The following is a 57,671-nucleotide window of genomic DNA, read 5'->3' as shown; positions in this document are numbered from 1 at the left end:
GAATCCTTCCAGAAATTCAGCGCGCGCGAAATCTCGGTGTAGGTTCCGCCCAGGGAAACATTGTCGCTGTTGGGGTCCATCTTGTCGTAGTTGAAGTCGTGGTCAACGAAGAAATACGTGCTTCCCCATTTGTCCTGCTTGAACATCTCCAATGTCAAAGTTACATACTTGCGGTCGGTGCCGAAATCATAGAGCACCTGAGCGTTGGTCTGGGCTAATGCCTTGCTTGCAGGAAGCAATGCCAATGCCATGAGAACCAGGCTTTTCAGCTTTTTCATAAATCTTTTTCTTTAAATATTAAAATGTTGTTTAAATGATATCTTGAAAATCAAAAAAGAGGCCACGGATATCACATCCACAGCCTCCTAAAAACTATTAAAACAAATGATCGCCTAATAGGCGAATAGCGGATAGTCCTTCATCGTCTCGTTCACCTTCTCGCGAACACGGGCAATCACCTTCTCGTCTTCAGGAGCATTGAGCACTTCCTCGATGAGTTCTGCGATGAGGTGCATCATGTCTTCCTTGGCGCCACGGGTTGTCATGGCCGCTGTTCCGAGACGGATTCCTGAGGTCTGGAAGGCTGAACGGGAATCGAAAGGAACCATATTCTTATTTACTGTGATATCGGCAGCAACGAGAGCATTCTCGGCTACCTTACCTGTAAGATCTGGATATTTTGAACGCAGGTCAACGAGCATGGAGTGGTTGTCGGTACCACCGCTCACGATGCCGAAACCGCGACCAATCAGGTCGTCAGCCAGCACGGCTGCGTTCTTCTTCACCTGAGCTGCATACTCCTTCCATGAAGGCTGCAGGTTCTCATTGAAGGCTACTGCCTTGGCAGCGATGACGTGCTCCAGCGGACCGCCCTGCTGGCCAGGGAATACGGCTGAATTGAGGAGCATGCTCATCTTCTTCACCTCGCCCTTCTTGGTAGTCAAGCCCCAAGGATTCTCGAAGTCCTTACCCATGAGGATGATACCGCCACGAGGACCACGCAGGGTCTTGTGGGTGGTAGAAGTAACGATGTGTGCATACTTCAATGGGTTGTCGAGCAGTCCGGCTGCAATGAGTCCGGCTGGGTGAGCCATATCAATCATCAGGAGGGCACCCACCTCGTCGGCAATCTTGCGCATGCGGGCGTAATCCCACTCACGGCTGTAGGCGCTACCGCCACCGATAATCAGCTTAGGCTTGTGCTCCAGCGCCAGCTTCTCCATCTCGTCGTAATCCACGCGGCCCGTCTCCTTGTTCAGGTTGTAGCCGATAGGGTTGTAGAGGATGCCCGAAGTGTTGACGTGGCTACCATGAGAGAGGTGGCCACCGTGGTCGAGGTTCAGTCCCATAAAAGTATCGCCCGGCTTCAAAACGGCGAGCAGAACGGCTGCGTTGGCCTGTGCACCTGAGTGAGGCTGCACGTTGGCATACTCAGCGCCGAAGAGTTTCTTGACGCGCTCGATGGCGAGGTTCTCCACGATATCCACCACCTGGCAGCCACCATAGTAGCGTTTGCCAGGCAGACCCTCGGCATACTTGTTGGTAAGGTAAGAACCCATAGCGTTCATCACCTCGTCACTTACGAAATTCTCAGAAGCAATCAGCTCCATACCCTTCAGCTGACGCTGATGTTCTCTTTCGATTAAGTCGAAAATCTCTTGATCTTTTACCATTCTTTATACTTTTTATGGTTGATATTAATGAATTCGGGTACAAAAATAAGCAATATCTCTCAAACTACCAAATAAATTGAAGTATTTTGAGTGATATTGCTTACTTTTTGTTATATTTCTATTGAAAAACTACTTGCAAAGCTCCACTTTGCCCAGTTTCTGCTCCTTGTCGCAGTAGTGGCAGCGCACGATGCCCTGCACCTTGTCTACGGTGTGGAAGAGGGTCTGCATAGGCTCGTTGTTGGTGATACACTTAGGGTTGTTGCACTTTACGATGCCCTTCAGTGTGTCTGGAGTCTTCACGGTCTTCTTCTCCACGATTTCGTAGTCCTTGATGATACTCAGTCCGATGTTAGGAGCCACCACAGAGAGGCGGTTGATTTCCTCGTCGGTGAAGTACTTGTTTGCCACCTTGATGATACCCTTCTTGCCAATCTTCTTGGAAGGCAGGTTGTAGCCGATGGTGACAGGAGTATCCATCTTCTCCAACTGGAGCAGATTCACTACCTGATAGGTCTTTTCGGCTGGTATATGGTCGATTACGGTACCGTTCTCGATAGCCGCAACCACTAATTGACTTTTATTGTTTCCCATCTGTCTATTAACTATAAACTATTAACTATAAACTACTCAATAATGGTCTTATCGTTCTTCACATCCTCCAGTGTGATGCCGAGGCAGTGGCAGAAGATAGCCTCACGGGCATAGAGACCGTTCTGTGCCTGCTGGATGTAGTATGCGTGTGGATCGTCATCCACATCGTATGCAATCTCGTTCACACGTGGCAGCGGATGCATGATCTTCATGTTCTCCTTCGCCTTGCAGAGCATGTCGCGCTTCAGGATATACACGTTCTTGACGCGCTCGTATTCCATCAGGTCGCTGAAACGCTCCTTCTGCACACGGGTCATGTAGAGAATGTCGGCGTCGGCAATCACGTCTTCGTTGAAATCCTCATGCTCCACGTACTTGATGTTATGCTCCTTGCAGTAGAGTTTATACTCCTCAGGCATGGCAAGTTCCTTAGGTGCGATGAAGTGGAAGGTAGGGTTGAAGTGGCGCATGGCGGTGATAAGTGAGTGAACGGTGCGGCCATACTTGAGGTCACCCACAAGATAGATGTTCAAGTTCTCCAGGGTACCCTGGGTCTTGAAGATAGAGTAGAGGTCGAGCAAGCACTGTGATGGATGCATGTGTGCACCGTCGCCTGCATTGACGATAGGCACTGGAGCCACCTCGCTGGCATACTGTGCTGCGCCTTCGATGAAGTGGCGCATGGCGATGACGTCAGCATAGTTGCTCACCATGAGGATGGTATCCTTGAGCGTTTCGCCCTTGGTGGTGCTGGAAGTCTTGGCATCAGAGAAGCCGATGACACGGGCACCGAGGCGGTTGGCTGCGGTTTGGAAACTGAGCTGTGTACGAGTAGAAGGCTCGAAGAAAAGGGTCGCAACGACCTTTCCCTTCAACAGCTCCCTGTTAGGATGCTTTTCAAACTCCTGCGCCATTTCGAGGAGGTACATGATTTTCTCCTTCGAGAGGTCTGCAATTGTCACAAAATTATGTTTTTCCATTTGAATTTTGATTGAATGTTCTAAAATCGCCCCCAAAGTTACATATAATTTCTGATTTATGTGCGATATTTCAAAAGTTTTATGTATTTTTGCACAAATATTAGAAGAAATAGACAATGTATTTGAAGAAATAGACAATGAGAAGACATTTTATCTATACGTTATGGGGCATTTTTGCCGCCGGAATCGTGAGTGTGGCACTTGCCTTCATGGCCATCTGGTTTGGCTGGATTGGCTACATGCCCGACATCGAGGATTTGCAGAATCCTATCAGCAGATTCGCCACGCAGGTGTACTCTGCCGACGGGAAGGTGCTTGGTACATGGAACCTGAACAAGGAAAACCGTATCGTGATTCCTTACAAGAAGATGTCACCTTATTTAATAAAGGCACTCGTTGCCACGGAGGATGAACGATTCTACGAGCATTCGGGCATCGACTTCCGTGCGCTGGGGCGTGCCATCGTGAAGCGCGGCATCCTGGGACAGACCAATGCCGGAGGTGGAAGTACCATCACGCAGCAGCTTGCCAAGCAGCTCTATTCCGAAAAGGCATCGAGCACGCTGGAGCGACTGCTGCAGAAACCGATAGAGTGGGTCATCGCCGTGAAATTGGAACGGTACTATACCAAGGAGGAAATCCTGGCTCTCTATCTCAACTACTTCGACTTCCTGCACAATGCCGTGGGCATCAAAACGGCGGCAAACACCTATTTTAATAAGGAGCCGAAAGACCTGACCCTCACCGAGGCAGCTACGCTCATCGGACTCTGCAAGAACCCGTCGCTCTTCAACCCAGTGCGCTATCCGGAGCGTGCCCGCGACAGAAGAAACGTGGTGCTCTCGCAGATGGAGAAGGCGGGCTATCTGAGCAGCAGCGAATACAGCCAGTATGCGGCTGAACCACTCACGCTCAACTTCCACCGCACCGACCACAAGGACGGTTCTGCCACTTATCTGCGTGAATATCTGCGCAAATATATGATGGCTACCCGCCCTGAGAGAAAGGATTATGCATCGTGGAACTATGCGCAGTTTGTAACCGATTCCATCCTTTGGAACACCGACCCATTGTTTGGCTGGTGCAACAAGAACTATAAGAAGGATGGTTCGCCATACAATATCTACAGCGACGGATTGAAGGTGTTTACCACCATCGACAGCCGCATGCAGCGATATGCCGAAGAGGCCGTGTATCAGCATGTGGCACGCTATCTGCAGCCAGCCTTCAGCAAGGAGGTGGCACGCAAGCCTAGTTCGCCATACAGCGACAAGCTGACGCCGCAGCAGATTAAGGTGATATTGAACCGCAGCGTGACCCAGAGCGAGCGCTATCGCCAGATGAAGGAGGATGGATTCTCGGCTGACGAAATCCACGCAGCCTTCAGGAAGAAGATTCCGATGACCGTGTTCACCTATCACGGAGATATCGATACGGTGATGAGTCCGCTGGATTCCATCCGTTATTACAAGACCTTCCTGCGCAGCGGTTTCATGAGTATGGACCCTAAGACGGGTGCCGTGAAGGCGTATGTGGGAGGATTGGACTATACTCACTTCATGTACGACATGGTGAGTCTGGGAAGAAGACAGGTGGGTTCTACCATCAAGCCATTCCTCTACAGTCTGGCGATGTCTAACGGCTTCTCGCCTTGCGACATGGCACCTAACCGCCAGCAGACTTACATGGTGGCTGGCAGACCATGGACGCCTAGAAATGCCAACCATTCGAGATACGGCCAGATGGTGCCGCTGAGCTGGGGATTGGCGCAGAGTAACAACTGGATAAGTGCTTATCTGATGAGCAAGCTGAACCCGTCGCAGTTTGTCCAGCTCTTGCACGACTACGGTATCAACAACCCTGATATTCATGCTTCTATGAGCTTGTGTCTGGGTCCGTGCGAGGTGAGCGTGAGCGAGATGGTGAGTGCCTATACCGCCTTTGCCAACCACGGCATCCGTACGGCTCCGATGTTCGTGAGCCGCATCGAGGACAACGAGGGTAACACCATCGCTACCTTCCAGCCGAGAATGAACGAGGTGATCAGTGCCGACAACGCCATGAAGATGCTCTACATGATGATGGGTGTGGTGGATAACGGTACTGCCGGCCGCCTGCGCTACAGATATAAACTGGAGGGACAGATTGGTGCCAAGACGGGTACCACCAACAACAACAGTGACGGTTGGTTCATCGCCTTTACGCCGCAGCTGGTGAGCGGTTGCTGGGTAGGTGGCGAGGAGCGTGATATCCACTTCGATTCGATGAGTATGGGTCAGGGTGCCACCATGGCATTGCCTATTTGGGCTATCTTCATGAAGAAGGTTTATGCCGACCCATCGCTGGGCTACAGTCCTACCGTGAAGTTCGATATGCCAGCCGATTACAACCCATGCTATCATGCGGGCAGCGGCGGCGAGCAGGACACCTTTGAGAAGGTGGATGCCATCGACGAAGTATTTGAATAAAAGGCTTGGGGGCGTATTCCCCAAGGCATCATAAAAAAGGCTATCCGCCATTTTTGCACCTATTTCTTTTAAATAGTGCAAAAATGGCGGATGTTTTTTGTTTATCTGCAATATTTTTTGTATTTTTGCAAAGTTTTAGGGCAATAGTGCGCTGCGGGCATGAATGCTGGCTGCAAGCCCTGGCATCTGACAATGAGAAAATAATAAAAAAACATTATAATGAACGTTTCATACAAATGGCTTAAAGAATACGTCGATTTCGACCTGACACCACAGGAGACTGCCGATGCGCTGACCTCTTGCGGACTCGAAGTGGACGCTTTGGAGGAAGTTCAGTCTATCAAGGGTGGACTGAAAGGTCTTTACGTAGGTAAAGTGTTGACATGCGAGGCGCATCCTAACAGCGACCACCTGCACGTTACAACCGTTGACCTGGGCAAGGGCGAGCCACAGCAGATTGTCTGCGGTGCGCCAAACGTAGCTGCCGGTCAGAAGGTAATCGTTGCCGACCTGGGCTGCGTGCTCTACGACGGCGACCAGAGTTTTACCATCAAGAAGAGCAAGCTGCGCGGTGTGGAGAGCTTGGGTATGATCTGCGCTGAGGATGAGATTGGCGTGGGTACTTCTCACGACGGTATCATCGTGCTCCCTGAGGATGCACCTGTAGGTCAGCCTGCTGCCGAGTACTATCACCTGGAGAGCGACTGGCTCATCGAGATTGATATCACTGCCAACCGTGCCGATGCACTCGGCCACTGGGGCGTGGCTCGTGACCTTTATGCCTGGTTGAAGCAGAACGGCTATGAAACCAGTCTGCATCGCCCATCTTGCGATGAATTCGTAGTAGACAACGAGGATCTTCCTATCGATGTAGAAATTGAGAACACCGAGGCTTGCAAGCGCTATGCCTGCGTAAGCATCACCGACTGCGAGGTGAAGGAAAGCCCTAAGTGGTTGCAGGATAAGCTGAACATTATCGGCTTGCGTCCAATCAACAATATCGTGGATATCACCAACTACATCATGATGGCATACGGCCAGCCATTGCACTGCTTCGATGCCGACATGGTTACCGGTCATAAGATTGTTGTCCGCACCCAGCCAGAGGGTACCAAGTTCGTGACCCTGGATGGCGAGGAGCACACCCTGGGTGAGCACGACCTGAGCATCTGCAATGCTGAGGAGCCAATGTGTATCGCAGGTATCTTCGGCGGTAAGGGTTCAGGTACTTACGAGACCACCAAGAGCGTGGTTCTGGAGAGTGCTTACTTCCACCCAACATGGATTCGCAAGAGCGCTCGCCGTCACGGCTTGAGCACAGATGCCAGCTATCGTTTTGAGCGTGGCGTAGATCCAAACGGACAGATTTATGCATTGAAGCAGGCTGCCATCCTCTGCAAGCAGTTGGCTGGCGGCAAGATTTCCATGCAGATCAAGGATGTATATCCAGAGCCAATGCAGGATTTCCCAGTTCGCCTGAACTATGAGTATGCGCATCGCCTCATCGGTAAGGAGATTGGTGCTGAGACCATCAAGAATATCGCCACATCTCTCGAGATGAAGATCGTGAAGGAAGATGCTGAGGGCATCGACCTTCTGGTTCCTGCCTATCGTGTAGACGTTCAGCGTCCTTGCGACGTGGTAGAGGATATCCTCCGTATCTACGGATATAATAATGTGGAGATTCCAACCCAGTTGAAGAGTTCCCTGACAGTTCAGGGCGATGAGGACAAGGCTTATCACAGCCAGAACCTCGTGGCAGAGCAGTTGGTAGGCGAGGGCTTCATGGAGATTCTCAACAACTCTCTGAGCAAGACCAGCTACTACACAGACCTGGAGCTGAACAAGTATCCTTTGGAGAATGTAGTGAAGGTGATGAACCCATTGAGTGCTGATCTCGGCGTGATGCGCCAGACCATGCTCTTCGGCGGTTTGGAGAGCATAGCCCGCAACATCAACCACAAGAGCCAGAACCTGAAGTTCTTCGAGGTGGGTAACACCTATTTATATAATAAGGAGAAGTGGAGCGAGGAGAGTCCTATCAAGGCTTACTCCCAGGAGGCTCACATGTCACTCTTCATCACCGGTAAGCGTGTAGAGGGCAGTTGGGCTCATGCAGATGAGCAGAGCAACATCTACGAGCTGAAGGCAGTGGTAGAGAATATCCTCCGCCGTGTGGGTATGCCACAGAACAACCTGGTTATCAAGCACAGCGACAACAACATCTTTGCCAAGGGCGTGAACTACGAGACCCGTGCCGGAAAGGTATTGGTAGAGATGGGTATCCTGAGCAACAAGCTGAAGAAGGCATTCGACATTGAGCAGGATGTATTCTATGCTGATGTTCACTGGGATAACGTGGTGAAGACCGTGAAGAAGGTGAACCTTACTTACACAGATATCAGCAAGTATCCATCTGTGAGCCGCGACCTTGCACTGCTCGTTGACAAGAACGTAGAGTTTGCACAGATTGAGCAGATTGCCCATCAGACCGAGAAGAAGCTCCTGAAGAGCGTGGTACTCTTCGACGTATATGAGGGTAAGAACCTGCCAGAGGGCAAGAAGAGCTATGCCGTGAACTTCATCCTGCAGGATGAGGAGAAGACATTGAACGACAAGCAGATTGATGCCATCATGAAGAAGCTCATTGCCAACCTCACAGGCAAGCTCAACGCAGAATTGAGATAATGCAGAAGGTGCTCAATGCAGAATTAAGATAATATTATATTTAAAAAACGATAAACATTTAAAATTTTATTCCAATGGGAAGAGCATTTGAATATCGTAAAGCTACAAAGCTGAAAAGATGGGGCCACATGGCCAAGACATTTACTAAGTTGGGTAAGCAGATTGCTATTGCAGTGAAGGCAGGCGGTCCAGAGCCAGAGAACAACCCAACATTGCGTGCTATCATCGCTAACTGTAAGCGTGAGAACATGCCTAAGGATAATATCGCTCGTGCCATCAAGAACGCTTGTGGCAAGGATACCAGCGATTACAAGGAGGTGACATACGAGGGATATGGCCCTCACGGAGTTGCTGTGTTCGTTGATACATTGACAGATAACACAACCCGTACAGTGGCTGACGTTCGTTCTATCTTCAACAAGTTCAGCGGTAACTTGGGTACAACAGGTTCTTTGTCTTTCCTCTTCGACCACAAGGCTGTGTTCACATTCAAGAAGAAGGATGGTCTGGATATGGACGAGATGATTCTCGACCTGATTGACTACGGCGTAGAGGACGAGTTCGATGAGGACGAGGAGACTGGCGAAATCACTATCTACGGTGCTCCTACAAGCTTCGGCGAGATTCAGAAGCACCTGGAGGCTGAGGGCTTCGAGGTAACGGGTGCTGAGTTCACCTACATTCCTAACGATTTGAAGGATGTTACTGCTGAGGAGCGCGAGACTATCGACAAGATGGTTGAGAAGTTGGAGGAGTTTGACGATGTTCAGACTGTTTACACCAACATGAAGCCAGAGATTCCTGCAGACGCAGAATAAGCCTTATGTTGCAGCAAGAAAAGAAAGATAAGTTGACAAAAGTAACTTATCAGACTCATGGCACCTGCTCAAAATACATCTGCATCAGTGTTGATGAAGATGGAACTGTGCAGGATGCCCAGTTCATCGGTGGCTGCGATGGCAACACCAAGGGCGTTTGTGCCTTGATTCAGGGCATGAAGGCCAAGGAAGTCATCGTCCGACTGAAGGGTATCACTTGTGGTAACAAGCCTACAAGCTGTCCAGACCAGCTGGCCACAGCCTTGCAGGAAATGGGATATTAAGAGTTTTTAGGCACGGATTACACTCGTAATCCGTGCCTTTTCTAATACTTGAAACTGTCATCCAGCAAAACCTGCTTCGGATCTTTCTCTGAATGATAGATGAAGCGGAAGGAGAAATGCGCCTCCTTGTATTTCTTCAAGCCCGGGTTGTTATCCAGCGCCTCCTTCTGCAATTTATGCAGCTTTTCCCTGTTGGCATCAATCGCCTGCTTGTTGTCAGCCTTGTTTCTCAGGGTTACATAATAGGTGTAAACCTTGGTGGTCTTATCGAAGGTGGCACTATCCGTACGGCTGTCGTTCACGTAGGGAGTAGGGCAGTACTTTTCCGTATATTCCTTCGCCTCTCTCGCCGCCTTATCTTCCAGACTTTCGGTGCAAGAAACCAGCAAAGAAGCGAAAATACCGATGTAAATCAACTTTTTCTTCATGATTTTTCCTTTTTTTATCTAAAAAACTCTATTATTTTCAATCTTTTGTGCAAAGATACAAAAAAAATAAGTATCTTTGCAGTCTAAAGAGAGAAAATTATATGGAGAATATAAATAAAATAAGAAATTTCTGCATTATTGCACATATCGACCATGGTAAAAGTACCCTGGCAGACCGTTTGTTGGAGAAGACTCAGACTATCAAGATTACTGAGGGACAGATGCTTGACGACATGGACCTGGAGAGGGAACGTGGTATCACCATCAAGAGCCACGCCATCCAGATGGAGTACAAGGCAAAGGATGGACAGACTTACATCCTCAACCTCATCGATACTCCGGGACACGTAGACTTCTCTTACGAGGTTTCCCGTTCCATCGCAGCCTGCGAGGGAGCGCTCTTGGTCGTGGATGCCACTCAGGGTGTCCAGGCGCAGACCATCTCTAACCTCTATATGGCTATTGAGCACGACCTGGAAATCATTCCAGTGATCAACAAGATAGATATGCCTTCGGCTATGCCGGAGGAAGTGGAAGACGAAATCGTTGACCTCATCGGATGCAAGCATGAGGATATCCTCCGCGCTTCCGGCAAGACCGGCGAGGGCGTTGAGGATGTTCTGGAGGCGGTGGTAAACCGTGTGCCAGCTCCTAAGGGCGACGACAAGGCGCCATTGCAGGCACTCATCTTCGACTCCGTGTTCAATTCCTTCCGTGGTATCATCGCTTATTTCAAGATAGAGAACGGTGTTATCCGCAAGGGCGACAAGGTGAAGTTCTTTAACACCGGCATGGAATATGATGCCGATGAAATCGGTGTGCTCAAGATGGATATGATTCCTCGCAAGGAACTGGGTGCCGGAGAGGTGGGCTACATCATCTCGGGTATCAAGAATGCCACCGAGGTAAAGGTGGGTGATACCATTACGCACATTGCCCGACCATGCGAGAAGGCGATTGCCGGTTTCCAGGAAGTGAAGCCGATGGTCTTTGCCGGCGTTTATCCTATCGATCCTAGCGATTACGAGAATCTGCGTGCCTCATTGGAGAAGCTGCAGCTCAACGATGCTTCGCTTACTTTCTCGCCAGAGAGTTCCGTGGCATTGGGCTTCGGTTTCCGCTGCGGATTCCTCGGTCTGCTCCACATGGAGATTGTGCAGGAGCGTCTGGACCGCGAGTTCAACATGGATGTTATCACCACCGTGCCTAACGTATCTTATATGGTATACGACAAGCAGGGCGGCGAGAAGGAGGTTCACAACCCTTCGGGATTGCCAGACCCAACGATGATTGACCATATCGAGGAGCCATATATCCGTGCCACCATCATCACCGCAGCCGATTACATCGGTCCGATTATGAAGCTTTGTCTGGATAAGCGTGGCGAATTGATTAATCAGGAATACGTGAGCGGTAACCGTGTGGAGTTGCACTTCATGCTGCCGCTGGGCGAGATTGTAATCGATTTCTACGATAAGCTGAAGAGTATTTCCAAGGGATATGCTTCCTTCGACTATCACATCGATTCGTTCCGCCATTCCGACCTGGTGAAACTGGATATTCTCCTGAATGGAGAACCTGTGGATGCGCTGAGTACCTTGACTCATCGCGACAATGCCGTGAGCTTCGGCCGCCGCATGTGCGAGAAGTTGAAGGACTTGATTCCTCGTCAGCAGTTTGACATTGCTATCCAGGCAGCCATCGGAGCCAAAATTGTGGCCCGTGAGACTGTGAAGCAGGTGCGCAAGGACGTGACCGCCAAGTGTTATGGTGGTGACGTGAGCCGTAAGCGCAAGTTGCTTGAGAAGCAGAAGAAGGGAAAGAAGCGTATGAAGCAGATTGGTAACGTAGAGGTGCCACAGAAGGCATTCCTCGCGGTATTGAAGTTAGACTAATATGAACTAAACCGAAATTTATAATGGGAGGAACATGAATATGAATGCATTTAAAGTAATCACCCCAACGCGCGACATAGCCCGAGAGCTTGCACGTAAGTACAGTACGATGACTCATAGCGAGTTGGACGTGCTGGAGTCAATTCTGGAACCGATCAAGTATGGAAAGGGAGAGAAAATCCTGGTTGAGGGCGAGGTGTGCAAGAACATCTCGTATATTGAGAAGGGATTGATCCGCCAGTATTACTTCAAGAACGACAAGGAAGTGACGGAACATTTGGGTGTGGATCATTCCATCTTCATGTGCATAGAAAGTCTCTTCAAGGAAGAGCCTACGAAATTGCAGGTGGAGGCGCTTGAGCCTACACTTGTATATGCCTTGCCGAAGGCGAAGCTGGAGGCTGCCGCCATGCGTAACGTGAATATCCAGATGCTCTATCGTAAGATATTGGAGGAGAGTCTGATTCAGTCGCAGGTGCATGCCGACCTGATGAGATTCGAGACGGCACCGAATAAGTACAAGCGTCTGTGCGACCTGAATCCGCAGGTGGTGCTCCGTGCGCCGCTTACGTATATCGCCAGTTATCTGCAGATGACGCCTGAAACGTTGTCGAGAATCAGATCGAATACATTATTATAATTTATAACAAATGAGGGTGTGTCATAAAACAATGACACACCCTCATTTGTTTATTGGATATTACTCCGCCGTATAGAGGTATCGCTTGATACTCTTCTTTGGCGTCTTTTCGAACTCTTCGTCGTGTATGCGGATTTCGCTCAGCTTGCTGTAGCCTGGAACCATCGTGTTGAGTTCCTGGCGGTTCTGTTCCATGATATCCTCCAGTTCCTTTCTGCCGAGGTTCAGCGACTGCGCCTCGTCGAAATCTGGATAAACCAAACCTACGAGCTTTTCGCCCTTCTGGACCACCACGCTCTCGGCAACGAGGGCTAGGGAGTTGAGCTTATCCTCTATTTCCTCAGGATAGATGTTCTGGCCCGATGCACCCAGGAGCATGTTCTTGCTGCGGCCCTTGATGAATACATTGCCGTCGCCATCCATGGTTCCGAGGTCGCCGGTGTGATACCAGCCCTTCTCATCGATGGTCTGCTTGGTAGCCTCCTCGTTCTTGTAGTAACCCAGCATCACGTTAGGACCCTTGGCTAGGATTTCGCCCGGTACATTCTCTGGGTCTGGACTGTCGATGCGAACCATCATGTGGAGCGCTGCCTTACCGCAAGAACCCGGCACGAAGTTCTTGTAATCCTCGTAGCAGATGATAGGTGCACACTCTGTAGCACCATAACCCACTGTATATCTGAATCCTACGCCATACAGGAAGTTCTCTACCTCTCGGTTGAACGCAGCACCGCCGATAATTACCTCGTAGAAGTTGCCACCGAAGGCGTTGCTCACCTGGTCGCATATCTTCTCCTTCACCTTCTTGCTGATCACTGGCATGTGGAGCAGCATGCGCATGCGGTTGTTCTGAATCTTAGGGAACACCTTCTTGCGGATAATCTTCTCGATGACCAGAGGCACAGCGATGATAACTGCTGGCTTGATGCGGCCGAATGCCTCAGCAATGATGGCCGGGCTAGGGATGCGGGTGAGATAGAAGACGTGGCAGCCCTTGAGGAATTCGAAGATAAACTCGAATGCCATGCCATACATGTGGGCCATCGGCAGGATGCTGATTATTGAATCACCTGCCTTGATCTTCTTGCCCAGTACATTCTCGGCAAAATCGGCATTGCTCCAGAGGGCACGGTAAGGAACCATCACACCCTTGGAGAAACCGGTGGTTCCACTGGTATAGTTGATCATCGCCAGTTCGTCTGGGTCCTGATCGATGTAGTAGCTTACATGGTTCTTGCGGAAGTACTTAGGATACTTGATGCCGAACATCTCGTTGAGGTGCTCGCGGGCGTATGTCAGCTTATCGGTGCGTGAAACCACGAGCGAGTAGTCTGGAATGTAGATGATTCCCTCCAGCCCTGGCATCTTGGTTGCGTCCACCTGAGTAGCCACCACATCACCCACGAAGAGTAACTTGGCGTCGCTGTGGTTCACGATATTGTGAATCTGTTCAGGCATGAACTCATGCAGGATAGGCACCGCGATGGCACCATAGGTCAAGGTAGCGAGGAATGCCACCGCCCAATTAGCACTGTTACGACCGCAGAGGGCAATCTTGTCGCCCTTCACTACGCCGGAGTTCTCAAACATGATGTGCAGCTTTTCAATCTTGCGTGCCACATCGTGATACTGCAAGGTGGCTCCCTTGTAGTCGGTCAGGGCATCCATATCCCAATGGTCTATGATGCTCTTCTGTATAAGTGCGTTAAAGCTAGGAATTTCCATATTCTTATTCATTTCTCGTTTTATTCTTTATATAGCGTCCTGATAGAGGTAGCGCTTAATCGACTTCTTTGCCGTCTTTTCAAATTCAGTGTCGTGCAACTGGATGCGCGAGATTTTTGCGAAGCTTGGCATCTGCAGGTTCAGGTCCTTTCGGTTCTGCTCCATGATGTTGACGAGGTCTTCCTGGCTGAATCCCATCTCCTGGCTTTCGTCCATTTCCGGATGCACCAGTGCCACGAGCTTGTCGTCCTTCTGGAGTACGATGCTCTCGTTCACCATCGGCATGGAGTTGAGCTTGTCTTCAATCTCCTCCGGATAGATGTTCTGTCCGTTAGGGCCCAGCAGCATGTTCTTGCTTCTTCCTCTTACGAAGAAGTGGCCTTCGGCGTCCATCGTAGCCAGGTCGCCCGTGTGGAACCATCCGTCTTCATCGATTACGGCATCCGTAGCCTCCTGGTTCTTGTAGTAGCCCTTCATCACGTTGATGCCACGGCAAACCAGTTCGCCGGCCACGTTTTCAGGGTCATCGCTCAGTACCTTCACCTCCATGTGCTTCACGGCAACGCCGCAGCTTCCTGCCACATAGTTGTCCTGATGGGCGAAGGTGATGAGTGGAGCGGTTTCGGTGGTTCCGTAGCCCATGGCGATAGGGAAGCCCACGCTGATGAAGAAGTTCTCAATCTCCTTGTTGAGTGGTGCGCCACCCACAACCACCTCGTAAGGGCGATTGCCAAACTTGCGGAGCACGAACTCGCGAACCTTCTCCTTGATGCGCTTGCTGATGACAGGCATGTTCATCAGGAGGCGGGCACGGTTGGTCTGGATATGTGGGAACACTTCCTTTCTTACAATCTTATCCACCACGAGCGGAACGGCGAAGAGGATGTCGGGCTGAATCTCAGCCAGTGCCTCAGAGATGAGCGTTGGGCTCGGCAGGCGGGTGAGGAAGAAGATGTGGTTTCCTTCAACGATGTTGTAGAGGAACTCTGTCATCAGTCCATACATGTGTGCCATCGGCAGGGTAGAGAGGACGTTGCAGTTCTTTCCTATCTTCGGTCTCACGGAGTCGATGAGATAGTCGAGATTGCCCCACAGTGCCCTGTAAGGCAGCATCACACCCTTCGAGAACCCTGTGGTTCCGCTGGTGTAGTTGATCATCGCCAGTTCTTCCGGATCATCCACGTGATACTTTACGTGCTCAGCTCGGAAATACTTTGGGTATTTGTGGCCGAACATGGCATTGAGGTTCTCACGCGCGTAGGTCAGTTTTTCTGAACGGGAGATGACGAGCGAATTGTCTGGCAGATAGATGATGCCTTCCAGTGTAGGCATTTCTTCCGGATTGATTTCCGTAGCCACCACATCGCCCACGAAGAGCAGTTTGCTCTCGCTGTGGTTCACGATGTTGTGAATCTGCTCAGGCTTAAATTCGTTCTGTATAGGTACGACGATGGCACCGTAAGTAATAATGGCCAGGAAGGCTACTGCCCACTGGCTACTATTTCTTCCGCAGACGGCAATCTTGTCGCCCTTCTTCACATCGCTGTTTTCAAACAGGATGTGCAGTTTCTCTATCTTTCTAGCAACATCGTGGTATTGCAGGGTGGCTCCCTTGTAATCGGTGAGCGCATCCAGGTTCCAGTTCTTGATGATGCTTCTCTCAATATACGAGTTAAAACTTGGTATTGAATTCATTGCACAATTTACAAAATTTTGTGCAAAGATACGGAAAATACTGCACACTACAAAAAAATATGTGCACTATTTTTGATAAAGGGGCAAATTAATTGTAAAACCGGAAAAATTGATTGTAAAACCGGAAAAAAAAGGTATAAGTTTCATCCCATTATTACCATATTTAGAGGTGGCAATAATGGGATGGAAGCTTTTATTCATATCTCATCGATTTGGCTGGATGGATATGCGAGATGAGGTAGCTTGGGGCTACGAGCATGAACACGCTGATGAGCAGGGTGGCTACATTCAGCGCCACGATGAAGAGCCAGTTGAACTCTACGGGCACCGTACTTACGTAGTAAGTCTGCGCATCGAGTTTTAGCACCCCTGTGAAATACTGCACTGCTAGAATTGCCAGGGCTATGATGTTGCCCAGCAGCATTCCCCTGCCTATGATGAACACGGCAAACCAGAGGAAGGTGTGGCGGATGGTGCGGTTGCGGGCACCCAAGGCCTTGAGTACGCCAATCATCGAGGTGCGTTCCAGAATGATGATGAGCAGTCCGCTGATCATGGTTACGCCTGCCACGATGAGCATCAGGGCGAGGATGATCCACACGTTGAGGTCCATCAGTCCGAGCCACTGGAAGATGTTCGGATTCAAGTCCTTGATGGTGGCACTGCTGTAGGTTTCGCCATAATGATCCACGGTGCGGTTCACCTTATTTATAATATAGTCTTCCGTCTCGTTGAGTTTCTCGAAATCGTTCACCGTCAGTTCGGCTCCGCTGGTCTGGTCGTCCATCCATCCGTTCAGTTTCACGGCGGTATAGAGGTCGGTGTAGACCATCGTCTCGTCGTATTTCTTCAGATTGGTCTGATAGATGCCCTGGATGGTGAACCGTCGCATTCTCACTCCGTTGTCGTCGATGAAATAGGCGAAGATTCTTTCTCCGTTCTTCAGCTTCAGCTTGTCGGCCATCAGCTTGGAAATCAGGATTTTGTTGTGACTTGCCTTGTCGTCAAACTTCGGTATGCTTCCTTCCACCATGTTCTGGTGGATGAAGGTGGAGTCAAACTCCGGTCCCACGCCCTTGAAGGCAACGCCCAGGAAGTCGCTGTCGGTCTTGAGGATTCCTTCCTTCATGGCGAATCGCTGCACGTGTTTCACGCCCGGAATCTTTCGGAGCACGCCCATCATGGAGTCGTTCATCACCACGGGATACTGGTTCTGCTGCTGCAGGGTCATGAAATCCGCCACCTGTATGTGGCTTCCGAATCCCACCACCTTGTCGCGGATGGTATGCTTGAATCCCAGCACCACGCATACCGACATGATCATGATGGCGAGTCCGATGGCAACGCCAGCGGTGGCTATATGGATAGCAGGGCGAGAAACTTTACGTTTATCGCCCTGGTCGCTATACAATTTCTTTGCTATAAATAGAGGAAAATTCATATCTTACAGTCCTTCATCCTCCACTCTTCCCGGATAAGCCTCAAGTGCCTTGGCAAGCACTATCAATGCTCTGTTCAGGTCGTCCTTCTTCAACACGTATGCCATACGCACCTGGTTTCTTCCGGCTCCAGGAGTGGTGTAGAAACCGGAGGCTGGTGCCATCATCACGGTTTCGCCCTCGTAATCAAACTCTTCCAGGCACCAGCGGCAGAACTTTTCTGAATCGTCGATAGGCAGTTTTGCCACGGTATAGAAGGCACCCATTGGAATTGGGGAGTATACGCCAGGAATACGGTTGAGTCCGTCAATCAGGCACTTACGGCGCTCCACATACTCATCGTATACATCGCGATAGTACTCCTCAGGAGCATCGAGCGAAGCCTCGGCTACAATCTGACCGATGAGAGGAGGAGAGAGACGGGCCTGGCAGAACTTCATCACCGCCTTGCGAATCTCTGCATTCTTGGTAATCAGGGCACCCACACGGATACCGCACTCGCTGTAACGCTTAGACACAGAGTCGATGAGCACGGTGTTCTGCTCGATGCCTTCCAGGTGCATCGCACTGATGTATGGGCTGCCGGTGTAGATGTACTCACGGTAAACCTCGTCAGAGAAGAGGTAGAGGTCGTACTTCTTCACCAGGTCGCGAATCTGGTTCATCTCTCTGCGTGTGTAGAGATAGCCCGTAGGGTTGTTAGGGTTGCAGATCAGGATGGCACGGGTGTGCTCATTGATCAGCTCCTCAAACTTCTCCACCTTAGGCAGCGAGAAACCCTCCTCGATGGTCGTGGCGATGGTGCGGATCTTGGCACCCGCCGAGATGGCGAACGCCATATAGTTGGCGTATGCAGGTTCTGGCACGATGATTTCATCTCCCGGGTTCAGACAGCTCATGAACGAGAAGAGCACGGCTTCTGAACCTCCCGATGTGATGATGATGTCATCGGCAGTAACATTGATATTGAATTTCTTGTAATAATCTACCAGCTTCTCACGATAACTGAGATAGCCCTGGCTTGGAGAATACTCCAGGATGGTGCGGTCGATGTGCTTGAGCGCATCGAGACCACATTGAGGAGTAGGGAGGTCTGGCTGACCGATATTGAGGTGATAGACCTTAACTCCACGTTTCTTTGCTGCGGCAGCCAGAGGAGCCAGCTTTCTGATAGGTGACTCAGGCATTTCGAGGCCGCGTACTGATATTTCAGGCATCTTTTAAAAATTCTATCTGTTAATTATCCATAGCGAGGGTTGTGTAATCGATTAAATCGAAATCCCAACTTTTCGCAATTCGCTTGCAAAGGTAAGCAATTTCATTGAAAAATCGTAATAGATTCGGTTAAAAAATCATTTTTTAGTAAAAAACTCTTTATTCTGTTGTTCTTCTGCATTCTTTTTTATAACTTTGCATCACAATTGCGCCTTTTTCCGGCTACCTTATATAATAAGGTACGGGAGGACAAGAGTAGAAAATAAACGAAAATTAAAAAAAATAAGAAAAGGAAAAGAAATTATGAGAAGTAGAACAAGCACTTGGTTTGAGACTAAAGTTAAATATCAGAAGACCATGGAAGATGGTTCAGAGAAGGTTGTATCTGAGGCTTACGTTGTAGATGCCTTAAGCTTCACCGAGGCTGAGAGCGCCATCATCGACGAGATGTCTGTTTACGTGAGTGGCGAGTTGAAGGTGAGCGGCATCGGCAAGGCTTGCTATGGCGAGATTTTCTTCAGCGACCTGGATGATGACGACAAGTGGTACAAGGCTAAGCTGCAGTTTATCACCATCGATGAGAAGAGTGAGAAGGAGAAGCGTTCTAACGTTACTTACCTGGTTCAGGCTAAGTCATTGGCCCGTGCACTGCGCTATATCGACGAGGTGATGGGCAAGACCATGATTGATTACGACATCGTGGGTCTCAACGAGACCAAGCTGATGGATGTATTCGAGCACCACGCTCCTGGCGAGAAGAAGGAGGAGAAGAACGACGTTCCAGAGTACGAGCAGGGCAAAGCCGAGTAAATAGATATCCTGATGTCATACTTCCGGCAAGAGCAAATGGCTAAGGAATCATTTATTAATTATTAATTATAAATTATTAATTGAAAAATGTATGATGTAAAAGGAAACCTTCATGAGGTGTTGGGCAGTTTGCCTGCCGGTGTCCGTCTGGTGGCTATCAGCAAGTTTCATCCCAACGAGTATATTGAGGCTGCTTACGCCGAAGGTCAGCGCATCTTCGGCGAGAGCCATGAGCAGGAGCTTTCCAAGAAGGTGGAGACCCTGCCTAAGGACATAGAGTGGCATTTCATCGGTCATCTTCAGACCAACAAGGTGAAGTACATTGCCCCTTATATCTCCATGATTGAATCGGTGGATAGCCTGAAACTGATGAAGGAGATTAACAAGCAGGCAGCGAAGCACGACCGTGTGGTGAAGATTCTTCTGGAGCTTCATATTGCCGAGGAGGATACGAAATCGGGATTGTCACTGGATGCCTGCCGCGAGCTTCTGGAAGCTGGTGAGTGGCGCGAGTTGTCTCATGTTCAGATTTGCGGTTTGATGATGATGGCATCGAATACGGACGATGAGCAGCAGATAGCCCGTGAGTTTGATGCTGCCGCTGAGTTCTTTGATGAAGTAAAATCGAAGTATTTCGCCGATTCTCCTGCCTTCTGCGAGCGCAGCTGGGGCATGAGTCACGACTATCACATCGCCGTCAAGCACGGCAGCACGATGGTTCGTGTGGGTACCACCATCTTCGGACCTAGGGTATATTAAGATTTAGGAAATATTTCCTAGGGTATAATAGATTTTTTAATGATATGACTTTTCTGTTCGGCACTGGCAGATATGAATCCGGCACTGGCGGATGCATATACGCCAGTGCCGAATGTGTATCCGCCAGTGGCGGATAGATTTTTTTTCCGTTTTCTAGAAAACCACTTTCTTTCCCTTGTTTGTTATATACAGATGGCCCTTCTTCGGGGTCTGCACGCTGCGGCCTTCCAGGTCGAAGTATTTCGTTGGCTGGTTGTCTTCATCCATCGTGATGCCCTTGACGGCGGCATCGGCAGCGAAATCCTTCAGGTAGTCGAAGGTTACCATGCCGGTGGCTTCATCCTTCTTGATATTGTAGAGAGGACGGGTGGTCAGGGTGCTCCAGTTGAACTTCACCTCAGTGAGACTGTTGATGTCCTTGCCGTCTTCGCCTGCGTTATAGGCTGGGAACGGGTCGTTCTGGGCGTTCTGAGTGTATTCGTCCCAGGTATATTTCATGCCGTCTCCGCAGTTAGCCTGGTTGATGACGAGGCCATCGGCTGGAACCACCATCACCCTTGAAATGCCTTTTTCGTTGTTAGGAAAATCGCCCAAGCTCACGGTGCTCTTGTCGGCATAGTCGATGCGCCATACCAGCATGCCATATCCCGTGAGATACTTATACCAGCCCTCGTTGCGGATGTTCTGGAGCAGCAGGAATTCGCCCTGGGCTCTCTCCTTCAGAAATTTTTTGGTCTGGTCGCTCACATCGCCCGATGTGTAGTTCGGGTTGATGGAGAAGTTGTCGTCGTTCACATCGGCATCAATCTTATAGGCCTTCGATGCCACATCGTATGGCTCCAGGGTTATCTGTGCAGCTTCCGCAGGACTTAGCGTGATAGGGTTCACCCATCCCATCAACATCTTTTCCCATGGGGTGTATGGGGTAGGGCGATAGCCATCATAGGTGTATTCGCCTGCATCCATCAGATCCCAGTATTCCGGACTCTGGTTATCGGCTGTGCTGGCTGGCAATCTGGTTGGATAATGGTCTGGCAAGCCCAGGGTGTGCGAGAACTCGTGGCAGAAAAGACCGATACCATTAATCTGGTAGAGGCCATTCTTGGTATCTGCTGGCTTGCCGTTCAGCTCATTGTTGATACCATAGCGTGAGAAACTCTTGCCATCGCACATCAATATGCCTTGCTTCTTGCCGTATTCGTCGTAGCGGTAGAAAGTGGTGGTACCCGATTTCGGCCAGAGACAGTTGGCTTCATTGCCCGAAATGCTCTCGGAATAGCCGGCGTAGATGATGTATACCAGATCTACGACGCCATCGCCGTCAGAATCATATTTCGAGAAATCCACCTTGCTGTCTATCTTGTCGCATGCCTCGCTGAGCATCTGATCGTTGCCCAGGTCGATGTCATAGTCGTTTCTGTTTCTTCCGTAATAGGCGTATCTTTCGTTCATGGTGACAGGACCCACCACATCAAATTGAGGGGTGAACTTTCCTTCGCTGCAGAACTTGAAGTATTCTCTTACAGATCCATAATTGGTGTGTTTTGATTTCTGGGAATACACGGCAGCATCGGCCTCTGGAGCTGCTTCGCCCATCTCGGCATTGAGATAGTGGTTGAAGGTAGCCACTGGGTCGCTGCTCTTGAATTTCAAATCAGGGAATTCAACGAGGATGACCAGTGCCTTGGGACTGCCCGTATGTGGGAAGTATCTGTTTTGAGGGTTGATGCCGCTGGCTCTGCTGGCTTGATTTGCCTGATAAGCCTGATTTGCCTGATAAGCCTGATAAGCCTGGTTAACCAGATTGGCTTTGATTTGCCGTGCCTGCATCGCTGCGGAGTATTGTGCCTCGAGTTCCTGGATGGTGGTTTTTTCGTATTTTCCGCTGTCGTTGAGTTTAAGAGGAGTTCCATCGGTGGTGATGTAATAGCAGAAGTTTTCATCGCCAAAGCGTGAAGCTGAGACGATGCTGCCGTCGGCGAGTTGAACCTGGCAGATGCCTGGTTGTGCCTTTGCCGCGAACATGGAAGTGGCTGACAGCAAGGCAAAAGCTAAGCTTAGTATTGTTCTTTTCATTGATTTTTGTTTATTCATGTTGGGTTATTTGAACCTTTTTTATTCAAGGTGCTTTATTTAAAATAATTCAAGTTTCGCAAGTAACCTCCGGTCCCCGAAGGGGGCCAACTTTCAATAACCGCTGGTGGAATGACCGAAGGTCATGGAACCTGCGGACAAACTAATAGTAGGGAGAAAGCGTCCCCAAAGGGGGCGAACCACATCCAGTCTTGCTCCTGTTCGCCCCCTTCGGGGACGATAAGAGAGTATCTGAGACTATCCGCAGGTTCCATTCCCTTCGGTCATTCCACCCGCGGTTATTCACATTCGCCCCCTTCGGGGACGATAAGAGAGTATCTGTGACTATCCGCAGGTTCCATTCCCTTCGGTCATTCCACCCGCGGTTATTCACATTCGCCCCCTTCGGGGACGGTAGAATGCTACTTGCGAAACTTCAGAAATAATATTGTCCCTTCTTCTGAGTCTGCTTTCCGAATTCGATGGCGTGGTGCGGACAGTGGTGATAGCAGGTGAAGCAGGTGAGGCAATCCTTGTGGTGAAGCCACTCGGGATATTCGCCATGGCCGCCCTTGATATCGCCCACCGGACAGACATTGGCGCAGATGCCACATTTCACACACTTGTCTTTCTCTACATGGAATCGCTTGTCGGTGATGAACACGTTCTCGAAGAAACCGCCCACTACCTTGGTGAAGAACCATGGGATAGGCCCTTTTACCAATTGGCTTACGCCTTCCTTCCGGTCGAAAATCTCTTCGCAGATTACGGCAAGTTCCTGAGCCGATTTCGATTTCTTCCAGATTTCCTTCTCCTTAGTGTCTACATCCATAAAGGGAAGACCCACGTAGGATTCTGGCATAATGAGGGAGTAGGAGGAAGATACCTTCGTGATGCCCAGGGCTTGAAGCGACGGATTCTGAGAGATGACCTCGTTCAGGTTCTCGATGGTGAGCCCGATGCTGTCGCCCGCCGTACAAACGCAATAGGTGAAAGGAAGGCTTCCAGCAGCATCCGGTTCAGCCCTCTGAACCTTCATCTTTCCGATAAACTCCCTTACCAGCTTGGGAACTCTCCAGCCGTGTACGGGGAAAACGAATCCGAGCCGTTCATTCTCTTTCAGAATAAACGGCTCGGCTAGGGTATGGCTTGAATCATCAGCCCTCATGTAGGGAGCGATGGAAATCAAGTCTTCATGAGTAGCCGACGCCAGTTTTGACGCCGCCCACTTGGTATTTCCTGTTCCTGAGAAATAAAATATCATGCTTATTTCTTTTCATTCATCACACCCTCGATGTAGATGCGTGACATCTCCACATTGCCATTGGTGCGAATGGTGATACTCTTCTTGAAGTGGCCAGGGAACATGCCCTTGCCATTGTAAGTAACGCTGATCTGCCCCTTCTGACCAGGAGCGATAGGCTGCTTGGTGTAAGAAGGCACCGTGCAACCGCAGCTGGCGATGGCCTGATTGATAACGAGAGGCTTGTTGCCCACGTTGGTGAAGGTGAATGTAGCCTTCTGAACTGGCGAAGTCTCCTCAAAGGTGCCGAAGTTGTGTACCACCTTCTCAAACTTGATCTCTGCCTGGGCAGAAGCGCTTGTTACCATGGCTACAAGCATGGTCAGAGCCAATATGATTCTTTTCATTTTATATCCTTTCTTATTTAAATTTCTTTTATCTATTTGGATGCAAAATTACATATAAAGTTTAGTATATCGCCACTTTTTTACATTATTTATAAAATAAGTGGCGATATTTATTAATTAGCAACGAATTTTAGAGCTTGGCAAGGAACTGTCCCGTCAAACTCTCTCGGCAGGCTGCCACTTCCTCGGGAGTTCCTTCCACCACCAGGTTGCCACCCTTGTCGCCGCCCTCAGGACCCAGGTCGATGATGTAGTCGGCACATTTGATTACATCAAGGTTGTGCTCGATGACCACCAGCGAATGACCCCTTTCTATCAGGGCATTGAAGGCGTGCAGCAGGCGCTTGATGTCGTGGAAGTGGAGACCCGTGGTTGGCTCGTCGAAGATGAAGAGCGTTGGTGCCTGCTCCTCCTTGCTGATGAAATAAGCCAGTTTCACGCGCTGGTTCTCACCGCCCGAAAGCGTGCTCGAACTCTGTCCCAGCTTGATATATCCCAGTCCCACATCCTGCAAAGGCTTCAGTCGGCTCACGATGGTGCGGCAGAAGTCGAAGTCGCCCTCATGGCACTGGTTCTTCTCGTCGCTGAAGAACTCGATGGCCTCGTTCACGGTCATGTTGAGCACATCGTTGATGTTCTTTCCTGCCACGTGCACCTCCAGGATATCGTGCTTGAACCGCTTGCCCTTGCATGCCTCGCATGTCAGCGTCAGGTCGGCCATAAACTGCATCTCGATGGTTACGTATCCCGCACCCTTGCATTCCTCGCATCTTCCGCCCTCGGTGTTGAAGGAGAAGTACTGCGGCGTGAAGCCCATCTGCTTGGCGAGCGGCTGGTTGGCAAAGAGACTTCTGATGGCATCGTATGCCTTCAGATAGGTGGCTGGGTTGCTGCGGGTGCTCTTGCCGATAGGGTTCTGGTCTACGAACTCCACGTGCTTGATGGCGTCCACGTCGCCCTCCATCGATGTATATTCGCCCGGAGCATCAGCCACCAGGTCCAGCTTTCTGCGCATTGCCGGGTAGAGGATGCCCTTGATGAGCGAACTCTTTCCCGAGCCCGATACGCCTGTTACCACGGTGAATACGTTGAGCGGAATCTTCACGTCGATGCCACGCAGATTGTTCATCCGGGCGCCCTTGATTTCGATGAATCGGTTCCAGATGCGATGGCTCGCAGGACGGTCGATGGTTTCGTGGTGGGTGAGATATTGGATGGTGTGACTCTCGGGATATTTCTCCAGCAACGCCTGCTGCTCGGCAGGGTCGGTGGTGGAATATTCTGAATGCGGACCGGCATATACCAGTCTGCCGCCCAGGCGTCCGGCATCCGGACCGATGTCTATCAGATAGTCGGCAGCCCGCATGATCTCCTCGTCGTGCTCCACCACTACCACGGTGTTGCCCAGTTCCTGCAACTCTCGCAGCACCTTGATCAGTCGGTCGGTGTCACGGCTGTGCAGACCGATGCTCGGCTCGTCCAGGATATACACGCTGCCCACCAGCGAGGACCCCAGGTTGGTGGTCAGGTTGATGCGCTGGCTTTCACCTCCAGAAAGGGTGTTGGACAGTCGGTTGAGCGTAAGATATCCCAGTCCCACATCCAGCAGGAATTGCAGGCGATGGGTAATCTCGGTGAGCAGGCGCTTGGCTATCTCCTTCTCGTTGTCCGATAGGTCCAGGTTCTTGAACCAGGTGCTGAGGTTCAAGATTGACATCTCCACCAGTTCGGTGATGCTCTTGCCGCCGATCTTCACGTAGTTAGCCTCTTTTTTGAGTCGGGTGCCGTGGCAGTCGGGGCATACGGTCTTGCCTCTGAATCGGCTCAGCATCACGCGGTATTGAATCTTATACTGGTTTTCCTTCACCATTCTGAAGAACTCGTCGATGCTCACGCGGTCGTGCGGTTCACGGTCTTTTTCCGATGGCAGTCCGTGCCAGAGCCAGTCTTTCTCCTGCTGCGTCAGCTCGTAGTACGGCTTGAAGATAGGGAATTTGTAAGGTTCCGCACGGCGGATGAATTCCTTGAGCCACATGCCCATCTTCTCGCCACGCCAGCACACCACGCAACCGTCGTAGAGGCTCAGCGAAGTGTTAGGAATCACGAGTTTCTCGTCGATGCCGATGACGCTTCCGAAGCCCTCGCAGGTAGGGCAGGCGCCCAGCGGCGAATTGAAGGCAAACATATTGTCGGTAGGTTCCTCGAATTTCATGCCGTCGGCTTCGAATCGGGTGGAGAAGTCGTAGCAGATGTTGCTTGGCGGGAAGACGAGTCGGCAGGCGCCGTCGCCCTCGTAGAAGGCGGTTTCGGCAGAGTCGAAGAGTCGGCTGATATCATCCTTCTCGTCGCTTACCGATGCGCGGTCGATAACGAGATAGATTTCGCGGCTCTTCTCTTGCAGCATCTGGGTGAGTTCTTCACCGCTCGCATCCAGAAGCTCCTTGTTTCCAGAATTCTCATCGCCTGTTTCCGGAGAATTCATATCTCCAGCTTCCAGGAAATCCTCTATTCTGATGAATTCACCCTTCTGCATGATTCGGGCATAACCCTCCTGCATGTACATCTCCAGCTGCTCTCTGAGGGTGCGGTCTTCGATGACATGGATTGGGGCGAGGATTACGAACTTGGTGCCCTTGGAATACTGTCGGGTGCAGGCAAGGATATCCTCGGTGGTATGCCGTTTCACCTCCTGTCCGCTGATAGGCGAATAGGTTTTTCCGATGCGTGCGAAGAGCAGTCGCAGGTATTCGTAAATCTCCGTGCTGGTGCCCACGGTGGAGCGTGGGTTGCGGGCTATCACCTTCTGTTCGATGGCGATGGCTGGCGGCAATCCCTTGATGAAATCACACTCGGGCTTGGTCATTCTTCCCAGGAACTGACGGGCGTAGGAAGACAGCGACTCCACGTAGCGGCGCTGGCCCTCGGCGTATAGGGTATCGAAAGCCAGAGAAGATTTTCCCGACCCGGAGACTCCCGTAATGGCAACGAATTTGCCCTGTGGAATCTTCACGTCGATATTCTTCAGGTTGTTGGCTCTCGCCCCTTTTATTTCTATATATTTATCTTTTGGCATTTTCTTTATTCTTCTTTTTTCTTTCCCTTATTCGTGGTGATACGGCTCTCCTTTTATAATGGTGCAAGCGCGATAGAGGGCCTCGGTGAAGATGAGTCTCACCATCTGGTGGGAGAATGTCATCTTCGAGAGCGAGATTTTTTCGTTGGCGCGGTCGTACACTGCCTGCGAGAAACCGTAGGGGCCGCCAATCACGAATACGAGTCTTCGGGCAGTGGCTTGCTTGCGCTCTATCCACTTGGCAAACTCGATGCTGCGGAACTCCTGTCCGTGCTCATCCATCAGCACCACGGTATCCGAAGGCTGAATCTGCTTCAGAATCAGTTCACCCTCCCGTTCCTTCTGCTGCTGTTCGCTGAGGCTCTTGGTGTTTTTGAGCTCTGGGATGGTAGTGATGTTGAAGGGCATGTAGTGGGTGATGCGCTCGGCATAATCCTTGATGCCCGCCACGAAATGCTTGTTCACGGTCTTTCCGACCAATATCAATTCTGTCTTCATTTCCTAAATAGTATCCTCCTTATTAATATAGGATAGCTCTTAACTATAAGCTATCAACTATCAACTCTTAATTCAAGTTTCGCAAGTAACCTCCGGTCCCCGAAGGGGGCCAACTTTCAATAACCGCTGGTGGAATGACTGAAGGTCATGGAACCTGCGGACAACCAATAGTAGGGAGAAAACGTCCCCAAAGGGGGCGAACCACATCCAGTCTTGCTCCTGTTCGCCCCCTTCGGGGACGGTAAGAGAGTATCTGTCACTATCCGCAGGTTCCATTCCCTTCGGTCATTCCACCCGCGGTTATTCACATTCGCCCCCTTCGGGGACGGTAGAATGCTACTTGCGAAACTTCAACTCTTAACTCTTATAGTATCCTTTCTTCTCCAGTTTCGGATTCTTCGGGAACCAGCCTTTCTCGCAGCGCTGTTTCTGCTCGAAAAGCTCGCCGATGCTCCATAGACACGAGGCACCCAGCACGCCCAGCAGTGCCGAGCAGAGCACGTTGGCAACCAGGAAGGCTGCACCCACACTGATGATTCCGCACACCAGAAACACCCACCAATAGCGGGTGCCCGTATGATACTCAACCTTGATAACGATAGGATGGAAGATTCCTATTATTAAAAAGGTGGAAACGGCGATGATCACGCCAGTATAATATAATTCCATAAGCTTTATTTTATTTCATTTCTTTTTCAATGTGCAAAAATACAAAAAAAACTCCAATCTTGTTTGGTTTCTCAAATATTTTATTTATCTTTGTACGCAAAAAGAGAAATATTGTGCTGTTTTCGGGCACAACCCTCTGATTGAACTATAATTAATAACAAAATAGAATCAAACTATGGCTAATAACGCAGAATTGATTAAGCAGTGTGAAGAAAGAGCACAGCAGTGGCTCACACCTGCATTCGACGAAGAAACTCGTAAAGAAGTTAAGGCAATGCTCGAGGCTGAGGACAAGTCAGCACTCGTTGATGCCTTCTATCAGAACTTGGAGTTCGGTACTGGTGGCTTGCGCGGCATTATGGGCGCAGGTACCAACCGCATGAACAAGTATATCGTTGGTATGGCTACTCAGGGCTTCGCTAACTACATCCTCAAGGCTTTCCCAGGCGAGGAGAACCTTTCTGTAGTGGTAGGTCACGACTGCCGTAACAACTCCCGTCTCTTCGCTGAGACCGTAGCTGCCATCTTCTCTGCCAATGGCATCAAGGCTTATCTCTTCGAGAGCCTCCGTCCTACACCAGAGATTTCTTTCGCCATCCGTGAGCTCGGCGCCAAGGCTGGTGTCAACGTAACTGCTTCTCATAACCCTAAGGAGTACAACGGTTACAAGGCTTACTGGAGCGACGGTGCCCAGGTTCTGGCTCCACACGATACAGGTATCATCGAAGAGGTGAACAAGGTTACTATCGACCAGGTGAAGTTCGAGGCTAACTGGGATTTGATCAAGATTATCGGTGGTGAGATGGATTACGACTACATGACAGCCGTTCATTCGGCAATGATCGACCAGGATGTTATCAACCGCCAGAAGGACCTCAACATCGTTTATTCTGCCATGCACGGCACAGGTCGCGTCATCGTTCCTCTCTGCCTGCGTTCTTGGGGCTTCCAGAACATCAATGTAGTGCCTGAGCAGATGGTTGTAGATGGCAACTTCCCAACAGTGGTTTCTCCTAACCCAGAGAATGCTGAGGCTATGACCCTCGGTATGAAGCTCGGTACCAAGCTGAACGCTGACCTCGTGGTTGCTACCGACCCAGACGCTGACCGTCTTGCCATCGTTTGCCGCGACGACAAGGGTGAGTGGATGATTATCAATGGTAACCAGACAGCCATGATGTTCTGCTACTACATCATCGAGAACAAGAAGAAGTTGGGCAAGCTGAAGCCAACAGACTTCCTCGTTAAGACCATCGTTACTACAGAGGTTATCGCTGAGATTGCCAAGAAGAACAACGTAGAGTTGCGCGACTGCTACACTGGTTTCAAGTGGATTGCACGCGAGATTGCCATCTCTGAGGGCAAGCAGCAGTACATCGGTGGTGGTGAGGAGAGCTTCGGTTTCTTGCCATACGATAAGGTACGCGATAAGGATGCTCCTGCTTCTATCTGCCTGATTTGCGAGATTGCAGCTTGGGCTAAGGATCAGGGCAAGACTCTCTACGACCTCCTGATGCAGATTTACGCAGAGTATGGCTTCAGCAAGGAGTTCACGGTTAACGTGGTTCGCCCTGGTAAGACTGGTGCTGACGAGATTAAGCAGATGATGGCAGACTTCCGTGCCAACCCTCCACAGGAGTTGGGTGGCAGCAAGGTGGTTACCTGGAAGGACTACCAGAGTCTGGAGACTAAGCATGCTGACGGCAGCGTAGAGAAGCTCGACATGCCTGCTACAAGCAACGTGCTCCAGTGGTTCTGCGATGACAACACCAAGGTGAGTGTTCGCCCATCAGGTACAGAGCCTAAGATTAAGTTCTATATTGAAGTAAAGGATCCTTCATTCAAGTGTGCTGGCTGCTACAACCGCTGCACAGCTGCTGCAATGGATAAGATTGAGGCCATCAAGAAGAGCTTGAAGCTGGATTAAAAGATTTTTTTTGTGCATTATTAGGGGACATGATAATGCGCATTTTTTCGGCGAGGGGTCATCCTGACCTCTCGCCATTTTGATTTAATAAAACATAATAGAAATGAAGAAATTATTATTTATTCCTCAAATCCGCAACCGCCCTCATAAGATGACACAGAGGTCAAAAAGGTAGCGACACTGTGGCAAAAGAGGGTGCAACGCAGCAAAAATCGCCACAAAGACGCATTAAATCCCCTTACCCCACCATGCGACTTGAGGCAATACGCAAAATCACGACCATAAGTTGTCGGTGTCATCCAAAGTCATTCTGGAACACATCAGCATAAGCGTTGTTGCATGAATAGATATTCAGCACATACTGCCTTGATGTCCTGACCCATTTGGCTGGCACAGAGATGAACTTGAAGACAAACGCCTTGATGCGGCTTGTTGCTTTGAGTCCGAACCTCTTCACGTCAAGCCTCGCCATGATGAATTTATAGAAGTTGCGTATGAGTGCCGTAAGCAGAAGAAACACCGTGTTTTCTCCCATGAAGGATTTTGGAAGCCTGTTCCAGCCGAATCCGTTATTCATTTCATCGAAGATGCGTTCCTTCCCTCCACGGAGGTTATAGAATTTGACAATCTCTTTCTCGGAAGACTCGTAGTCATTTGTAAGGATGCAGCGGTAGGTGTATTCGCCTTCCCACAGGTCAATCTCACCGTCAATTCGCTTCTGCCTTTGGATTACAAGACGGTATGCCCTCCCTTTCCATTTCTCAACAAGAATGGAGTTCAGTTCAAACTCAATGCCGCCCAGTTCCTCTCTCTTCCACCCTCTGAGTGCAAAGATGTCATCGTAGAGCGAACCGCAGCGGTTGGCGCGGATATAGAAAGTCATGCAATGCTTTCCGACCTCTTCCACAATTTCCTCTGAGCAGGATCCGCAATCTGCCCTGAAACGATTGACTGTCAATCCTTTCTGTTCAATCCTCTCAAAGAATCTCCTCAACGTGTCCTTCTGGTGGAAACGAACGTTAGTGTTGCCGTCGCTGTTCTCTATGCCGACAATCATGTCGCCAATGACAGCCACACCTGGACGGTACCCGAGAAACTTCTTGTATGTGGGTTTCGCATCAAACTTCTCAGCCTCTATGAACTGGTGGTCGAAGTCAACGTCATACCCCTCGCCCTCTTTCAGCTGCCCTGTGGACAATAGGCAATTGAGGAGCAGTGTATTCAGCATGTCTGCCGTGTTGAAGTCGTAGGTCTTGCCAGTGTCGGATGTGTAGGAAATGTTATCCTGGGTCAGTTCCTTTATGGCTCTGAGAATCGTGTCGGCACTGCATGTGCGAAGTGTCGGATGAAGCGAGAGGTGATACATCAGATGAGTGGTGACATCCTCTATGCATGAGCCGCCACAGAAATAAACGCTCATAAGCGAACGGATGATTTCGCTGTATTGATAACCATACAGCCTACATCTCATACCGAGGGTTGAGTCGATTACAGATGAGAGATTGGAGTCAAATTGCTCCATTATTGAAAAAATTCCTCCAAAAGGAGAGAGTTTCTCAGATTTTATTGCTACCTTTGCCATGTCTGTCGGGTTTGATACATATTTTGATTTGCAACACTAAGATAGGTGAAAAATCTGACATGGCAAAATCCTGAGCAACTTTTTGTTGCTCAGGTACTTATAAAATAAGTTAAACTAAAATGCTGCGGAATTTAGGTTATTCTTTTTGCATTGGTGATGGGATTTTCCACATCTCATGCTCAGTTTGGAACGCTCGGCAAGTTGTATAAGACTGCAAAGTCTGCGGCTGCGATTGAAATTTCTTTATTAGATAAGGGAGCTTTCTTCTTTACGATAAAATAGGGAAGCTGTCAGGCTGCCTGCCGTCCCCGAAGGGGGCGAATGTGAATAACCGCTGGTGGAATGACCGAAGGGAATGGAACCTGCGGATAGTCGATACCCTCCCTCCAATCGTCCCCGAAGGGGGCGAACAGAAGCAAGATTGGATGTGGTTCGCCCCCTTCGGGGACGCTTTCTCCTTCTCGATGCTTGTCCGCAGGTTCCATTCCCTTCGGTCATTCCACCAGCGGTTATTAAAAGTTGGCCCCCTTCGGGGACCGGAGGTTACTTGCGAAACTTGCAATTTTAGTTTATAAAATTTTGATTTATGAATAATAAGAAAAGAAAAATCATCGGTTTGGGGCTCTTGCTCCTGCTTGCACCTTCTGCCGGCTATGCCCAGGGCTATAGCTGCGGAAACGTGGGGCTGTTCTGCTCGCCCGATACCCTGCGAGGGGCTCAGCTGGGCGCCTTCTCCAGCGTGGTTTACAGGCAGATGAGGGGACTCAGCCTGGCTGGCGTCATCAACTCCGTGGGTGGCGATATGAGGGGCGTTCAGATTTCGGGCGTATCCAATGTGGTGAAGGGTGGCAACGGCGTGCAGCTGTCTTTATTCAATAATATATCCTCCTCGCCATTCCGTGGCGTGCAGGTCAGCGCACTCTCTAATGTCTCCATGGGCATGAAGAGGGGACTGCAGATTGCTTCCGCCAACGTAAGTTCCTCGTATATGCGCGGCTTGCAGATGGGCGGATACAACTATGCCGATACCCTCAACGGTTCGCAGATAGGCATCCTCAATGTCTGCGTGAGCCATCCGCGAGGCGTGCAGATAGGTCTCATCAACTACAGCCGTGATACCGTGGCGCACAAGATAGGTCTCGTCAACGTGAACCCCCATACCCGCATTGATTACATGCTCTATGGCGGTTCTGCCACCAAAACCAACTTCGCCGTGCGCTTCCGCAACCGGTCTACCTATAATATATTAGGCATCGGCACCCATTACTTCGGCTTGGACGAGAAATTCTCGGGCAGCCTGTTCTATCGCATCGGACAGTATTTCCAGCTCTCGCCAAAGTTTTCAATCAGTGGCGACTTGGGCTTCTATCACGTGGAATCCTTCCAGGAGAATTCGCAGGATAAGCCCGAACGACTCTACTCCCTGCAGGCTCGCATCAATGCCGACTACCAGTTGGGCAAATACACCAGCGCCTTCGCCTCCGTGGGCTATGGCGACACCCGCTATTATCATGGCGGCAGATATCGCAGCCGTGCCATCCTTGAGGCGGGATTAGCCGTAAAGCTGCAGCGCAATCAGGCGTTCTATGCCCCAGGTTCTTCAGAAAAATCATCTTCTGAAAAATCATCTTCAGGAAAATCCTCCTCTTCTACCTTGTCAGATTACGATATGGAGGCCTGGAAAGAGGGGAGTATCTTTGCCTTCGATGACCCCAAGCGGCAGAAGAAGCATCCTTGGAAGGCGGCAGTGGAGGCATTCGCCATCAACGTGGGCGTGCAGTGCTTCGACCAGTTTGTGATGAACGAGGAGTTCGCCAAGATCTCCTTCCACAGCATCAAGCACAACATCCAGAATGGATTCGTGTGGGATAACGACCAGTTCTCCACCAATCTTTTCGCCCATCCTTACCACGGCGGACTCTATTCCAACGCTGCCCGAACCCACGGCATGAACTTCTGGGAATCAGTGCCTTACTCCTTCTGCGGAAGCCTGATGTGGGAGACTACCTGCGAGATAGAACCGCCAGCCATCAACGACCTGATGGCCACCACCATAGGCGGTGTGTGCCTGGGCGAAGTAACCTATCGCATCAGCGACCTGGTTTACGACGACCGGCTGCGCGGATTCCCACGCTTCTGGCGAGAGTTCCTGGGCACCATCATCTGTCCTATCAAGGGCTTGAACCGAATATTGAGCGGCGATGCCTGGCGCGTGCGAGGCAGATATTACAAGTATCACGACTACGGTCGCAGTCCTGTCAGCTTTTCGGCATCAGCGGGTTATCGCTATCTTGCCGATAACAATACGCTGTTCCGTGGCGAGGGAAATCCCTACGTGCGGTTCAATCTGGTTTATGGCGACCCGTTTGATGGTGCCACCACCAAGCCTTACGATTATTTCACCCTCGATGCCACCTTCGGATTGAGCAGCAACCAGCCGTTCATCACGGGATTGCATCTGCTGGGCCGCCTGTGGAGCGTGCCGGTGGAGGTGAGCAAGGGCACGGAGATGGAGTTCGGCATCTTCCAGCACTTCAACTACTACGATTCGCAGCCGGTGAAGGATGGAACCAGTCTTGTGCCATATCGCATCTCCGAGGCAGCGTCGGTGGGTCCCGGCATCATCTACCGCTTCCCTCAGGTGGGCAATCTCACCAAACTGGAGCAGCGCATCTTCGTGGATGGCATCCTGCTGGGCGGCAGTCTCACCGATTATTATAATGTGATAGACCGCGACTACAACATGGGCAGCGGCTACAGCGTGAAGGCCATTAGCCTGATGGAGTTCGGCAAGGTGGCGAGCTTCCAGATAGGAGCCGACTACTACCGCATCTTCACCTGGAAGGGCTACGAGGGCAAGGACCTGGCTACCACCGACCCGCTCTATCTCAACGCCCAGGGCGACAAGGGCAATGCCTCGCTGCTGGTGGTGAATGCCCGCTTCGGCCTCGCCCTGTCGAATCGCCTGAAGCTCGATTTCAACGTGTCGAACTATTGGCGCGATACGCATTACTCCTATCACGACGACGTCAGGAGCAAGACATTCGACCTGAGTCTGGGATTGCAATATCAGTTCTAGAAACATAATAATGTATAAAATATGGGTGCAAGCGTTAATCATTTTCATCTTTTTGTAGAAAAATCGCAAAAAGTTTTGCATATTTTCTGAATTTATATTAACTTTGCACCCATATTTTCAAACATAAAACATAGAATTATACTCTTATGGGAGGCATTTTCGGAACTATTTCCAAGAAAAGCTGTGTCGCAGATCTTTTCTACGGCACCGACTACAACTCACATCTCGGCACCCGTCGAGGCGGTTTGGCAACCTACAGCAGTGAGAAGGGCTTCGTGCGCTCTATCCACAACCTCGAAAGCTCTTATTTCAGAACTAAGTTTGAATCAATCCTCGACAAGTTTGAGGGTGCCACATCGGGTATCGGAGTGATTAGCGATACAGATGCGCAGCCATTGATCATGAACTCACACCTGGGCCGTTTCGCCATCTGCACCGTAGCCAAGATTGTAAACAAGGAAGAACTTACTCAGCACCTGCTAGACAAGAACATGCACTTTGCAGAGATGTCTTCAGGCAGTACCAACCCCACCGAGCTGGTGGCTTTGCTCATCATTCAGGGCAAAACCTTCCGCGAGGGCATCGAGAACGTATTCCATCACCTCAAGGGTTCCTGCACCATGACTATCCTCACCGAGGATGGCATCATCTGTGCGCGCGACAGTTGGGGACGTACGCCTCTCATCATCGGCAAGAAGGCGGATGCCTACGCCGTGAGCAGCGAGAGTACATCCTTCCCTAATCTCGACTTCGAGACCGTACACGAGGTGGGACCGGGCGAAATCGTGAAGATTACTGCTGATGGCATGGAGCAGATTCGTCCTGCCAACAAGAAGATGCAGGTTTGCTCTTTCCTCTGGGTTTACTACGGATTCCCTACATCTACCTACGAGGGCAAGAATGTGGAGGAGGCGCGTTTCACCAACGGCTTCAACCTTGCCAAGACGGATGATGTGGAGGTGGATTGCTGCAGCGGTATCCCTGATTCGGGCACGGGTATGGCGATGGGTTATGCTGCCGGCAAGGGTGTGCCTTATCAGCGCTGCATTGCCAAGTATACGCCTACATGGCCTCGCAGCTTTACTCCTAGCAACCAGAGCATGCGTTCGCTGGTGGCCAAGATGAAGCTGATTCCTAACAAGGCGATGCTGAAGGGTAAGCGAGTATTGTTCTGCGACGACAGTATCGTGCGTGGCACCCAGCTTCGCGACAACGTGAAGGTGCTTTTCGACCAGGCTGGCCTCAAGGAGTGCCACATGCGCATTGCGTGTCCTCCGTTGGTATACGGTTGTCCGTTCATCAACTTCACTTCTTCCAAGAGTGATATGGAGCTGATTACGCGCCGCATCATCGAGAAGTTTGAGGGTGATGCCAACAAGGATTTGGATAAGTATGCCACCACGGGTTCTCCTCAGTATCAGAAGATGGTGGATGAGATTGCCCGTCAGTTGGGCTTAACCACATTGAAGTTCAACACCATCGAGCAGTTGGTTGAGGCTATCGGTCTTCCAAAGTGCCAGGTATGTACCCATTGTTTTGATGGCAGCAGCGCATATACTCTGAATGAGTTTGCTGATGCGGAGTAAGATAAGAAGATAAGTATATGATTATATAAGTATATAAGAATATAAGTTCTTGATATATAATAAGATAGGTCTAGCGACCCCGTGAAACGCGGTATTGCTAGACCTATTTTTATTTTTATAAGGTATCGTAATACCCCCTGCGAAATAAAACTGTCACAACTGTCATGTAACGCTTCTGGGCGGGGGTAGGAAGCGTGAGGGCTAGAATATATAGCTTTCAATCACTTGTGATATGATACGAATACAGACAGAATCGGAAAATAATGTGGTTTATATTGTTTTCTTCTCGAAAAATTTGGTAGTTACGAAAAAGCAACGTATCTTTGCAGCACATGTTTAGTAAAAAGAAAAAAGTATGAGTGAAGTAAAGCCATATAAATTACCGGAAGAAAAAACTAGCATAGTTTCTGATTCCATGGCAGTCCGTATTACTCCTGATACGGATATTGTTACCTTGCGCCATAATGTGATGGATGCGGTGTATGCTACAACAGATCAGAATGCTTTGTATAGTTGTTTGGTTTTCTTGTCAAGTCAAAAGCAAACTTTACAATCTTCAGTAAAGAAAGAACTTTTGAATCGTTTAGATGAATTGTCAAAGCTTCCAGATGGTTGGGATGGTGAAGGTAGTCTTGCCCTCTCAAGAAATATCGTGGATTTTGTGAAGCGAATTATTCTGCTAGCTGCTGATACTAGTCTGCAAAATTGGGTAGCTTTTCCTGATGCACGAGGTTGTATATATTTAGATTACACGGAAGACAATAATATAGCAGGTGTTACTATAACCAATCATCAGGTTGTAGCATTTATCAAACGGGATGGTCATTTGTCAAAATTCAGTTTTGATAAGTTGGATGAAAAGGAAGTATTGTCATTATTAGAAAAAGCTCATGGATAAACTGATTTCTGAAATAGCAGACGATGAAAAGGTTGCAAGAATCCTGTTCTCGCCTTCTCATATCTATAAAGGGCGTGTTTCGCCGAAGGCTTTTAAACTTGAAAAGTTGAAGAGTGGTGCTGAAGACTATATTTCAGTATTGAGATATAATGTAGATCAATTAGATTCTGTATCAGCTGTTTTTCGTCCTAGAACGAAAGGAGACTCTCGATATGGATTTACATTTCTGAATATTTTGGATGTTCGAAACCTGGATTATGAATTTAACAACAGAAGGGTGGAGCTATTGCCAAAACCAAGCAAGCGATTACCGTTACATGCTGGAATCTTTTTATCAATTGATGGAAGATTGCAGACTGCCGATGATGTTTCTCCTGATATAGATTTTTTCCAAAAAGAACTTGCCATGCTTTGTGATGGGGTGCATAAATTTTAATCTGCCCCGAACGTTGGAAAAGCAGCCTAGTTTTTCATTCTTCTCGTCCCCGGAGGGGGCGAATGTGAATAGCCGCTGGTGAAAAGTAGGTGAAATGAGAAAGGGCTGCAGACGGCATCATGCCGTCTGCAGCCCTTATAGTTTTAATGCCGTTGCATTTTTTCTTAACTCATTTCCTTAATAACTCATGCAGCTCGTTACGCCCAGCGTAGTGCCAATGGCAGTGAGAATGCTGATTATAATCTGAATCACGGTTTTCCAAGTTTCTTTCTTCATTTTCAAGTAATGTTTTTAGTGATTATTTTTTTAGTGATTAATTTTTATTGATTAGTGATTAATTCTTAGCGATGTGATAGGAGAGGAGAGAAGCCCCCGAAGGGGCTTGCTCTAGATTGTTACGTCTGTATTGTCGCCGTCACTTCCGCCGCCGGTCGTGCCAGAATCGGAGCCGCCGCCCTGCCCCGGGTTCTCACTGCCGCCGCCCTGGGTGCCGGTTCCACCCTGGCTGCCACTGCCGCCCTGGCTGGTGTTACCCGAACCGCCGCCCGGATTGCTTCCGCCGCCATCAGTCTCCTCAGCTCCGTAGCTGTCGTAGGCAGTAATCTTGCAGAGCTTCTTCAGCTCGCTATTGCTCCAAGTTTTGGTATTTTTTACCAACAAATGGATGCCCTCCACGCTAGCGGCTGAAACCTTGTCGCGGCTCACCTCGCCATGAGAACTCATGCCGATGGAGAAGAGACCCAGGTCGCCCAGACGAACACTCTTGCCGTCGAGAATCAGCTCCTTCAGACAGTCGAGCATATCCATCATCACACCATGCACGGTGCCTCGGCTGTAGGGCGAGTTATGAGATGAGATGTGGTCCACGAACTCCTCGAAGTTCATCTCTCGGTCGGTCACCACGGTGGCATACCAGAGTTCCTTACCTGCGTTCTCGCCCGTCTGGGGAGTGCGCTTCACTTTGCGATACTTAATATTTCCCTGTCCCATAATTTTAGTGATTTTTAGTGATGAATAAATTTGTGATTAACTCTTGCCGTTCCGAGAAACCAGGGTGGGTGGTTTCTCTGAATGACGGTGCAAAGGTACGGCTTTTATCTGATACCGCCAAAAATCACCCAGCACAGTTGTGTTAAACGGAATTAACGTTTGCGCCGTTTTCCGTTAAATAAAAAAACTCATAGATTCTTTTGAGAGAACTCTACGAGATGATTTTCCGAAAACTATGAGTTTCTGTAAGTAACTCGGGGTGCAGGGATTCATCATCCTGCCAAAAAGCGTTACGTTACAGATGTGACAGTTTTTATCGCAACCCCCTTATAGCCAGTTTTTAGAAGTAACTTATATATATTATATATATAAGTTAAATTATATTACTTACAGATTGAAAGTTCAAAAAAAGAGGTTTACCCCTCCGGATAAAACTGTCACATCTGTAACGTAACGCCTTCTAGGTAGTTTTCCCTCTTTTTAGTTTTTGTACAGAGCACCTTGTTCGCTTATCTCCTTGATAAAAAATCTGATGGCTTCAAGCCCCCACCTTATTTTTTTCAAACTTTTCTCCCTTTTTTCTTGCAGGTTTCAAAATAAAAGCGTAATTTTGCGGTAGCATTCAAAACAGAACCGTATCATTTTAAAACAGAAAGGTTATGAAGTACTTAGACCCTAAGGCAGACCTCACGTTCAAGAAGATATTCGGCAATCATCCTAAAAGACTGATCAGCCTCCTGAACGCCCTTCTGCCACTCAGCGAAGAAGAGCAGATACACGAGATAGAGTATCTGCCAACGGAACTTGTGCCCGAACTGGAAGGTCACAAGAATACGATAGTAGATGTGCTCTGCACTGATGCCAGAGAAAGGAAATTTTGCGTAGAGATGCAGATGGAATGGTCTAACGCTTTCAAGCAGCGAGTACTGTTCAATGCCTCCAAGCTCTACGTGAGTCAGGCGATGAAGCGCGAGAAATACAGCGATCTGCAACCGGTATATTCCCTGAATCTTGTGAATGACATCTTCGAGCGTGATACTCCTGAATTCATCCACAACTATCGCATCGTGCACGACAAGGACAGCAACAAGGTAATCGAAGGTCTGCATTTCACCTTCATAGAGCTTCCTAAGTTCACTCCTCATTCCATCTCCGACAAGCGCATGATGGTATTGTGGCTCCGTTTCCTGACGGAAATCAATGCCAATACGCAGGAGATTCCTTCCGATCTGCTTCGTGACCCGGAGATAGGAAAAGCCGTAGAGGAGTTGAAGATTTCCGGCTTTACAGATGCCGAACTCAGAGCCTACGACAAATTCTGGGATTCTGTAAGGGTAGAGAAGACCCTTCAGTACGACAGCTATCAGCAAGGCATGGAAAAAGGCATGGCAAAAGGCATGGAAGAAGGCATGGCAAAGGGCATGGAAAAGGGCATGGCAAAAGGCGAAGAAGTAGGTAAAAGCCAAAGAAGTATTGAGATTGCTAAGAATATGCTGGCAAAAGGCATGGATGCAGCAATGGTAATGGAGATAACGGGGCTGACGGAGAGCCAGATGCAGCAGTTGATGTAATTTCTATTGCCCCACACGCCCTGAAGGGGCAGAAGGAGCAAGGATAGCCCCCCACGCCTTGAAGGGGCAAAAGCTCGTAGCCCAGGGCATCGCCCTGGGTATCATCGCATTTCGCCCTGCGCCCTGAATGGGCAAAAGCTTTATAAAGCACTCAAGTTTCGCAAATAACCTCCGGTCCCCGGAGGGGGCCAACTTTCAATAACCGCTGGTGGAATGACCGAAGGGAATGGAACCTGCGGATAGCTGCAATACTCTCTCCAATCGTCCCCAAGGGGGGCGAACAGAAGCTGAAAAACTTGCAACCTTGCTTTTCTTATGGAGAACGGAAATAGAAAAGGATTTTGTTATGGTTGTAATTTTCCCCCAACTTGGGGGAAATTTAATATACCCCACCATCTTTTTTTCAAAACTTTCTCCCGATTTTCTTGCTTGTTTCAAAATATTGTTGTACCTTTGGGGGAATAAATGATAGAAAGTAGATCTTAAAAACAATGTAACTCTATGAATATCAGATAAATTACCCCCCCAGCCCGTCCGAGAACGGCCGTTTTGGGGTGTATCATAGAGGGCAGAACCGCTATCACGACTCCACCTAAGCCCCTCTAAGGGCATATCTTTTTTCATCTTAAAATTTTAGTTTATGTTAAACAATTCGTCATAAGGGCTTAAAATGGCCGATATGAACACTAATAGAGCGTGTTTTTCGATGGTATTGATCCCTACAGGTCATTATCCAAGAGAAGCAATCAAAGCAGGTACACCTTTGAGAGATATGGCACGACGAAGGTTATAAGATAGGCAAAAGAGACCCATCTCAGCAGTTACTTTCAGTTTGCCTTTCAGTAAAAAGTAGTATTGCCCAAGTGCTCGCTTCATGGTTCCAAAAGGATGCTCGGAGAGGCATTTGCGATTGTCCATCTTGTTCTGATCTAGATGTAAAACGTAACGGACACCCTTCTTCACGATCTTCATTCTTGGAGGTTTTGGCTTGTCCTTATTCTCTTCTTTGAGTTGCTTGCGTTTTGCTTCGGTTGCCTTTATCAAGGTGTCTTTGTTGAAGTCTGCCTCCTTGAACTTCTGGATGGTACACTTGCACTTGCATTTTTTACATGCAAGCTTGTTGCAGTAGCGGATCATACCGTTTCTTTTGATAGACTTTTGCCTCAGGATTTCTCCTTGCGGACAATAGACAAGATTGCGTTCGGCATCCCTCACGAAGTATCCTTCAAGAGCCTTGGCACGCATCTGCCCGGGAGTCATCTTCAGTACAGCAGACTCTGCTACATCAGAAGTGTACTCCTTGACCTCTACAATCTGTGCATCGGTTAAAAAATCCTTGTAGGCTTCCGGTATGACTGCAGCTTCAAGACATGCCTTCAAATCTTCTGGATTAGTACTTGACTTTTGTTCGTCAGTTATGGTAGCTTCGTTATAGTCAAACTGAACCTGCTCCGTGCAGCTGCCATCACGTTGGATGACATTTGGTACGATACCATTAGCCAATGCATCTGCATGAACCTCGGGACACTCGTACCCCTTGTCTGCAGTTGATTCAAGAACGTCAACACCATAATCGGCTTTCACCTCAGATGCTACGCTTGTAAGCTGACCATGGTCTGTTGGACTGTTGGTTACCAGGAAGCCTGCTATCATATGGCTCTCCGCATCAACTGCAGTTTGCACATTATAACCGACACAAAAGCCTTCGTTGGCTTTCATTAGTCGGGAATCAGGATCGGTTAAGGAAATCTGGCTTTCACCACTTTTCTCAAGTGTATCACGGTATCCCTCATAGCGTTCCTTGCGCTCCTTGCAAACATCAAGCTTACGTTGCAACTCATCTTTAGAGAGCCTGCGTCCTTCCTCATGATCGTATGCTTCAAGTTCTTCCATATAGATTGAAATATGTTCATCAAGACGCTTGATTCGGTCATCGAGTTTGCTTAGAGTAAGGTTGTTGTCTTTAGCATTTACAGCCTTAAACTTGCTTCCATCAATAGAGATGTACGACTTGGAAAAGAGCTTCAGTCCCATACAAAACTTGTTGAACTCTTTAAAAACTTTAGTAATAGCCTTCTTGTTGTCCTTGCGGAAATCGGAGATTGTACGAAAGTCAGGAGTCAGCTTGTTGAGCAGCCACATTACCTCTACGTTACACTTGCACTCACGAGCAAGTTTGCGAGAGGAACGTACCTGATAGAAGTAACCATAAATATAGAGTTTGAGGAGATCGCGAGGATCATATCCAGGAGTACCTGTCTCTGCAGGAGTACTGCGGACGAATCCCAGTTCATCCATTTTGAGATTATCGACAAAAGCATCAAACAAGCGAACAGGGGCGTCAGCCTCTACATACTCGTCAATGCAATCAGGGAAAAGAACCCTCTGTCGTCTATCTTGTCCTTTTTTATATGCCATATCTTTCTTGTTTTTTACTACAAAGATACATAAAATAATTGAGAATCAAGAAGATACGAGGTTAATTAACTATAAAGAGCAAAAGAAAAATGCCCAATTCAGTTGTTTGCTTCCCTAATTAAGTTTTCGGACGGCCTCCCCCATATCGGCGGGCATCAAGGCTTTAGTAGCCTTTATATTAGCGTTTGTCCTTGCCAGTTGCAGTAAGGATGAAACGATGGATGCAGGTGAGCGTGTCATCTGCATTTCAGCTAGTGGTACACGCACTTACTATGCCATAAATGAAACCGACGGCATTACTTATACCACCGATGGTATAGTATATCTTATCAATCACGACATCAAGCATCCCAAATGGATACTTAGCTATGAAGAGATAGCTAAGCACCTTGACATATCCTTTACCCAAGTATCAACGATGAATATTTCGAGAACCAAAGTCCTAAACGATGGCCTTTGGCGCTTCGCCGTGCAGTTTGGTGAACAGGAGAAAGGTATTGAATATTTGATAGACGTAAATCCCGATACAGGCAGCATCGAATGGGTGCAGAGCATTGAAGAAATGCCTGATGGGGAGGTTACGCTCCATTTTAATCATTAATTAAAATACATTTTATGGCAGATATTAATTATAATCAGATAGTTTCTCTTATTTGGAACATTGCGGACGATGTGTTACGTGATGTGTTCCTTCGTGGTCAATACCGTGATGTTATCCTCCCTATGGTAGTATTGCGTCGATTGGATGCACTTTTAGAGCCAACAAAGGATGAAGTTTTAAAAGAGCTGGAACAATTGGGTCCAAATGATGAGATAGATGAGGGGGTAATGCGTGATATAACTAAGCTCTCTTACTATAATACCTCTAAATGGACTTTGAATCGTATAAAGAATCAGGCTCCAGACAACAATGATTTGCTTTATAAAAATTTTGTAGAGTATTTGAATGGATTTAGTGAGAATGTGGGCGATGTATTGAAGAACTTTGATTTCTTAAACAAAGCGCGCAAACTTGCTGATAATGATCGCCTGTTGGCTATTATTCAGAAGATTACCGATACTCGTATCAACCTTACGAATACATTGCAATACGATCCAGATGGATTACCTTTGCCAGCTCTTGACAATGTAGGAATGGGAACCGTATTTGAGGAACTGTTGCGCCGTTTTAACGAAGAGAATAATGAGGAAGCTGGTGAGCACTTCACCCCACGTGATGCTATCTCACTATTGACGCATCTTATCTTTGAGCCGGTTAAGGACGAATTACCTAAAATAATAACCCTCTATGACCCTGCTTGTGGTTCTGGCGGTATGCTTACCGAGGGCTATGAATATTTAAGGAGTATTGGCGTTCGTCCTCTGGCTATCCAACTGTCAGGTACGGAGACTAACCCAGAGACTTATGCTATTTGTAAATCCGATTTGATAATTAAGGGTGTAGATCCTAAGGGAATTCATTTGGGTAATACTATTACAACAAACCATTTCTCGCAGACTAGCTTTGGATTTACGTTGACGAATCCTCCTTATGGAAAATCTTGGAAAACTGATAAGGAGAAGATTTACGACAGCGATAAAAAACAACTGACAGATTCTCGCTTTGAGCTGGCGTTAACCAATTTTGCAGGAAAGAAAGAAGTGCTGGATTGTACTCCAAGAACTTCCGATGGTCAACTTCTCTTTGTAATGGAAGAAATCAATAAGATGAAGTCTTTGGATTTACAACCAATGGGAAGTCGCATCGCATCCATTCATAACGGTAGTTCTCTTTTTACAGGTGATGCAGGAAGTGGCGAAAGTAATATTCGTAGATATTTGATGGAGAATGATTTGGTGGATGCTATTGTGCAGTTGCCAAATAATATTTTCTATAATACGGGTATTACAACCTATGTATGGATTTTTACGAATAAAAAACGTCCTGAGCGTAAGGGAAAAGTACAGTTGATTAATGCGTCTGAATGTTATGAAAAATTGCGTAGAAATCAGGGTTCTCGTAATTGCATGATTACTGATGAATATCGTCAGCAGATATTGGACGCTTATATCGCTTTTGAAGAAAAAGAATGACTAAAAAAGCAAAAAATAGCAGATTTGGGCTTTTATTTTGAGTTTCAAGTGGTTGTGGCAGTTGTTGGCTTTAAGTGACGTTCGTGAGGAAATGCGAAAATGACGGATTTGAGAAGTAGAAACGCTTTCAAGTCATTACCTCAAAGAAACTCTCTAATAAGCATTTTTAACGGCTTCGGTTTTTACTTCTCAATTCTGCACAGGTTGTGAATTTGCCATGCAACTCTCATGATTTAATTTTGCACAGAACAAAAAGCAAGGAATTATGAGAAGTACATTCAAGACAGTCTTCTATGTAAACGGAAGCAAGGAGAGAAACGGAATTGTCCCTATCATGGGACGTGTGACAATCAACGGAACTATCGCACAGTTCAGTTGCAAGCTGAGCGTGACCAAGGCGATATGGGATGCCAAGGGCAACAGAGCCAAAGGCAGAAGCAAGGAAGCCAATGAGGTGAACTTTGCGCTTGATAACATCAAGGCTCAAATCGCTAAGCATTACCAACGGCTTTCCGACCGTGAGGCGTTCGTTACCGCTGAAATGGTGAGAAACGCATATCAAGGCATAGGTACGGAGTATGAGACATTACTCAGAGCTTTTGACAAGGAGAACGCAGCCTTTGCCCAACGCGTGGGAAAAGACCGAGCTGTCCGAACCTACCGCAAGTATCTGACGGTAAGAAAGTACGTTGCCGAGTTCATCAAATTTCAGTACAAGCGCAGCGATATGTCCATGAATGAGCTTACCGAGGAGTTCATCCGTGATTTTTGTCTGTATTTGAAGAATGTCATTGGACTCACGCAATCTACCATTTGGATATACTCCATACCATTGAAGCATATCGTCACGGCAGCACACTACAACGGCAAGATACAGAGAAATCCGTTTGCCATGTACCACGTTGACCCAGACCACAAGGAGCGGGAGTTCTTGACAGAGGAAGAATTGGACATATTGGCAGGAATAGAGTTGGAAAATCCCAACTTTGCTTTTGCGAGAGACTTGTTTATGTTTGGTTGTTGGACAGGTATCTCTTTCGTTGACATCAAGAATCTTACAGAGGACAATGTTGCCATTATAAGTGGGTCTCCATGGATAGTTTCTCAGCGTCAAAAGACAGGCGTACCATTCAAAATTAAACTGATAGATGCAGCCATACAGATAATTGAACGTTACAAGCCATTGAGAAAAGATATGCACTTGTTTAATATTGGCTCACTTGACATGGTAAACAAGCGTATAAAGAAAGTGGCAAAAATGTGTGGCATCAAGAAGCGAATTTCATTTCATGTAAGCCGGCATTCGTTCGCAGTTTTGGCTTTAAACTACGGTATGCCGATAGAGAGTGTAAGCAAGATACTGGGACATACGGACATCGCCACAACACAAATTTACGCAAAGGTGACAAGTACTAAATTGGAGCATGACATATCAGCTTTTGAAAGTCGAATCAAGGGGCATTTGCCTACAATGGGAGGAATGGCATGAAAAGGACAGTAATCACCGTGGACGGAAATGGAATGTTATCCATTCCGTCCAACTTGCAAGACTTGTGGATGAGTGAGGGTGAATTGGTTGATATGCTTCATGTCACCGCCATGAAACTCCATGCTGTGATAAGGTCAATATACAAGGATGGTTTATTGACGGTGTCGAAAGTCCAACAGAAACAGGAAACTTCCAATGGCATTTGGCAAACGTTGTATGGCTTTCCGATGATTGTTGCCCTTTGCTTCCGTATAAACTCATACGGGGCAGCTCGGTTTCGTGTCACCATCTTCAAGAGATTGTACGGGGCAAAAGAGAAAAGTAGTGTCATTATCCTACAACTCAATAGAAGAACAACCGCCTTTAGTTGAATGTCCTCTTGCTTGTTTGTTGGCTTGGCGCTGTCGTACTGTCGTGAATAAGTACTGAAGCATAAGCATGACATTCTTACTTGTAGGGGGATGAGTTCTGTTCCTAAAAATGACGGACAAAACACCCCTTATTTTTGTTGAATTGTTGAATATGATGAAAGAAGTATTGAACATCAGGCATTTACGGCTCAACATATTCTCAACAAATCTCTCAACAAAAGAAAGATAATGTTGAAAAGAGAAAACCATGAACACCATTCCTTTCTTTCTTTTTAGCCCAGTAATTTGTTGTGTAGAGCTATTTGTTGAGAGTTTGTTGAGGGTATAAGTGGTTGGTTCTCATAAAGATAACACCTATCTTCAACAATTCAACGTTTTACATGCCCTCACTTGGTACGCTGTAAAATGTGCTTGTGGATTAATTGGCAACCGCTCTATTCTCCGAAATGGTTGCAGCAACGTTCCTTGGAGGCTTTGCGCCTCCAGCCACTTGGGCGAACCTCCGCAGTGTTTTAGCATGGCATTAGATTTATGCAGACTATACCGAGGACACACAGCACACTCGGCATAGTTCACAAAGGAAATCAACAACACACAACTGAAACACTTGGCAAGTTTCACACTGAAAATATCACCTTTTCCTTTGCAAACTCCATGTACAAAGTAGCTTGTGTCTGTGACCTTGTTCTTTCAATGTGGCAGCTTTGATGTTTGGCGTAAATTGAGAGAATTAAGGTCTGCAACCTTGGGCATGGAAAGCCGAAAGGCAAATATCTCGTCTTTTGTTCTTAGAGGAGGAAGCGAGGTTATGTTTTGGGAACCCCAAAACGCCTCGCTCCACCATGAGGGCGGAGAAATTTTGCTCCCAACGGTTGCAGAAAGTGAGTGTACCAACTGTAGGCAGTGCATAGAAATATGTAAATAGATTTGTCAGGTGTAGTTTATTCTTCCTTTATTTGCACAAAAGTATGTTTTGAGTGTTATAAAAAATAAAAAAATGCACTATTACGTTGATATTTTTGTATTTTTGCACTCAGTTATCTTGGACAGCAGAATTTGAAACACTGAAAATCCGTAATCTGTCTATATGTAAAATCTTTAAATTTGGATTATTATGACTAAGAAGTTTTGGTTAATAGCACTCATCGTAGCTTGCACTGTTGTATTTGGCAGTTGCGATAAGTCTGAGGAATTGAGTGTTGAGCAATGTAAGTTGGATATGAATCTATTCAACCAAACCTATACTGTTAATGATGAGGGGTGCTGTGTGCTAAAAGGGAGAAAGCCAATAGCAGCAGAAGAAATACAGAGTAAGGTCAAGGGCTATGGTTGGGAGAGTATTGCCACTTATGAGGTACAGGAAAACGGAAAGTTGAGCAAGGAGGAATTTTGGAAAGACAGATTTGGTGGCAGCCCTACACACTTTTGGTTTGAGACATCACAGCAAGCTTTTAGTTATTTTTATAGTGATGCCTTGCCAGCCTTTTGTTTCAGTCGTGTATCATGGACTTATGACATGGACAAAGGCTTCATACTGTTTGGCAGCAACAAGCAGACAACAGACAGCAGATACATGCAGATTCTTAAGCTTGACGAGTCGAATGGCAAAACCTTAATGTACACCATACAAAAATTGGGAGCGACGAGTGATGGCAGCAATGGTTACAAGTCTATATATGGCATGATTGTATATAAACGCATGACCGAAACCGATTTGGAAATGATGAAGAAAAGTTACACGTATGATACGGATATTGACCGTTCTGTTCCCGACAACTGCAAGTTTAAGATTAAGGCATACTATGCAGAAGACGACAAAGACAACACAGACCCTGTGTTTCAGACCTTCTGCCTTGTAACATTTGAGCTTACCGATGAATATGGTTTCAACTCTTCAGATAATGCCTATTACAACTACTACGATTCAATTACTTGGACGAGTGATTGTCGTGATATGCCAGATAGCTTTGGAATCATGGAACGTAAGACAAACTGTTTGAATACTTCCTATTGGTGGAGCACATACTTCTTCACGCCTCATGACAATACTATTGTCTATGCCAATGGCTATAAAGATGGCCGTATTGTCTATCAAGCCCGAAAGAGGCTCTATTTGGTGAATGATGGATTCTTTGGTTACGATTGGGATAACGTAAGGTATAATTCCAAGAACCCCGAACTAACAGAATATTGCTTGCTGGACAAGAGCCGTGAGTTTATCCTAACTCCACCTACTGCCTACAAAGAAGACATTACAAAACCGTATGCAGAGTTACGTATTGTACTGAAAGGAGCAAAAGACAAAAACGACAAGGAATATATGTTAGGCGTGCTTGAACGTGAAAGAGAAGGTCTGTTGAAGATTATGGACCAGTACTATGAAGCACATAGTACTATAAAAAAAACAGAAAAGGCTTCGCTGTGTAAAACGTTTAAGGCACTACCCGAAGATGCTGATATTAAAGCATATTGGCGTACAAAACATTCTCGCATGGTACTGATACTTAAAACTGACGGGGAAGACCCTATAAACAGTGAATACTATGTGCATGCGGAACCAATTAAATGATAAATAAGTTTAATGTGGATAACGCAATTGAATGTAGCTTATATAACAACAATAGTCATAAGGCGAAGTTAATCTTTGTTTTATGACTATTGTTTTTTGCACCAACATAGTGTGGTTTCATTTTTATTTTGTATTTTTGCAACTGTAAAGAGTTGTTAGGCAAAGCAAACATATGCATATTGCAGAAGTTGTGACTATTGCCAAGTCATTACCTCTATTGAGGTTGAACACTTATAAATCGCTCATTTTAAGCTATTCAGCAGATTATAGAAGAATTTTTCCGAAAAAGATGCTTCTGATGAAAATAAGGTGGAGTCAAAGGTTTTTGATAATGATGATTTCCGATTCTATAATGTTACTATTGAACGTCCACTTCGCTTGCGTAGCAAGTTTTCTCAATTGAAGATTGATGAAATGCTTTACGATAAGTCAGATGTGGTGCTTTCAAAGTGGCTTTATCAGACTTATGGCGAAAAAGTATTTGCTGGTATAGAAAGTGAGATGCCAGCTATTAAAGGCTATCTGCAAGAGCATGAGATTAAGAAGACGGATAAGCAGCTTAGCAATTTGATTTCTGCTAAGAAATGGCAGGGGCGCAGAGGTTTGGTTGATTTGGCTCGTAAGCTGATGAAAATTGTGGGCAAAGAGGAATATATGGATTATAATAAGTTCTTTGGTTGCATTAAAACTGCGGCAGAATTTTTGACCGAAAAAACGAGTGCTGCGGACTTGAAAGCTATTGCTAGAGCTATGAGCGTTGTTGATCCGAAAGCGCAACCTGTAGTGAAAAGAACATGTAAAGCTAACTGTAAGGACATTGTGGACCTTATGAGAAACTATGGTGTTGAAGAAGAGCAATTGAACGATTATGGCTATTGGGCAGCTTTGGATGACAGTAAAATATATGTAGAGTATGAGTCTGATAGTGACTTACGTGATACGGAGAAAATACCTGTTAAGGAAGATATTTATGAATACTTCCTACGTGAGGTGCGTCCATACGTAAAGGACGCATGGATAAATTTACTGCCAACAAAAATTGGTTGTGAGATTTCCTTCACCAAGTATTTCTATAAGCCTGCTCCATTGCGCTCGCTTGCAGAAAATGAGGCAGATATTCTTGCTCTCGACCAAGAGAATGATGGCTTTATTCGTCAACTTTTAGGTAAGGAGGAATAGTAAATGGAAAGATATAAAGAATATAAGGATAGTGGTGTTCAGTGGCTGGGGAAAATTCCTAGTCACTGGAAGATTGAACCTTTTGGAAGGCATTTTAAATTTAGAAAAGGATTGCCTATAACAATAGTTCGTTAATAATTCAATAATGTGCTAAGCAGCTATACGCTGTAAGCACGAGAGATCTTTGAAAATCTTGCTAATTAAAGTTCGGTTCGGGGTGTACCCGCTTGCTTTAAAAATTCGTTTCACCAGATAAATATTGGTCATCAGTGACTTGAATGAAGACATAGAATATTCCATTCCCATCTCCTTCATAGTTACCTTGGCAACATTTAGTGATGTGAACGAAGCATTGAAAGCAAAATCGAGTTTCCACTTATCGCGAGCCTGGCAGTCCATAAGACCAGTATAGCCTTTGGCGTCACGAAAGCAAAATTCGATCTGGAACCTGGTTCTATAATAAAGAAGTACTTCTTCACCCGAAAGTGAGGTGTCTGTAGAGAAGAATAGTTTCTTCTTGCCATTCGGCATCTGCCAGATGACAAGTCTAACTTTACACCTGAGTGCCTTGGAATAGGCTATCAAAGTATAAGCTGTTCCTTCTATATCTTTCATCTCCATCTTCTCCATTCGAGTGAGGTCAAGATTCTTCATATCAATCTTGCCATCCTTGGTCTTGGGGCGACCACGTTTTCCAGTACGTGGACCAGCATAGACATAAAAGAGACAAGCATTGTCACGAAAGCGGCTTATCAAAGAGAACCCTTCTTTCTTTATCCCATTAACAAATGTACTTGTAGAGAAGTAAGCATCTGCAACTATGAGGGTTGAGAGTTTAAGAAGTTCCTTGCGGTAACGCTTAATGACGCTGATATAGAAATCTACCATAGTCTTGTTTCTAAGACTCAGTTCTTTATTACTTAGCGACTGGTGTGCTTTTAACATCATGCAGTCTTTGGCATCAATATCAATGAGGCCAATACCCATGATTTCGAGACCATGTTTAACAGACTGTGCACATCCCGACCAAAAACGACCGATATGTGGAGTCTTCTTGCCAGCTTTGCTGATGTAGCTGGGATCAATGGCAATAGCCCATCTTCCCTGTTTACCAAAGAAGCGCTTGGCAAGTGAGACATTAAGTTTGAGCCAGTCAATGCTTTTCGACTTTTTTAAGCCGAATGCGTTGCGATAGGTTTGCTCAACATGCGAGCCATACCTCCCCATTTGGGTGAAATTTATCTTTCTTGGTATTACCATGAACAAAATTATCACCTCGATGAGTATTTTCTCGAAACTTTTTGTTAACTTTGCAGCCGAATCTTCAACTGCATCTTTAAAGATATCCATATATTGGTCAAGTCCTGTATTCATATAATTTTGCGTTTGTCGTGATTTGCAAAGTTACTGAAAATCAGCGACTTGACCAACTTTCTATAGTTAAGTTTTCATAAGCATTTCTTAATATAAGTTATTGATTTACAGACGATTAAATATTAATTTAACGCAGTATTGCTATAACAAAGGCTGATTTAAAAGAGAATGGTATTGCTGTTATTAGTTATGGACAAATCCATGCAAAGAATAATTTAGGAACTACTCTTACCGAATCATTGGTTCGTTATGTTTCGCAAGATTACCTGCATACACATCCTCGATGTTTATTGACAAAAAATGATTTTGTCTTTGCAGATACTTCGGAAGATATAGAGGGCTCTGGAAACTTTGTTTATAATGATTTTAAGGATGATATATTTGCTGGTTATCATACGATAGTGGCAAGGCAAGATAGTCTGTATAATCCTAAATATTATGCATATCTATTTATGTCTGATGCTTGGAAAAATCGTGTGAGAAATCTTGTTAATGGAGTAAAGGTTTATAGTATTGGAAGAAAACAACTAAAGGATAATTTTCTTTTGTTTCCTTTACCTTCAGAGCAGGATGCTATTGTTGATTTCTTAGATAAAGAGACTTTTGGTATTGACAAAGCGATAGCTATGCAACAAAAGATGATTGACTTATTGAATGAGCGTAAGCAGATTATCATCCAAAATGCTGTGACGAAAGGTTTGGACGGAAACGTAGAAATGAAGGATAGTGGTGTTGATATGATTGGTATGATTCCGAATCATTGGAAGGTAGAACCTTTTGGTAAGCATTTTACATTTGGCAAGGGATTGCCTATAACAAAAGCAAATCTTCAAGAAGAAGGTGTTGCTGTGATAAGTTATGGTCAGATTCATGCTAAAAATAATTTAGGTACAACAATGACTGAATCGCTGGTTCGATATGTTTCGCCTAAATATTTAGAATCTCATACCCAATGTCTGTTGAATCAAAATGATTTTGTATTTGCTGATACATCTGAGGATATTGAAGGGTCGGGTAATTTTGCTTTTAATGATTTTGAAAATAAATTATTTGCTGGTTATCATACTGTAATAGCAAGACCTCAAGATTTGTTCTTCCCTAAATATTATGCTTACCTATTCAAGTCGAAAGCATGGAAAAGCCAAATTCAATCTTTGGTAAATGGCGTAAAGGTTTATAGTATTGGGCGTAGAATTTTAAAAACATCAATGTTGTTAATTCCTTCTGAGGATGAGCAAAAGCATATAGTGGGATTTTTGGATGAAAAAACCTCTGCCATAGAAAAATCGATAGAGAATATTTCACGTCAAATCTCCCTCCTTCAGGAGCGTAAGCAAATTATAATTAACGAAGTAGTAACAGGAAAGGTACGTGTATCATGAGCATGTCAGATATTAAAGAAGAGGCCTTTGAGGCTTTGATTGAAAAAGCTCTCGTAGGCTCAACGAAAGAAGAACGTGAGAAGCTGGGGATTACCAAGGAAGATGTGGATTCTCAGCATCCCGACAGTAACCAATATTACTGGGGTGTGCCAAGTGATTTTAAGTTTAAGACAGACGAGGATTGGGCGATTGACACTCGTCGTCTCATGTCTTTTCTCCATGCTACTCAGCAGGAGATTCTTGATAGTTATAAGGGAAGAAATACGCTTGAATTTGCCATTGCAGAACGTATCACCAAAACAATTGAAACGTTTGGGGTCATCAAGGTTTTGCGTGAAGGCATTGATGTAGATAATATCAAGTTAAAACTTTGGTATCCAAAGCCGTCGGCTGCTGATGCGGAGATAAGCAAGGAGGATTATATGCAGAATCAGTTCTCTATAACTCGCCAGCAAACCTATTCGACGTTGCATCCAGGCGATGAAATCGATATGGTACTCTATGTTAATGGACTTCCTCTCTTTACCTTTGAGTGGAAAAATCCATGGACAGGGCAAACGGCTAGATATAATGGGCAAAAACAATATAAGGAAGATCGCAATCCGAAAGATAGACTGTTGAGATTCGGACGTTGTCTTGCTCACTTTACAGGCGATAAAAATGAGATATTCTTCACTACCAAGTTGGAGGGGAAGGATACCTATTTCATGCCTTTTAATAAAGGTCTTCCAAATGGCCAAGGTGCAGGAAATCCCGTAAACCCGCATGGATATAAAACCTCATATTTGTGGGAGTGGGTATTGCAGAAAGACTCTGTTGCGGATATTATAGATAATTACGTTTATTTCGATTATGGTGAAGCAAAGACGGGCAAAAAGGTACCACATGTCTTAAAGAATGCCAAGAAACTTATATTCCCTCGTTTTCATCAGTTAGATGTTGTTAATAAGTTACTTGCTGATGTTGCTGAGAAAGGAGTAGGTGAACGTTATTTGATTCAACATTCTGCAGGTTCAGGCAAAACAAATTCCATCACATGGCTGGCATATCAGATTATTAATGTTTGTCCAAAGACAATGTCTGCAAAAAGAGCGAAAGGTTTGGAAGATAAGTTGTTTAATTCGGCTATTGTGGTAACAGACCGTCGCCTTTTGGACAAACAAAATGCAAGAAATATCAATGCGTTTGGGAATTCTGATAAAATTGTATCTCATGCTGATAGTTCGTCGGATTTAAAGGATGCAATAGAGCAAAATAGACGAATAATTATTACGACGATACAGAAGTTTCCCGAAATTTGTGATATCATTAAAGACGTAAGCGATCGCAACTTTGCCATCATTATTGATGAAGCTCACAGTTCGCAGTCTGGAATCACTTCTGATAAGATGAACGCATCCATGCAGAAAGAGAGTGATGTTGATTATGCTGATACAGATGCTTTAATTGAGAAACTTATAAGGGACCGTAAGATGAGCAGTAATTGTTCTTATTTTGCCTTTACAGGTACTCCAAAACGTGAAACCTTGGAACGATTCGGCTGGGAAGATGTGAAAGGTGAACGTGGTGAGGTAGGTAAGTTTTACCCGTTCCATCTCTACAGTATGAAGCAAGCTATCGAGGAAGGCTTTATCTTGGATGTCCTCACTAATTATACGACTTATCAAGGCTATTATGAGGTGATAAAAAATGTCAAGGATAATCCGCTGTTTAACAATGATAAGGCTCAAAAGAAAATACGCCAGGCAGTGGAACGAAATCCAAAGACCATCCAGGCAAAGGCGGAAATAATGATGGCGCACTTTGATGTAAAAGTATATCATTCGCATAAGTTGGATAATAAAGCAAAGGCAATGGTGGTTTGCCGTGATATAGAGTGTGCAATCCACTATTATCAGTCTATCTGCGATATTATAGCTAAAAAGAAGTTGCCTTATAAAGCATTGATAGCATTTTCTGGCGAGAAAGAGTTGGGTGGAAAAAAATATACCGAGACCACAATGAATGGATTCTCGGATAACAAGACGGCTGACAAATTCGACGAAGAGGATGATAACCGAATCTTGGTTGTTGCCAATAAATATCTGACTGGTTTTGATCAGTCAAAGCTATGTGCCATGTATATTGACAAACCTTTGGCTGATGTATTGGCAGTGCAATCTCTCTCGCGTTTGAATCGGTCGGCACCCGAACTAGGTAAGAAAAGCGAAGACTTGTTTATTCTCGACTTCTATAATACCACGGAGGATATGAAAAAATCCTTTGAGCCATACTATACAGCAACTGCATTAAGTGGATATACTGATGTGAATGTATTGTATGAACTCAAGTCGTTTTTACTCAGTATCGGTGTTTTCACTATGGAAGAAGTGGTGTTATTCTCAGATCTCTTTATCAAAGGAGTTCCTGCGGATGAATGGTCACCGATTATTGATACTTGCGCCCAACGTTTTAATGAGGAAATAAAATTCGAAGGAAATGGAAAGGCTGATTTTAAAATGAAGTGTAAGCAGTTCGTAAAAATCTATTCTCGCACTTCGGCTATTTTGGAATACGAAGTGGTAGAATGGGAGCGCCTTTTCTGGTTCTTCCGTGTCTTGATTCCAGAACTGAAAGTTAAAGAATCTGAGGATGATGACTTAAAGGATTTGCTGAATAGTATTGATCTCAATACTTACGGTACTCGTCGCACTGCATTGAATCAGCATATCGATTTAGACCCTGGTGAAAGCACCATTGACCCATTAAGTCCGAATATGGTAAACGCAGGTGGAGAGGATGGAAGGCTGGATCCTTTGGATAAAATTGTGAAAGAGTTTAATGAACGTTGGTTCAAAGGCTGGAAGGCTGATCCTCAGGAGCAGAAATCCAAGTTGATACATCTTATGCGTCATGTAGAGTCGGATGAGGATTATGTATCGCTAGTAAAAGATAATTCGGATAAAGATGCGGCTGACGAGGTTATGAGTCAAATCCTTGCTCGTTATGTGAGAGCTATGCGCAAAGGAGACAAGAGCTTTTATGATGAGTACAAGGGTAATGATTCGTTTCAGTATGGCTTGCTGCAAGCCATAAAAGGGTTTATAGCAAATAGAGATTATGCAAATGTGTAACATGGCATTAGCATTCTACCTTCTTTAGGAGAAGGGTGTAACTCTAATAAGGAACGGATAGTTGCAAGTTAAAATGTTTTTCAGCCCTCCTCTCTACACGGTGAAGAGAAAGCTTATGTATGAAATGAACAAAGACCTGCCCTACGAGCAGCAGGTAAAACTGTTGCTCCACCATTACGACCAGCTGGTGGTGGAGAACAAGGCCTTGAAGGCTCGTATCAAGGAGATGGAAGATGAAAAGGCTGAGTATGGCGACCCGAAAGAACTGCGGGAAATGCTGAAAACGCTTCCATCCAAGGTGAAGCAGCTCAGAGAACTCTATAACGAGCGAGATTCAAGAATCAACTGGGCTAAGAAGAAAATGGTGAAGTATTTGAGAAGTAAGGGGGTAAAGCTGCCGCCTATCATGACATTTACGAAGGCCGTGGAAATGGTAACGGAATTGCCGGAACAATCGTGAAAGTAAGGAGAGGAAGTGTAGCACTAAAAATGCGCACTTTTTCTCCTTTTTTTGTTATTCTGTAGTTTAATTTTATTCAAGTATTAACGTTTCTGAAAAATACTCACGCCTATTGCTTTTAGGTGTGACATTGATTTTGCCGTGTCAACAATTAGTAGTAAATTCGCAAAAATTTACATCAGTATGTTGGATATTGCAAAACATAGAAGAGGGTTGATGCGGGAAAATCTAGCTCAGCTAGAGGACCAAATCGATTGGATACAAGAAGAGTGCATCATCTTGTATCTCAACTCTTTTATTGGTAATGGTGGTGGACTGATATCCGCATATCAGTTTTCTAATATCATTCACATCAGACTTTCTACAGTAACCGGAATCTTGAACAGGGAAGTAAAATTCCGTACTTATCAGCAGCGAAGATGGTGTTGTTGTATTCTGTTACATTGGGATACAATTGTTGATGAGCTGGAGAAGCGGCATAGGGCGGAAAGTAAAAAGTTTGATAAGAGCCTATTTGAAAAGAATTTCAATGAAGCTTTTTCGCAGTGGATTACATTTGCGAGAGACTTGAAACAACTTAACAAATTGGAAGAACAGGTAGAAATATACCAAAGGCGTTTTGTGCCTAACAAATAAATACTAATAATATAAACAAATGACAAAATTACAGAAATGAAGAAATCAAGCAAATTTACTTAGGGAAGACTAGTCTGCTGGTATCGAGGATGCCACCCTATGAAGCTCTCCTTGGCTATTCGTTAGTCTAGCCCTCTCCGCAACCACTAGAGGACCCAATCAACTATATTATTTAATTTAATACCTTTTAGTTATGGGTAAGAGATTTTTCTTTAGACTCATCCGCCTGTTTTGTAAACATGGGGGATTCTGTTTGTTTAAGATCGTGGTATATATGCAGCCTAACAGCAAATATATCGAGAATAATTACGTGAATTCTAATGATGATGATTTGAAGGAGGCTACCGATGAGTAGAATTTTTCGTATTAATGGCCCTGTTACCTATATAGAAAATAACTATGAGGGGGTAGGACTTCAGCATAAGAATTCTGAAGTTTCTTCTGAAAAGAAGAACGATTCTGAT

The 57,671-nt window shown here is 46.7% G+C and carries 47 protein-coding genes (2 of these 47 cut by a window edge); 26 read left to right on the top strand and 21 right to left on the bottom strand.

The window, feature by feature from the left end; genetic code table 11:
- The 4 genes from KUA49_RS12060 to pyrB form a co-directional block, all read right to left on the bottom strand.
- Nucleotides 1–278: the 5' end (the start) of a DUF5020 family protein gene (locus KUA49_RS12060; RefSeq protein ID WP_203050584.1), read on the bottom strand. The gene continues 469 nt to the left of window position 1, outside the view; the window shows 278 of its 747 coding nt (coding positions 1–278); it begins with the start codon at nucleotides 276–278; its stop codon lies off the left edge, out of view.
- 114 nt (nucleotides 279–392) lie between these two features.
- Nucleotides 393–1,673, bottom strand: coding sequence for a serine hydroxymethyltransferase (gene glyA, locus KUA49_RS12055; protein ID WP_203050586.1), 1,281 nt, complete (start codon nucleotides 1,671–1,673; stop codon nucleotides 393–395).
- A gap of 129 nt (nucleotides 1,674–1,802) precedes the next feature.
- On the bottom strand, nucleotides 1,803–2,267 hold the full coding sequence (gene pyrI, locus KUA49_RS12050) for an aspartate carbamoyltransferase regulatory subunit (RefSeq protein WP_203050588.1): 465 nt from the start codon (nucleotides 2,265–2,267) through the stop codon (nucleotides 1,803–1,805).
- 32 nt (nucleotides 2,268–2,299) lie between these two features.
- Nucleotides 2,300–3,247: an aspartate carbamoyltransferase gene (gene pyrB, locus KUA49_RS12045; protein ID WP_203040979.1), complete on the bottom strand. Its 948-nt coding sequence runs from the start codon at nucleotides 3,245–3,247 to the stop codon at nucleotides 2,300–2,302.
- 137 nt (nucleotides 3,248–3,384) lie between these two features.
- Here pyrB and KUA49_RS12040 point away from each other — a divergent pair, with 137 nt between their 5' ends.
- From KUA49_RS12040 to KUA49_RS12025, 4 genes are all read left to right on the top strand, one after another.
- Nucleotides 3,385–5,715, top strand: a complete 2,331-nt coding sequence (locus KUA49_RS12040) for a transglycosylase domain-containing protein (RefSeq protein ID WP_203040978.1) — start codon at nucleotides 3,385–3,387, stop codon at nucleotides 5,713–5,715.
- A gap of 219 nt (nucleotides 5,716–5,934) precedes the next feature.
- On the top strand, nucleotides 5,935–8,403 hold the full coding sequence (pheT, locus tag KUA49_RS12035) for a phenylalanine--tRNA ligase subunit beta (protein WP_218411809.1): 2,469 nt from the start codon (nucleotides 5,935–5,937) through the stop codon (nucleotides 8,401–8,403).
- Between the two features lie 74 nt (nucleotides 8,404–8,477).
- On the top strand, nucleotides 8,478–9,221 hold the full coding sequence (locus KUA49_RS12030; RefSeq protein WP_218411808.1) for a YebC/PmpR family DNA-binding transcriptional regulator: 744 nt from the start codon (nucleotides 8,478–8,480) through the stop codon (nucleotides 9,219–9,221).
- Between the two features lie 5 nt (nucleotides 9,222–9,226).
- Nucleotides 9,227–9,505: a TIGR03905 family TSCPD domain-containing protein gene (locus KUA49_RS12025; protein WP_218411807.1), complete on the top strand. Its 279-nt coding sequence runs from the start codon at nucleotides 9,227–9,229 to the stop codon at nucleotides 9,503–9,505.
- A 41-nt stretch (nucleotides 9,506–9,546) separates the two neighbouring features.
- Here KUA49_RS12025 and KUA49_RS12020 read toward each other — a convergent pair whose 3' ends face one another.
- Nucleotides 9,547–9,933, bottom strand: a complete 387-nt coding sequence (locus KUA49_RS12020) for a hypothetical protein (protein ID WP_218411806.1) — start codon at nucleotides 9,931–9,933, stop codon at nucleotides 9,547–9,549.
- Nucleotides 9,934–10,034: 101 nt separating this feature from the next.
- Between KUA49_RS12020 and lepA the strand changes: the two genes are divergently transcribed.
- Both lepA and KUA49_RS12010 read left to right on the top strand, forming a co-directional pair.
- Nucleotides 10,035–11,828, top strand: a complete 1,794-nt coding sequence (gene lepA / locus KUA49_RS12015) for a translation elongation factor 4 (protein ID WP_218411805.1) — start codon at nucleotides 10,035–10,037, stop codon at nucleotides 11,826–11,828.
- A 40-nt stretch (nucleotides 11,829–11,868) separates the two neighbouring features.
- Nucleotides 11,869–12,468, top strand: coding sequence for a Crp/Fnr family transcriptional regulator (locus tag KUA49_RS12010; RefSeq protein ID WP_218411804.1), 600 nt, complete (start codon nucleotides 11,869–11,871; stop codon nucleotides 12,466–12,468).
- A 60-nt stretch (nucleotides 12,469–12,528) separates the two neighbouring features.
- Here the strand turns inward: KUA49_RS12010 and KUA49_RS12005 are convergent, their stop codons facing one another.
- The 4 genes from KUA49_RS12005 to KUA49_RS11990 all read right to left on the bottom strand — a co-directional run bounded on the left by KUA49_RS12005 (nucleotide 12,529) and on the right by KUA49_RS11990 (nucleotide 18,544).
- Entirely contained in the window at nucleotides 12,529–14,205 is a 1,677-nt protein-coding gene (locus KUA49_RS12005) for an AMP-binding protein (protein ID WP_412178579.1), read from the bottom strand.
- Between the two features lie 15 nt (nucleotides 14,206–14,220).
- Complete coding sequence (locus KUA49_RS12000; RefSeq protein ID WP_218411803.1) at nucleotides 14,221–15,888, bottom strand: AMP-binding protein; 1,668 nt, start codon at nucleotides 15,886–15,888, stop codon at nucleotides 14,221–14,223.
- 193 nt (nucleotides 15,889–16,081) lie between these two features.
- Nucleotides 16,082–17,329, bottom strand: coding sequence for an ABC transporter permease (locus KUA49_RS11995; protein ID WP_203050601.1), 1,248 nt, complete (start codon nucleotides 17,327–17,329; stop codon nucleotides 16,082–16,084).
- Between the two features lie 3 nt (nucleotides 17,330–17,332).
- On the bottom strand, nucleotides 17,333–18,544 hold the full coding sequence (locus KUA49_RS11990; protein WP_203050602.1) for a pyridoxal phosphate-dependent aminotransferase: 1,212 nt from the start codon (nucleotides 18,542–18,544) through the stop codon (nucleotides 17,333–17,335).
- Nucleotides 18,545–18,845: 301 nt separating this feature from the next.
- On the opposite strand from KUA49_RS11990, the gene KUA49_RS11985 reads away from it, so the two are divergent.
- Both KUA49_RS11985 and KUA49_RS11980 read left to right on the top strand, forming a co-directional pair.
- Nucleotides 18,846–19,352 carry a DUF4494 domain-containing protein gene (locus tag KUA49_RS11985; protein WP_203040969.1) on the top strand — a complete coding sequence of 169 codons (507 nt, stop codon included), beginning with the start codon at nucleotides 18,846–18,848 and terminating at the stop codon, nucleotides 19,350–19,352.
- An 87-nt stretch (nucleotides 19,353–19,439) separates the two neighbouring features.
- The gene (locus tag KUA49_RS11980) at nucleotides 19,440–20,111 is read left to right on the top strand and encodes a YggS family pyridoxal phosphate-dependent enzyme (RefSeq protein ID WP_218411802.1); all 672 of its coding nucleotides are present in this window, start codon (nucleotides 19,440–19,442) and stop codon (nucleotides 20,109–20,111) included.
- 153 nt (nucleotides 20,112–20,264) lie between these two features.
- On the opposite strand, the gene KUA49_RS11975 is transcribed toward KUA49_RS11980, so the two are convergent.
- The 6 genes from KUA49_RS11975 to KUA49_RS11950 all read right to left on the bottom strand — a co-directional run bounded on the left by KUA49_RS11975 (nucleotide 20,265) and on the right by KUA49_RS11950 (nucleotide 28,074).
- Entirely contained in the window at nucleotides 20,265–22,187 is a 1,923-nt protein-coding gene (locus KUA49_RS11975; protein WP_218411801.1) for a M6 family metalloprotease domain-containing protein, read from the bottom strand.
- A gap of 433 nt (nucleotides 22,188–22,620) precedes the next feature.
- A complete protein-coding gene (locus KUA49_RS11970; RefSeq protein ID WP_218413574.1) occupies nucleotides 22,621–23,448 on the bottom strand; it encodes an EFR1 family ferrodoxin in 828 nt (275 codons plus the stop codon).
- 2 nt (nucleotides 23,449–23,450) lie between these two features.
- The gene (locus KUA49_RS11965; RefSeq protein WP_203040965.1) at nucleotides 23,451–23,834 is read right to left on the bottom strand and encodes a DUF1573 domain-containing protein; all 384 of its coding nucleotides are present in this window, start codon (nucleotides 23,832–23,834) and stop codon (nucleotides 23,451–23,453) included.
- A gap of 130 nt (nucleotides 23,835–23,964) precedes the next feature.
- Entirely contained in the window at nucleotides 23,965–26,907 is a 2,943-nt protein-coding gene (gene uvrA / locus KUA49_RS11960) for an excinuclease ABC subunit UvrA (RefSeq protein WP_218413575.1), read from the bottom strand.
- Nucleotides 26,908–26,934: 27 nt separating this feature from the next.
- Nucleotides 26,935–27,405 carry a 23S rRNA (pseudouridine(1915)-N(3))-methyltransferase RlmH gene (rlmH, locus tag KUA49_RS11955; RefSeq protein ID WP_203040963.1) on the bottom strand — a complete coding sequence of 157 codons (471 nt, stop codon included), beginning with the start codon at nucleotides 27,403–27,405 and terminating at the stop codon, nucleotides 26,935–26,937.
- A 357-nt stretch (nucleotides 27,406–27,762) separates the two neighbouring features.
- Nucleotides 27,763–28,074 carry a DUF4491 family protein gene (locus KUA49_RS11950; RefSeq protein WP_203040962.1) on the bottom strand — a complete coding sequence of 104 codons (312 nt, stop codon included), beginning with the start codon at nucleotides 28,072–28,074 and terminating at the stop codon, nucleotides 27,763–27,765.
- Between the two features lie 175 nt (nucleotides 28,075–28,249).
- On the opposite strand from KUA49_RS11950, the gene KUA49_RS11945 reads away from it, so the two are divergent.
- On the top strand, nucleotides 28,250–30,001 hold the full coding sequence (locus tag KUA49_RS11945; RefSeq protein ID WP_218413576.1) for a phospho-sugar mutase: 1,752 nt from the start codon (nucleotides 28,250–28,252) through the stop codon (nucleotides 29,999–30,001).
- Nucleotides 30,002–30,296: 295 nt separating this feature from the next.
- On the opposite strand, the gene KUA49_RS11940 is transcribed toward KUA49_RS11945, so the two are convergent.
- Entirely contained in the window at nucleotides 30,297–31,583 is a 1,287-nt protein-coding gene (locus tag KUA49_RS11940; RefSeq protein ID WP_118354577.1) for an IS1380 family transposase, read from the bottom strand.
- A gap of 586 nt (nucleotides 31,584–32,169) precedes the next feature.
- Here KUA49_RS11940 and KUA49_RS11935 point away from each other — a divergent pair.
- The 4 genes from KUA49_RS11935 (at nucleotide 32,170) to KUA49_RS11920 (ending at nucleotide 37,582) form a co-directional block, all read left to right on the top strand.
- Nucleotides 32,170–34,662, top strand: coding sequence for a DUF3943 domain-containing protein (locus KUA49_RS11935; protein ID WP_218413564.1), 2,493 nt, complete (start codon nucleotides 32,170–32,172; stop codon nucleotides 34,660–34,662).
- Nucleotides 34,663–34,808: 146 nt separating this feature from the next.
- Complete coding sequence (locus KUA49_RS11930; RefSeq protein WP_218413563.1) at nucleotides 34,809–36,248, top strand: amidophosphoribosyltransferase; 1,440 nt, start codon at nucleotides 34,809–34,811, stop codon at nucleotides 36,246–36,248.
- Nucleotides 36,249–36,603: 355 nt separating this feature from the next.
- Nucleotides 36,604–37,146 carry a hypothetical protein gene (locus KUA49_RS11925; RefSeq protein ID WP_153137666.1) on the top strand — a complete coding sequence of 181 codons (543 nt, stop codon included), beginning with the start codon at nucleotides 36,604–36,606 and terminating at the stop codon, nucleotides 37,144–37,146.
- The gene (locus KUA49_RS11920) at nucleotides 37,139–37,582 is read left to right on the top strand and encodes a hypothetical protein (protein WP_218413562.1); all 444 of its coding nucleotides are present in this window, start codon (nucleotides 37,139–37,141) and stop codon (nucleotides 37,580–37,582) included. Before KUA49_RS11925 ends, KUA49_RS11920 begins: the two co-directional genes overlap by 8 nt.
- Before the next feature lie 177 nt (nucleotides 37,583–37,759).
- Here KUA49_RS11920 and KUA49_RS11915 read toward each other — a convergent pair whose 3' ends face one another.
- Both KUA49_RS11915 and KUA49_RS11910 read right to left on the bottom strand, forming a co-directional pair.
- Entirely contained in the window at nucleotides 37,760–37,858 is a 99-nt protein-coding gene (locus KUA49_RS11915; RefSeq protein WP_218413561.1) for a smalltalk protein, read from the bottom strand.
- A gap of 111 nt (nucleotides 37,859–37,969) precedes the next feature.
- A complete protein-coding gene (locus KUA49_RS11910) occupies nucleotides 37,970–38,572 on the bottom strand; it encodes an HU family DNA-binding protein (RefSeq protein WP_256624949.1) in 603 nt (200 codons plus the stop codon).
- Nucleotides 38,573–39,231: 659 nt separating this feature from the next.
- Here KUA49_RS11910 and KUA49_RS11905 point away from each other — a divergent pair.
- Nucleotides 39,232–40,143 (top strand): Rpn family recombination-promoting nuclease/putative transposase, encoded by a 912-nt coding sequence (locus KUA49_RS11905; protein ID WP_203050622.1) that lies wholly within the window; start codon nucleotides 39,232–39,234, stop codon nucleotides 40,141–40,143.
- Nucleotides 40,144–40,338: 195 nt separating this feature from the next.
- Here the strand turns inward: KUA49_RS11905 and KUA49_RS11900 are convergent, their stop codons facing one another.
- On the bottom strand, nucleotides 40,339–40,767 hold the full coding sequence (locus KUA49_RS11900) for a hypothetical protein (protein WP_218413560.1): 429 nt from the start codon (nucleotides 40,765–40,767) through the stop codon (nucleotides 40,339–40,341).
- Between the two features lie 105 nt (nucleotides 40,768–40,872).
- Entirely contained in the window at nucleotides 40,873–42,561 is a 1,689-nt protein-coding gene (locus KUA49_RS11895) for an IS1182 family transposase (RefSeq protein WP_318331612.1), read from the bottom strand.
- Nucleotides 42,562–42,778: 217 nt separating this feature from the next.
- Between KUA49_RS11895 and KUA49_RS11890 the strand changes: the two genes are divergently transcribed.
- The 6 genes from KUA49_RS11890 (at nucleotide 42,779) to KUA49_RS11865 (ending at nucleotide 50,377) form a co-directional block, all read left to right on the top strand.
- Nucleotides 42,779–43,162: a hypothetical protein gene (locus KUA49_RS11890; protein ID WP_218413628.1), complete on the top strand. Its 384-nt coding sequence runs from the start codon at nucleotides 42,779–42,781 to the stop codon at nucleotides 43,160–43,162.
- A 14-nt stretch (nucleotides 43,163–43,176) separates the two neighbouring features.
- Nucleotides 43,177–44,634, top strand: coding sequence for a type I restriction-modification system subunit M (locus KUA49_RS11885; RefSeq protein ID WP_218413627.1), 1,458 nt, complete (start codon nucleotides 43,177–43,179; stop codon nucleotides 44,632–44,634).
- A 265-nt stretch (nucleotides 44,635–44,899) separates the two neighbouring features.
- A complete protein-coding gene (locus KUA49_RS11880; RefSeq protein ID WP_234564422.1) occupies nucleotides 44,900–46,123 on the top strand; it encodes a site-specific integrase in 1,224 nt (407 codons plus the stop codon).
- 1,485 nt (nucleotides 46,124–47,608) lie between these two features.
- Nucleotides 47,609–49,063, top strand: coding sequence for a hypothetical protein (locus KUA49_RS11875; protein ID WP_117677891.1), 1,455 nt, complete (start codon nucleotides 47,609–47,611; stop codon nucleotides 49,061–49,063).
- Between the two features lie 309 nt (nucleotides 49,064–49,372).
- Nucleotides 49,373–50,242: a hypothetical protein gene (locus KUA49_RS11870; protein ID WP_218413640.1), complete on the top strand. Its 870-nt coding sequence runs from the start codon at nucleotides 49,373–49,375 to the stop codon at nucleotides 50,240–50,242.
- A gap of 3 nt (nucleotides 50,243–50,245) precedes the next feature.
- Nucleotides 50,246–50,377, top strand: coding sequence for a hypothetical protein (locus tag KUA49_RS11865; protein ID WP_256624962.1), 132 nt, complete (start codon nucleotides 50,246–50,248; stop codon nucleotides 50,375–50,377).
- Between the two features lie 15 nt (nucleotides 50,378–50,392).
- On the opposite strand, the gene KUA49_RS11860 is transcribed toward KUA49_RS11865, so the two are convergent.
- Complete coding sequence (locus KUA49_RS11860) at nucleotides 50,393–51,616, bottom strand: transposase (RefSeq protein ID WP_153093847.1); 1,224 nt, start codon at nucleotides 51,614–51,616, stop codon at nucleotides 50,393–50,395.
- A 137-nt stretch (nucleotides 51,617–51,753) separates the two neighbouring features.
- Between KUA49_RS11860 and KUA49_RS11855 the strand changes: the two genes are divergently transcribed.
- The 6 genes from KUA49_RS11855 to KUA49_RS11830 all read left to right on the top strand — a co-directional run.
- A complete protein-coding gene (locus tag KUA49_RS11855; protein WP_318331694.1) occupies nucleotides 51,754–52,998 on the top strand; it encodes a restriction endonuclease subunit S in 1,245 nt (414 codons plus the stop codon).
- Nucleotides 52,999–53,000: 2 nt separating this feature from the next.
- Nucleotides 53,001–56,111, top strand: a complete 3,111-nt coding sequence (locus KUA49_RS11850; protein ID WP_218413276.1) for a type I restriction endonuclease subunit R — start codon at nucleotides 53,001–53,003, stop codon at nucleotides 56,109–56,111.
- Between the two features lie 115 nt (nucleotides 56,112–56,226).
- Complete coding sequence (locus KUA49_RS11845; RefSeq protein WP_218413277.1) at nucleotides 56,227–56,571, top strand: hypothetical protein; 345 nt, start codon at nucleotides 56,227–56,229, stop codon at nucleotides 56,569–56,571.
- A 183-nt stretch (nucleotides 56,572–56,754) separates the two neighbouring features.
- Nucleotides 56,755–57,207 carry a hypothetical protein gene (locus tag KUA49_RS11840; protein WP_203050641.1) on the top strand — a complete coding sequence of 151 codons (453 nt, stop codon included), beginning with the start codon at nucleotides 56,755–56,757 and terminating at the stop codon, nucleotides 57,205–57,207.
- A gap of 193 nt (nucleotides 57,208–57,400) precedes the next feature.
- Nucleotides 57,401–57,562, top strand: a complete 162-nt coding sequence (locus tag KUA49_RS11835) for a hypothetical protein (RefSeq protein WP_318331611.1) — start codon at nucleotides 57,401–57,403, stop codon at nucleotides 57,560–57,562.
- Nucleotides 57,555–57,671, top strand: partial view of a hypothetical protein gene (locus KUA49_RS11830; protein ID WP_203050643.1) — the start only. The gene runs 420 nt beyond the window's last position; the window shows 117 of its 537 coding nt (coding positions 1–117); the start codon lies at nucleotides 57,555–57,557; the stop codon falls past the right edge of the window. The genes KUA49_RS11835 and KUA49_RS11830 overlap by 8 nt, the downstream gene beginning before the upstream one ends.

Source organism: Segatella copri, from assembly GCF_019249655.2.
Classification (GTDB): Bacteria; Bacteroidota; Bacteroidia; order Bacteroidales; family Bacteroidaceae; genus Prevotella.
Note: the sequence above shows the minus strand (reverse complement) of the source record. Positions and strands in the feature narration are given on the sequence as shown.

Coding starts and splice junctions, on each gene's coding strand:
- glyA (WP_203050586.1), bottom strand. CDS start 1,673: ATGGTAAAAGATCAAGAGATTTTCGACTTAATCGAAAGAGAACATCAG.
- pyrI (WP_203050588.1), bottom strand. CDS start 2,267: ATGGGAAACAATAAAAGTCAATTAGTGGTTGCGGCTATCGAGAACGGT.
- pyrB (WP_203040979.1), bottom strand. CDS start 3,247: ATGGAAAAACATAATTTTGTGACAATTGCAGACCTCTCGAAGGAGAAA.
- KUA49_RS12040 (WP_203040978.1), top strand. CDS start 3,385: ATGAGAAGACATTTTATCTATACGTTATGGGGCATTTTTGCCGCCGGA.
- pheT (WP_218411809.1), top strand. CDS start 5,935: ATGAACGTTTCATACAAATGGCTTAAAGAATACGTCGATTTCGACCTG.
- KUA49_RS12030 (WP_218411808.1), top strand. CDS start 8,478: ATGGGAAGAGCATTTGAATATCGTAAAGCTACAAAGCTGAAAAGATGG.
- KUA49_RS12025 (WP_218411807.1), top strand. CDS start 9,227: ATGTTGCAGCAAGAAAAGAAAGATAAGTTGACAAAAGTAACTTATCAG.
- KUA49_RS12020 (WP_218411806.1), bottom strand. CDS start 9,933: ATGAAGAAAAAGTTGATTTACATCGGTATTTTCGCTTCTTTGCTGGTT.
- lepA (WP_218411805.1), top strand. CDS start 10,035: ATGGAGAATATAAATAAAATAAGAAATTTCTGCATTATTGCACATATC.
- KUA49_RS12010 (WP_218411804.1), top strand. CDS start 11,869: ATGAATGCATTTAAAGTAATCACCCCAACGCGCGACATAGCCCGAGAG.
- KUA49_RS12005 (WP_412178579.1), bottom strand. CDS start 14,205: ATGAATAAGAATATGGAAATTCCTAGCTTTAACGCACTTATACAGAAG.
- KUA49_RS12000 (WP_218411803.1), bottom strand. CDS start 15,888: ATGAATTCAATACCAAGTTTTAACTCGTATATTGAGAGAAGCATCATC.
- KUA49_RS11995 (WP_203050601.1), bottom strand. CDS start 17,329: ATGAATTTTCCTCTATTTATAGCAAAGAAATTGTATAGCGACCAGGGC.
- KUA49_RS11990 (WP_203050602.1), bottom strand. CDS start 18,544: ATGCCTGAAATATCAGTACGCGGCCTCGAAATGCCTGAGTCACCTATC.
- KUA49_RS11985 (WP_203040969.1), top strand. CDS start 18,846: ATGAGAAGTAGAACAAGCACTTGGTTTGAGACTAAAGTTAAATATCAG.
- KUA49_RS11980 (WP_218411802.1), top strand. CDS start 19,440: ATGTATGATGTAAAAGGAAACCTTCATGAGGTGTTGGGCAGTTTGCCT.
- KUA49_RS11975 (WP_218411801.1), bottom strand. CDS start 22,187: ATGAAAAGAACAATACTAAGCTTAGCTTTTGCCTTGCTGTCAGCCACT.
- KUA49_RS11970 (WP_218413574.1), bottom strand. CDS start 23,448: ATGATATTTTATTTCTCAGGAACAGGAAATACCAAGTGGGCGGCGTCA.
- KUA49_RS11965 (WP_203040965.1), bottom strand. CDS start 23,834: ATGAAAAGAATCATATTGGCTCTGACCATGCTTGTAGCCATGGTAACA.
- uvrA (WP_218413575.1), bottom strand. CDS start 26,907: ATGCCAAAAGATAAATATATAGAAATAAAAGGGGCGAGAGCCAACAAC.
- rlmH (WP_203040963.1), bottom strand. CDS start 27,405: ATGAAGACAGAATTGATATTGGTCGGAAAGACCGTGAACAAGCATTTC.
- KUA49_RS11950 (WP_203040962.1), bottom strand. CDS start 28,074: ATGGAATTATATTATACTGGCGTGATCATCGCCGTTTCCACCTTTTTA.
- KUA49_RS11945 (WP_218413576.1), top strand. CDS start 28,250: ATGGCTAATAACGCAGAATTGATTAAGCAGTGTGAAGAAAGAGCACAG.
- KUA49_RS11940 (WP_118354577.1), bottom strand. CDS start 31,583: ATGGCAAAGGTAGCAATAAAATCTGAGAAACTCTCTCCTTTTGGAGGA.
- KUA49_RS11935 (WP_218413564.1), top strand. CDS start 32,170: ATGAATAATAAGAAAAGAAAAATCATCGGTTTGGGGCTCTTGCTCCTG.
- KUA49_RS11930 (WP_218413563.1), top strand. CDS start 34,809: ATGGGAGGCATTTTCGGAACTATTTCCAAGAAAAGCTGTGTCGCAGAT.
- KUA49_RS11925 (WP_153137666.1), top strand. CDS start 36,604: ATGAGTGAAGTAAAGCCATATAAATTACCGGAAGAAAAAACTAGCATA.
- KUA49_RS11920 (WP_218413562.1), top strand. CDS start 37,139: ATGGATAAACTGATTTCTGAAATAGCAGACGATGAAAAGGTTGCAAGA.
- KUA49_RS11915 (WP_218413561.1), bottom strand. CDS start 37,858: ATGAAGAAAGAAACTTGGAAAACCGTGATTCAGATTATAATCAGCATT.
- KUA49_RS11910 (WP_256624949.1), bottom strand. CDS start 38,572: ATGGGACAGGGAAATATTAAGTATCGCAAAGTGAAGCGCACTCCCCAG.
- KUA49_RS11905 (WP_203050622.1), top strand. CDS start 39,232: ATGAAGTACTTAGACCCTAAGGCAGACCTCACGTTCAAGAAGATATTC.
- KUA49_RS11900 (WP_218413560.1), bottom strand. CDS start 40,767: ATGAAAAAAGATATGCCCTTAGAGGGGCTTAGGTGGAGTCGTGATAGC.
- KUA49_RS11895 (WP_318331612.1), bottom strand. CDS start 42,561: ATGGCATATAAAAAAGGACAAGATAGACGACAGAGGGTTCTTTTCCCT.
- KUA49_RS11890 (WP_218413628.1), top strand. CDS start 42,779: ATGGATGCAGGTGAGCGTGTCATCTGCATTTCAGCTAGTGGTACACGC.
- KUA49_RS11885 (WP_218413627.1), top strand. CDS start 43,177: ATGGCAGATATTAATTATAATCAGATAGTTTCTCTTATTTGGAACATT.
- KUA49_RS11880 (WP_234564422.1), top strand. CDS start 44,900: ATGAGAAGTACATTCAAGACAGTCTTCTATGTAAACGGAAGCAAGGAG.
- KUA49_RS11875 (WP_117677891.1), top strand. CDS start 47,609: ATGACTAAGAAGTTTTGGTTAATAGCACTCATCGTAGCTTGCACTGTT.
- KUA49_RS11865 (WP_256624962.1), top strand. CDS start 50,246: ATGGAAAGATATAAAGAATATAAGGATAGTGGTGTTCAGTGGCTGGGG.
- KUA49_RS11860 (WP_153093847.1), bottom strand. CDS start 51,616: ATGAATACAGGACTTGACCAATATATGGATATCTTTAAAGATGCAGTT.
- KUA49_RS11850 (WP_218413276.1), top strand. CDS start 53,001: ATGTCAGATATTAAAGAAGAGGCCTTTGAGGCTTTGATTGAAAAAGCT.
- KUA49_RS11845 (WP_218413277.1), top strand. CDS start 56,227: ATGTATGAAATGAACAAAGACCTGCCCTACGAGCAGCAGGTAAAACTG.
- KUA49_RS11840 (WP_203050641.1), top strand. CDS start 56,755: ATGTTGGATATTGCAAAACATAGAAGAGGGTTGATGCGGGAAAATCTA.
- KUA49_RS11835 (WP_318331611.1), top strand. CDS start 57,401: ATGGGTAAGAGATTTTTCTTTAGACTCATCCGCCTGTTTTGTAAACAT.